The 40,784-nt window shown below is 37.3% G+C and carries 34 protein-coding genes and 2 pseudogenes; 11 read left to right on the top strand and 25 right to left on the bottom strand.

Features of this window, described 5'->3' with window-relative positions; all coding sequences use genetic code 11:
- The 3 genes and pseudogenes from VLZ86_RS02460 to VLZ86_RS02450 form a co-directional block, all read right to left on the bottom strand.
- Positions 1-600: pseudogene (locus tag VLZ86_RS02460) on the bottom strand (hypothetical protein); the annotation flags it as partial.
- A gap of 233 nt (positions 601-833) precedes the next feature.
- Positions 834-1,658 carry an ABC transporter permease gene (locus tag VLZ86_RS02455; protein ID WP_325448367.1) on the bottom strand — a complete coding sequence of 275 codons (825 nt, stop codon included), beginning with the start codon at positions 1,656-1,658 and terminating at the stop codon, positions 834-836.
- Positions 1,659-1,671: 13 nt separating this feature from the next.
- Positions 1,672-2,568: an ABC transporter ATP-binding protein gene (locus VLZ86_RS02450; RefSeq protein WP_325448365.1), complete on the bottom strand. Its 897-nt coding sequence runs from the start codon at positions 2,566-2,568 to the stop codon at positions 1,672-1,674.
- Between the two features lie 99 nt (positions 2,569-2,667).
- On the opposite strand from VLZ86_RS02450, the gene VLZ86_RS02445 reads away from it, so the two are divergent.
- A complete protein-coding gene (locus VLZ86_RS02445) occupies positions 2,668-3,729 on the top strand; it encodes a hypothetical protein (RefSeq protein WP_325448363.1) in 1,062 nt (353 codons plus the stop codon).
- Positions 3,730-3,815: 86 nt separating this feature from the next.
- Here the strand turns inward: VLZ86_RS02445 and VLZ86_RS02440 are convergent, their stop codons facing one another.
- The 6 genes from VLZ86_RS02440 to VLZ86_RS02415 form a co-directional block, all read right to left on the bottom strand.
- Positions 3,816-4,334, bottom strand: coding sequence for an IS1096 element passenger TnpR family protein (locus tag VLZ86_RS02440; RefSeq protein ID WP_325448361.1), 519 nt, complete (start codon positions 4,332-4,334; stop codon positions 3,816-3,818).
- Between the two features lie 38 nt (positions 4,335-4,372).
- The gene (locus tag VLZ86_RS02435; protein ID WP_325448359.1) at positions 4,373-5,392 is read right to left on the bottom strand and encodes a COX15/CtaA family protein; all 1,020 of its coding nucleotides are present in this window, start codon (positions 5,390-5,392) and stop codon (positions 4,373-4,375) included.
- Positions 5,393-5,491: 99 nt separating this feature from the next.
- The gene (locus VLZ86_RS02430; protein ID WP_325448372.1) at positions 5,492-6,916 is read right to left on the bottom strand and encodes a CCA tRNA nucleotidyltransferase; all 1,425 of its coding nucleotides are present in this window, start codon (positions 6,914-6,916) and stop codon (positions 5,492-5,494) included.
- A 218-nt stretch (positions 6,917-7,134) separates the two neighbouring features.
- On the bottom strand, positions 7,135-7,692 hold the full coding sequence (locus tag VLZ86_RS02425; protein WP_325448357.1) for an L-threonylcarbamoyladenylate synthase: 558 nt from the start codon (positions 7,690-7,692) through the stop codon (positions 7,135-7,137).
- Between the two features lie 190 nt (positions 7,693-7,882).
- Positions 7,883-8,638, bottom strand: coding sequence for a glycosyltransferase family 2 protein (locus tag VLZ86_RS02420; RefSeq protein ID WP_325448355.1), 756 nt, complete (start codon positions 8,636-8,638; stop codon positions 7,883-7,885).
- Between the two features lie 141 nt (positions 8,639-8,779).
- Positions 8,780-9,595, bottom strand: a complete 816-nt coding sequence (locus VLZ86_RS02415; protein ID WP_325448353.1) for a 2,3,4,5-tetrahydropyridine-2,6-dicarboxylate N-succinyltransferase — start codon at positions 9,593-9,595, stop codon at positions 8,780-8,782.
- 225 nt (positions 9,596-9,820) lie between these two features.
- On the opposite strand from VLZ86_RS02415, the gene ruvX reads away from it, so the two are divergent.
- The 5 genes and pseudogenes from ruvX to VLZ86_RS02390 form a co-directional block, all read left to right on the top strand.
- On the top strand, positions 9,821-10,231 hold the full coding sequence (gene ruvX, locus VLZ86_RS02410; RefSeq protein WP_325448351.1) for a Holliday junction resolvase RuvX: 411 nt from the start codon (positions 9,821-9,823) through the stop codon (positions 10,229-10,231).
- A 79-nt stretch (positions 10,232-10,310) separates the two neighbouring features.
- Complete coding sequence (gene def, locus VLZ86_RS02405; RefSeq protein ID WP_325448349.1) at positions 10,311-10,901, top strand: peptide deformylase; 591 nt, start codon at positions 10,311-10,313, stop codon at positions 10,899-10,901.
- 68 nt (positions 10,902-10,969) lie between these two features.
- Positions 10,970-11,512 (top strand): DUF5606 domain-containing protein, encoded by a 543-nt coding sequence (locus tag VLZ86_RS02400; protein ID WP_325448347.1) that lies wholly within the window; start codon positions 10,970-10,972, stop codon positions 11,510-11,512.
- A gap of 403 nt (positions 11,513-11,915) precedes the next feature.
- The gene (mazG, locus tag VLZ86_RS02395) at positions 11,916-12,692 is read left to right on the top strand and encodes a nucleoside triphosphate pyrophosphohydrolase (RefSeq protein ID WP_325448345.1); all 777 of its coding nucleotides are present in this window, start codon (positions 11,916-11,918) and stop codon (positions 12,690-12,692) included.
- Positions 12,693-13,080: 388 nt separating this feature from the next.
- Positions 13,081-14,280 (top strand): annotated as a pseudogene (locus VLZ86_RS02390) (IS256 family transposase); the annotation flags it as partial.
- 155 nt (positions 14,281-14,435) lie between these two features.
- Here the strand turns inward: VLZ86_RS02390 and VLZ86_RS02385 are convergent.
- The 10 genes from VLZ86_RS02385 to VLZ86_RS02340 form a co-directional block, all read right to left on the bottom strand.
- Positions 14,436-16,514 (bottom strand): DUF349 domain-containing protein, encoded by a 2,079-nt coding sequence (locus VLZ86_RS02385; RefSeq protein ID WP_325448343.1) that lies wholly within the window; start codon positions 16,512-16,514, stop codon positions 14,436-14,438.
- Between the two features lie 96 nt (positions 16,515-16,610).
- Positions 16,611-17,345: a shikimate dehydrogenase gene (aroE, locus tag VLZ86_RS02380; RefSeq protein WP_325448341.1), complete on the bottom strand. Its 735-nt coding sequence runs from the start codon at positions 17,343-17,345 to the stop codon at positions 16,611-16,613.
- Positions 17,338-18,357: a DUF368 domain-containing protein gene (locus tag VLZ86_RS02375; RefSeq protein ID WP_325448339.1), complete on the bottom strand. Its 1,020-nt coding sequence runs from the start codon at positions 18,355-18,357 to the stop codon at positions 17,338-17,340. The genes aroE and VLZ86_RS02375 overlap by 8 nt, the downstream gene beginning before the upstream one ends.
- Positions 18,358-19,368 carry a DUF368 domain-containing protein gene (locus VLZ86_RS02370; RefSeq protein ID WP_325448337.1) on the bottom strand — a complete coding sequence of 337 codons (1,011 nt, stop codon included), beginning with the start codon at positions 19,366-19,368 and terminating at the stop codon, positions 18,358-18,360. It abuts the gene before it with no gap.
- Positions 19,369-19,407: 39 nt separating this feature from the next.
- Entirely contained in the window at positions 19,408-20,820 is a 1,413-nt protein-coding gene (locus tag VLZ86_RS02365; RefSeq protein WP_325448335.1) for a tetratricopeptide repeat protein, read from the bottom strand.
- A gap of 169 nt (positions 20,821-20,989) precedes the next feature.
- Complete coding sequence (locus VLZ86_RS02360) at positions 20,990-22,171, bottom strand: aspartate aminotransferase family protein (protein WP_325448333.1); 1,182 nt, start codon at positions 22,169-22,171, stop codon at positions 20,990-20,992.
- Between the two features lies 1 nt (position 22,172).
- Positions 22,173-23,981, bottom strand: coding sequence for an OstA-like protein (locus VLZ86_RS02355; protein WP_325448331.1), 1,809 nt, complete (start codon positions 23,979-23,981; stop codon positions 22,173-22,175).
- 198 nt (positions 23,982-24,179) lie between these two features.
- Positions 24,180-25,451: an adenylosuccinate synthase gene (locus VLZ86_RS02350; protein ID WP_325448329.1), complete on the bottom strand. Its 1,272-nt coding sequence runs from the start codon at positions 25,449-25,451 to the stop codon at positions 24,180-24,182.
- A gap of 2 nt (positions 25,452-25,453) precedes the next feature.
- Positions 25,454-25,915 carry a Fur family transcriptional regulator gene (locus VLZ86_RS02345; protein WP_129016767.1) on the bottom strand — a complete coding sequence of 154 codons (462 nt, stop codon included), beginning with the start codon at positions 25,913-25,915 and terminating at the stop codon, positions 25,454-25,456.
- 37 nt (positions 25,916-25,952) lie between these two features.
- A complete protein-coding gene (locus VLZ86_RS02340) occupies positions 25,953-28,157 on the bottom strand; it encodes a RelA/SpoT family protein (protein WP_325448326.1) in 2,205 nt (734 codons plus the stop codon).
- Positions 28,158-28,843: 686 nt separating this feature from the next.
- On the opposite strand from VLZ86_RS02340, the gene VLZ86_RS02335 reads away from it, so the two are divergent.
- Positions 28,844-30,106 (top strand): putative DNA modification/repair radical SAM protein, encoded by a 1,263-nt coding sequence (locus VLZ86_RS02335; protein WP_325448370.1) that lies wholly within the window; start codon positions 28,844-28,846, stop codon positions 30,104-30,106.
- A gap of 1 nt (position 30,107) precedes the next feature.
- Complete coding sequence (locus tag VLZ86_RS02330; RefSeq protein ID WP_325448324.1) at positions 30,108-30,887, top strand: TIGR03915 family putative DNA repair protein; 780 nt, start codon at positions 30,108-30,110, stop codon at positions 30,885-30,887.
- Positions 30,888-30,947: 60 nt separating this feature from the next.
- Here the strand turns inward: VLZ86_RS02330 and VLZ86_RS02325 are convergent, their stop codons facing one another.
- Positions 30,948-31,400, bottom strand: a complete 453-nt coding sequence (locus VLZ86_RS02325) for a hypothetical protein (protein WP_325448322.1) — start codon at positions 31,398-31,400, stop codon at positions 30,948-30,950.
- 336 nt (positions 31,401-31,736) lie between these two features.
- Between VLZ86_RS02325 and VLZ86_RS02320 the strand changes: the two genes are divergently transcribed.
- Both VLZ86_RS02320 and VLZ86_RS02315 read left to right on the top strand, forming a co-directional pair.
- The gene (locus tag VLZ86_RS02320; protein WP_325448320.1) at positions 31,737-32,624 is read left to right on the top strand and encodes a hypothetical protein; all 888 of its coding nucleotides are present in this window, start codon (positions 31,737-31,739) and stop codon (positions 32,622-32,624) included.
- A gap of 102 nt (positions 32,625-32,726) precedes the next feature.
- Positions 32,727-33,950 (top strand): class I SAM-dependent rRNA methyltransferase, encoded by a 1,224-nt coding sequence (locus VLZ86_RS02315; RefSeq protein WP_325448318.1) that lies wholly within the window; start codon positions 32,727-32,729, stop codon positions 33,948-33,950.
- Between the two features lie 113 nt (positions 33,951-34,063).
- Here the strand turns inward: VLZ86_RS02315 and VLZ86_RS02310 are convergent, their stop codons facing one another.
- Entirely contained in the window at positions 34,064-34,240 is a 177-nt protein-coding gene (locus VLZ86_RS02310; RefSeq protein ID WP_325448316.1) for a hypothetical protein, read from the bottom strand.
- Positions 34,241-34,328: 88 nt separating this feature from the next.
- Positions 34,329-34,919 carry a hypothetical protein gene (locus VLZ86_RS02305; protein ID WP_325448314.1) on the bottom strand — a complete coding sequence of 197 codons (591 nt, stop codon included), beginning with the start codon at positions 34,917-34,919 and terminating at the stop codon, positions 34,329-34,331.
- A gap of 176 nt (positions 34,920-35,095) precedes the next feature.
- Between VLZ86_RS02305 and VLZ86_RS02300 the strand changes: the two genes are divergently transcribed.
- Entirely contained in the window at positions 35,096-37,381 is a 2,286-nt protein-coding gene (locus VLZ86_RS02300; RefSeq protein ID WP_325448312.1) for a glycoside hydrolase family 20 protein, read from the top strand.
- A 144-nt stretch (positions 37,382-37,525) separates the two neighbouring features.
- On the opposite strand, the gene VLZ86_RS02295 is transcribed toward VLZ86_RS02300, so the two are convergent.
- From VLZ86_RS02295 to VLZ86_RS02285, 3 genes are all read right to left on the bottom strand, one after another.
- The gene (locus VLZ86_RS02295; RefSeq protein WP_325448310.1) at positions 37,526-38,017 is read right to left on the bottom strand and encodes a YdcF family protein; all 492 of its coding nucleotides are present in this window, start codon (positions 38,015-38,017) and stop codon (positions 37,526-37,528) included.
- Positions 38,018-38,101: 84 nt separating this feature from the next.
- The gene (locus VLZ86_RS02290; protein ID WP_325448308.1) at positions 38,102-40,159 is read right to left on the bottom strand and encodes a glycoside hydrolase family 20 protein; all 2,058 of its coding nucleotides are present in this window, start codon (positions 40,157-40,159) and stop codon (positions 38,102-38,104) included.
- Positions 40,160-40,453: 294 nt separating this feature from the next.
- On the bottom strand, positions 40,454-40,784 hold a 331-nt coding region (locus VLZ86_RS02285), incomplete at its 5' end, for a M48 family metalloprotease (RefSeq protein ID WP_325448305.1).

Genomic DNA, 40,784 nt, shown 5'->3' with positions numbered 1-40,784 from the left:
TATAAAATCCAGAGGTGTTGATGCACTTTCCTGACTCACAGGAGGTGGAGAAAATTCAGCAGTTCCAGTCCATTCCAGAGTAAATCCACTATTGCCAATGGGCCTATCAATGACTATAAAATAAGTGTCACCTGCTTGAACATCCAGCCAACGTACAAAACTGTCGCCTTGGGGACCAGGACCTTCAGATGTATCGCTTGAAGTGCCGTTCATTCCCGTTAAATTATTGCTCAGTCTTGCAGCAGCGGGATTAGTTGTAGAGCATCTTATGGCTTGTCCAATATTATTGCATGCTACATTTGGACCGAACACAAAAAAATCATAATCTTCTTGAATGGCGCTGCTGTTCGGTTTAAGAATAAACCCCAAGGTGCCATTGGTAACTAAGGTCACTTGTAGCCAAATACTGTTGTGTTCACTACTGCCACAGGTGTTCGAATTGTTTAATTCTTGAGTCCCAACACCGTTGACATCTAAATTGATGGTGGAATTCCCACAAACAATTACAGAGTCAATACAATCGGTTGGACCTTGTGGGTAAGAAATCTGATTTATAAAAAGTAGGCTTAATACAGAAAGAATTTTAAGATATGTTTTCAAAAATGTGATGCTTTAGAATATGGTGGATTTTAAAGAAATCTGTATGAAAGTATGGCTGAAGCCAAAAATCATCAAACTTATTTAATTGTCCACCTATAAATAACCTAATTATCACAACCATTATTCTTAAAACAATAAGGTATTTGTGCCAAACTTTATTTTATAAATAAAGATATGCTAAAAATTGCATTAAAATAATGTGTAATTAATGATGGCAATTGCTATCAAATATATTATAAATCACGTTGTTTTAATAATCTGTACGATAAAAACACAAATATAGCGGTCCAACCTAAAACGATTAGAAGTTCATACCAATGAACGGCATAGTCATAAGCCATATCAATTTTCTCAGGATATTTTGTCATAAGAACCCGTTGAAACGGCTGATCGATCAAATTGTACATGGACTCCAGAGGCAAAAAGTTCTTGACTTTCCACGCCATTTCTGTGCCTGATGCTTTTACAACTATCCAAAAAATGATCCATTCAAAAATGTAGAGGATAAAGAGAAATGCCAAGGCAAAGGCAGAGCGTTTTACCAACATTCCAAAGAATAGGCACAAACTAAAAAAGCCCACTAGCTTTAAAAAATAGGCCAGTAAAAACTCGGTTTCTCGAAATATAATTGAAGCTTCCGTATAACTAGAATAATAAAGCCCTATAATAAATGAGCCAACTCCTATGAGAACAGTCGCTAAAAACGAAAAGAAAACAATAGTATAAAACTTAGAAAGGATAAATTCTTTCTTGCTTAAACCATCAATCAAGTTTTGTTTTATGGTTTTGTTGCTGTATTCATTGCCAATCATGCTCACGACCACTATGGCGAAAAACAGTTTAAAAAAAGAGGCGAAATAGGTAGTAATATGCCAAATGATCGGAAAGTTAAAAATACCAAGTTCCCCTAACTCCAAAGTGAAAAATCCGAAGAAATTAATTTTTATAGACGAAAGGATCAAAACTGTAAAAGGCAAAATAAAGGAGATGAATATCAGAATTTTACTTGCTCTATTTAATAGTAGTTTTTGTAGCTCTAAATTAACTAGTCGTAACATAGGTTTGGTTTGGTTAGTTGTTGTTAGTTAATTGCAGGAATTGCTCTTCAAGACTTTCCTTACGTTTAACTAAATGCGAAAGTGTGATGCCTTTTTCAAACATAAGTGTATTAAATGTGGAGGCGTCCATTGGATTTTTTAGAAAAGCGGTAATGAGCTCGCCTTCTTCTTTTACATTTAAAAAATCGGGATTACTTTTAAGGAAGGCTACCAATGCTTCGTGCTGTACTGACTTTAGTTCAAAAAAGCCATGACTGGAAATCATTTCATCCACTCGACCGGAGTACAATTTCTGCCCTTTTCGGAGTACGACCACATGAGAACACACTTTTTCAACTTCGTCCAATAGATGCGATGCCAGCAAAATGGTGGTGCCTTGACCCGCAATCTGTTTAATTAGGGTACGGATTTGATGAATGCCCTGTGGATCCAACCCGTTAGTAGGTTCATCCAGGATTAGAATTTCAGGATCATTCAATAGGGCGGAGGCAATGGCCAGTCGTTGTTTCATCCCCAGCGAATAGTTGCTGAATTTACTATCCTTTCGTTCTAAAAGTCCAACAATTCCAAGTTTTTCATCAATTTTGCTATAAGGTACACCTTTGATTTTACAGACCAATTTTAAATTCTGATACGCGGTCATATAGGGATAGAAATTTGGATTTTCTATAATGGCGCCCACCTTTTTTAAAGCGTTATGAGTTGAAACCTCTCCGTTAAACCAACTGAAATCACCTGAAGTTTTATTGACAACATTAAGCACAATGCCCAAAGTAGTTGATTTGCCACTTCCGTTGGGTCCTAAAATCCCGTAAACATTGCCTTTATTAATGGTAAATGATAAGTCTTTGACCGCAGTGAGATAGCCAAATTTTTTAGTGAGATTGTTGATGGTGAGAATGGTTTCCAAGATGTTTTCTGATTGATTAGTTACACGTATGACGAGTGATATGTAAATTTGTTACACCAGTAAATATATTAACTTTACATTTGAGTTAAGTTTACCACTATGCAAGATCTTAAAATATCTTTACGAAAGCCATCTTATCCCATAACTGAAAAGTTGCACGCTTACCTTACTGAATATAACAGAAATATTAGGTTGCCAATTTTTTATGATGATTTATTACGTTTTCAGGGTTCGGTTGTTTTATACGATAAAGATGATAATGACACCCTTTGGGTGAGGGTCTATTTTAATGAATTTGAACGTCAAGAAATAGATTTAAGCTTAAAGAAGGTCTATACTATTTTGCATTCAGATGGAAACGAACGCACCATTCCGTTTTTAAATGTGGATGCCATTGATTATTGCACTTTTGGGAATTCTAAACCTTTCCGAATTAAAGTCCGAAATATCCTCAACGATAATTACACCTATTTTTATGTAAAAAAAGCGGACGCATCAAGAATCTACGGATTGGAGTTTGAACATATGCTGTCGCCATACAACCTGAATTTTTTAGTGTTTCAGGATACCTTGATTGAAGAACATATTGCAGGAGTTCCTGGCGATGAATTCATTAAAAATATGTTGCCCCATTGTACGCCATCAGAAAAATCACAGATCGCAAAAGAGTTTGTAAAATTCAATGAACGTTGTATGATCAGGCTTTTGGGAGATATGCGTTCTTATAATTATGTAATTGTGCCTACGCATGACTTTGACCATGTGGTCTATAAAATCAGGGCTATTGATTTTGACCAGCAAAGTTATGAAGGTAAGTTCAATGTCTACCGGCCACAATTTTTTAAAGAGAATTTAGCTATGGTGCAATTGGTTCAGGAAAAGTTCCAGAAAGAATCCATTGATCAATATAAGCTGGAAGAGCGCTCCATTATTGCAAAACGTCTGATTAGTTATCACGAACGCATCAAGGAATTATTGGACTGTATGATTGAGGATACACTTTCCAAACCTGAACATATCAAACTTCTTAAAATGACCATTTATGAGTATACCCGCGATTTAAAATTCAAACGAAGTAAAAATATGGGCGAAATTGTAAAGAACGCGTTAGATTTTGTACAACGAAACTACGAGAACGTGAATATGAAGCAATTGAAGTGAGGGAGGTAAGTTTTTAGTAAGAAGAATTAAGTATTAAGAATCAAGATACAAAATCAAATAGTGTTGAAAATATAAGTCAGATCGACCTAGTTCCAGTTCTCATCAAAATCCAAGTTTTCATAATCGTCAACGTCAAAATCGTCGTCAAACTCATTATAATCATCAAACTCATCTTCCGCTTCAAAGTTCTTTTGAGGTGCTTCCGTCGGAATTTGCCCATGTACAAACATCAAATTTGGATAATCAGTACCTTCAGCTTCCTCAATAATTTCTGCCAACTCTACATAAAAAGTCCACATGCTAAAGAAATCATACACATAAATCAATCTGGTTTTTGATTCATTGACTACGGTGTTGATGTCTGTTTCAGACATCAGTCTCACTTCTCCCTGTACATCGCCAGTATCAAACATTGGAATTTCCTCACCTTGATTCCAATCGTCATCACTTAAATAAAATGATGCCATTTCAATACCATCAAATCCAAAAGCTTGCGTGATACTATTATGTAAGTCTTCTAGAGTATCTGTTTCTAGGATTTCTAAATCCCTAAAAACATCGTCATCCGTGTCGTTGTCGAGAATAATTCTGAATCTGTAAACCATGGGTTAAAATTTAATTTGCAAAGGTAGAACTTTTTCTATTATCTACTGAACCGATGTAAAGCAAATGTCATTGCCGATAAAAGGAAAAAAGCGCCAATTTGATGTGCCACGCCCAACCATAAGGGAACCCCGTAAATGATAGTCAGTACGCCCAATAAAAATTGAACACCAACCAGAAGTAGCAAACTATCCATACTTTTTGATTGCATGCGTGTTAAGGTCATTTGTTTGGCGCGATACCAGATGATTCCTATCATGATCACCACAATATATGCAAAGGTGCGGTGAACAAATTGGATGCCACTCGGGTTTTCAATAAGGTTGAGATAGAATGGTTCAATGGCGTAAGCGGATTCGTGTATGAATTTACCTTCATTCATAAAAGGCCAATGATTATGCAATAATCCAGCTTTCAAACCTGCTACAAATCCTCCATAAATTATCTGAATTGCTAAAATAAAGTATCCAATGCCAATGAGGTTTCTAAAGTTTTTATCGATGGATTTCTTTTTGGGGAAAATTAAATCTAAGGCTACCCAAAGTGTTGCAGCAAACGTTAGAAATGCAGTTGTTAAATGAGCGGATAGTCTATAGTGGCTCACATTAGGCATGTCTACCAAACCACTTTTTACCATGTACCATCCCAAAAAACCTTGAAATGCGCCGAGAAATAGTAATACCAAACATTTTTTAATGGTTTTTGAGGTGAGTTGTTTGGTTGCCAAAAAATAAATAAATGGAATAATAAAGACGAGGCCAATCAATCGGCCCATGACACGATGTAACCATTCCCAGAAATAAATTCCTTTAAAATCTGATAATGTAAAATGCGAATGGAGCTTCTGAAACTCTGGATATTGTTGATAAACTTCAAAGGCTTCCTGCCATTCCACTTCATTCAAAGGCGGGATCGTTCCTGTAATGAGTTTATAATCGGACATGGATAGGCCAGAATCTGTTAATCTGGTAATCCCACCAATCACCACCATGATAAAAAGCAATGCACAGCCTGTTAGGAGCCAGTAAATGACGTTTTTATTATCTTTTAGTTTTGCCATTTTATTTAAAATTGAAAATGAATTCGAAATTGAAATGAATTTTAATTTATTTTACCGACCATTATCAGCCCGTCTGTAGCATTTGCGGAGGCGGGAACGCTACCCTCTTCTCTCCACTTCAGTTAGTCCCAAACGTTTTCCTTCCTCCAACATCAGCGTATAAGCGGCTTTGTGTTCATTTGGGATTTTACCTTCCAATATCGCTTCTTTAATAGCTTCTTTTATGGATCCAATTTCCCTTGACGGTTTTAATCCAAACGCTTCCATAATTTCTTCACCGGAAACCGGAGGTTGAAAATTTCTAATTTGATCACGCTCTTCAACTTCCACAATCTTGTCTCTGACCAGTTTGAAATTATTGTGATATTTTTTGAACTTGCTCGGGTTTTTTGTGGTGATGTCCGCTTCGCAAAGAACCATTAAATCATCCACATATTCGCCTGCATCAAAAACCAAACGTCTCACGGCAGAATCAGTGACGTCTTGTGCCAATGCAATTGGTCGGGAACTCATGAAGACCAGTTTTTGAACAAATTTCATCTTTTCGTTAAGTGGCATTTTTAAACGTTTGAACAGTCTGTACACCATTTTTGAACCTTCCAGTTCATGGCCATGAAAAGTCCAACCCACTTTTTTACTGAATTTTTTAGTTGGGGCTTTACCAATATCGTGCAAAAGTGCGGCCCAACGTAACCATAGATCATCAGTGTTTTTAGCGATATTATCTACAACTTCCAGAGTGTGATAGAAATTATCTTTGTGGCGTTGCCCTTCTTTTTCATCAATGCCTTTTAAGGCAGTCAGTTCGGGTAGGATATGCTCCAAAAGTCCTGTTTGTTCCAAAAGTAAAAATCCGATGGAAGGAACATCACTTTCTAAAATTTTATTTATCTCTACCACAATCCTTTCGTTCGTGATGATTTTGATACGGTCTTTGTTCTTTGAAATCGCCGCCAGCGATGCATTCTCTATGGTGAAGTTGAGCTGGGTTGCAAAACGGATGGCGCGCATCATTCGCAACGGGTCATCGCTGTAGGTAATATCAGGATCTAAAGGAGTTCTAATAATTTTGGCATCCAAATCCTTCATGCCATTAAATGGATCAAGCAAGTCGCCAAAATTGGAAGCGCTTAAATCCAAAGCCATGGCATTTATCGTAAAATCACGTCTGTTTTGATCGTCTTCCAAAGTGCCGTTTTCAACGATTGGATTCCTGCTTTCTTCCGAATAGGATTCCTTACGTGCGCCCACAAATTCGACTTCAATATCCTCATAACGCAACATAGCTGTGCCATAAGTTTTAAAAACTTGCACTTTAGGGTGGTTTGGAATGTTTTTCGCCACTTGTTTGGCAAGGGAAATACCATTGCCGATGGCGACAATATCAATGTCTTTATGCTGTCCGCGTTGTAAGATGTAATCACGAACAAATCCACCAATGACGTAGGCGTCAATTCCTAGGTCTTTTGCAGATTGGGAGATAATTTGGAAAACGGGATGTTCTAAGGCCTTTTCTAAGTTCATTTTATTTTCTTGCCACGAATCCACTAATGGTTTTATTTTTAACCACATGAAAGTTTCAGTGAATTTATGATTTTTCTTAAACTTAATAATTGTCTTTTACAAGACTGTTCTTTTTTGATCTAAATGGTTTTATGAAAATTTGCTAATTTGCATTCAGACACTTTAAATAGTTGATACATTCTGAACATAATTATTCGTGTATATGTGGCTAAAATTTATTATCTGATGATCTTGACCCTCCCATTAGCACTCAACTTAATAATTGAGGATGGTTTGGTACAAATTTTTTCGCGATGCAAATTTACGATATAGTCCACACCTTTTAAAATATGGGGTGTGATTTCTTTATACGATTTTGGAGTGGTTTCACCGCTCGCATTGGCTGAGGTTGAAACAATGGGTTTGCCAAAGCGTCTGAGTAATTGATAGCAGAAATCGTCATTGGGTATTCTAATGGCAATCGATTTATCTTCAGCAATTAAATTTTCGGCTAAATTTTGAGCATCATCATAAATAATAGTGATTGGCTCTTCAGAAATCTCAAAAATATCGAAAGCAACTTCCGGAATTTCCTTAACGTATTTGCTCAACATCCGATCATCAGCTACCAAACAAATTAGTGCTTTGTTATCTTCACGACCTTTTAATTGAAAAATTTTTTTGACCGCTTCAGGGTCAGTGGCATCACAACCTATTCCCCAAACAGTATCTGTAGGGTAGAGTAGGAGTCCGCCTTCTTTTAAAATATTTAAGGCACTTGATATTTCTTTTTGCATAACTAATATATTTACCCCGAAATTGAAATTGAAGTTCCGCGCTAGCTGGTCGGCATGTAGTTGACGTTGAAAACTCAAGTTGAATTTTTTAACTGATCGTTAAAAACTTGCTATCGGCATTTTTTCACATTCCTAACCGCCCATACCTTAATAGAACATTCGGTCAAGTCCTTAAAACCTCAAACAAAAATCACTCTCTACCTCTCCTCAACAACCATAATTTGACATATCGCATAAACACTACATATCCTTGCATATATCCTATAGTGAAACCTACGACGCCATCTCGAAAACCGCTTTGTACGATATAATGTTTAAAAAATCCCCAAAAGGGTTTCAGAACAAAATGATAAGGCGTTAAATTTCCTGTTTTTTGATCGTAATCTTTAGCTTGCCAGGTGGCGTATCTGTTCATCTTTTCGACGTATTTATCAAACGTCGTATAACTGTAATGAATGAATTTATGTTTTAAAGTACCAATGTCACCGTCCGCTATAATTTCCGCATGCACGTACTTATCTTCGTACTTACAAAAATCACGTTTAAAAAGCCGAATCACCTTGTCATTGCGCCAACCACTATAGTTGACCCGTTCTCCCATAAAATTATTGATCCTTCCTATCCAATAACCGACTATTTTAGGATCGGGCTGTCTTAAGATTTTTAATATCTCAGCTTTTAATTCGGGTGTTACCCGTTCATCGGCATCTACTAATAAAATCCATTGATGCTTAGCCTGTGGAATGGCCCAATTTTTTTGAGATGCAGAATATTGGTATTCTCTTCTTATAACTTTTGAAGCCAATTCCTGCGCCTTTTCAAACGTGCCGTCAGTACTTAAGCCATCTACCACGAGAATTTCATCTGCAAAATCCACCGAAGCTATGACCGCCTCTATATTATGGATTTCATTGCCTGTGGGAATAATAGCAGTAAGTTTATTCATGAGAACGGTTGGATTTGATGAAAACGTGTGCAAAAATAGGATTTTTTTTGGGGATATGGCGTCAAATCATAATGCTATGCGAACTAGGTTTCGGTTATAATTCCCAAATTCTGCCTAATCATGATATTTTCAAATTAAAGATTAGATAGCCACATCATATTCACGCAAAGCATCATTCAATGAGGTTTTCTTGTTGGTGCTTTCTTTACGTTTTCCGATGATCAAGGCACAAGGGACATGATAAGTGCCGGCTGGAAAATCCTTAGCATAGCTTCCTGGAATGACTACTGAGCGTGTTGGGACAATACCTTTCATTTCAACAGGTTTATCACCTGTAACATCAATTATTTTTGTGGATGCTGTAAGGCACACATTCGCACCCAAAACGGCTTCTTTTTCAACTCTTACGCCCTCTACCACAATACATCTGCTCCCAATAAACGCGTTGTCTTCAATAATTACCGGAGCGGCTTGCAAAGGTTCTAAAACACCTCCAATACCTACGCCGCCAGACAAATGCACATTTTTGCCAATTTGTGCGCAGCTCCCAACTGTTGCCCATGTGTCGACCATGGTTCCTTCATCAACGTAAGCACCAATATTTACATAACTGGGCATCAAAATGGTCCCTTTGCTAATATATGCACCATGTCTTGCAACGGCATGTGGAACAACCCGAATGCCTTTATCTGCGTAGCCACGTTTTAACGGTATTTTGTCATGATATTCAAAAATTCCCACTTCAAAAGTTTCCATTTTCTGTATGGGGAAATAAAGAACTACCGCTTTTTTGACCCATTCGTTTACTTGCCATCCGTCTGCTGTAGGTTCAGCAACTCTTAAGGTGCCTTCATCTAGTAGATCGATAACACTTCTGATACTTTCAATGGTGACTTTATCGGTGAGTAATTCGCGGTTTTCCCAGGCTTTCTCTATGTTCTGTTGAAGTTGTTTCATGTCTAAAATTAAATTCACACAAAGATAAACGTATAATTCATTATGGAAAATTTCTTTGGTGAACTTTATAGAGAACACTAACCTGCCCGTGTGTTTAGGGATTTCTCCCACACTGTGATAAAAGGAGTCCATAAATCCGCGAAAACACTTCAGACGCCCATTTAATTGCCGTAACTTTACCGTATCACTAATTTAAAATGGGATTTCCACTTTTGGGGAATATGTATGGCAAGAATTTTAGCAATAGATTACGGAACCAAGCGCACTGGTATTGCGGTAACCGATGAACTTCAAATCATCGCCTCCGGACTGACCACAGTTGCCACCAAGGAACTTTTACCCTTTTTGAAGGATTATATTTCCAAAGAAAAGGTAGAATTATTTCTTGTTGGTGAACCCAAACAAATGAACAATGAAGTGTCTGAAAGTGAAGAGTCCATTCAAACCTTTTTGGAGAAACTGTCCAAATCCATTCCGGATATGCCCGTAAAACGGGTTGATGAACGTTTCACTTCTAAAATGGCAGTTCAAACCATGATTGATAGTGGACTAAAGAAAGGCCAACGTAAAAATAAAGCCTTAGTGGATGAAATTAGCGCGACCATCATACTTCAAAGTTATTTGTACAATCAATAAATATGCTTTAACAATTTTATTCTAAGCATCTAAAATTGTAATAAGAGTTGTATTTTTGCAGTCGTAAATTTAAAGAATAATGATTTTACCCGTTATTGCCTATGGTGATCCCGTTCTGAGAAAAGAATGTGAGCCCATTACTGAAGAGTATCCTGACCTCAAGGAACTTATTGCAAATATGTACGAAACCATGTATGATGCGTATGGTGTGGGATTGGCTGCGCCACAAGTTGGGCTACCAATCCGATTGTTTGTAATAGATACAACTCCTTTTGCGGACGATGAAGATTTGACAAAAGAAGAGCAAATGCAATTATCGGATTTTAAGCGTATCTTCATCAATGCTAAAATTCTTGAGGAAACAGGTGATGAATGGGCTTTTAATGAAGGATGTTTGAGTATTCCAGATGTTAGAGAAGATGTCTTTAGAAAGCCAAAGATCAAGATCCAATATCAGGATGAGAATTTTAAAACCCATGTTGAGGAATTTGAAGGTCTAGTTGCCAGGGTTATTCAGCATGAATATGACCATATAGATGGCATTTTGTTTACCGATAAATTATCTACTTTAAAAAAACGACTTATTAAAAGTAGATTGAATAATATTTCTAAAGGGAACATTAGCGTCGATTACAAGATGCGTTTTCCATCCATGAAAAAGAAACGTTAATTTTATAATATCATAAAGGCAAAAGTATATATTTGTCAACTTCAAAATATAAAAAGCATATAAAGAATATGAGTTTAGACAAGATTTTATCCATTTCAGGGAAACCGGGGCTATACAAAATTGTAACCCAAACACGTAGCGGTTTTGTTGCAGAATCGTTGCTTGACAATAAGCGTATCACGGTTAATATTCATAGTAATGTGAGTGTTTTAAGTGAAATTGCGATGTACACACTTACTGAAGAAGTTCCGCTACGTGAGGTATTGAAAAAAGTGCGTGATAAAGAAGACGGCAAACAAACGTCTGTTAGCCATAAGGATTCTAAAGATAAACTCGAAGAATATTTCTTTGAAGTGTTGCCTGATTATGATGAAGACCGCGTATATCCAAGTGATATCAAAAAAGTCATACAATGGTATAATGCATTGCAAAAGAACGATTTATTATCTGCTTTAGATGAGAAAGAGGAGGATAAGACCTCTGCAGCCAAAGTGGAAGAAGCACATTCTAAAACGTCTGCTAATCCTGCGGCTGTAAGAAACGTAGCTCCAAAAGCATCATCTTCTAAGAAAGGTGGTTCTACAAAAAACACAAGTGCTAGAAAAACCTAATAAGAATTAAGATATGGGTATTAAGTATAAAGACTTGATACTCTATTTACTATCCCCACAATGTCATTTGAATATTGTGGGGTATTTCTTTTTGAAATAAATTTGCTGAGAAACTCTTGAAACTTTCTTAATTTCCTTCCTGCTACTAAACTGATTACTGCTTTATATTTAATTCTGGTTTCATATGAATTAAGTTATAAGTACAATGCCACTGGAATATTGTAGTTTTTCATTTGAATTGAACTTGGTACGAAATTCTTGAAACTTCTGGCAAAGTTTTTTAATGATGAACTTTCTTAATTCTTAGTACTGTATACTTAATTCTATCTTCAATATTCTACATATTAACAGCAAATACCTTTTTCAATTTTGTAATTTTGAAATGTATATAAAAATAGCCTTTATGACACGACGACAAGACCAATTACAAGCCTTTGACCGACTTTTAACAATAATGGATGAATTGCGCGAGCAATGCCCATGGGACAAAAAACAAACCATGGAAACCCTCCGGCATTTGACTATTGAAGAGGTCTATGAATTGGGTGATGCCATTTTGGAAAAGGATATGGAGGAGATTAAAAAGGAATTGGGCGACGTTTTATTGCATATCGTATTTTATTCGCGTATTGGCAGTGAAAGCAATAGTTTTGATATTGCAGATGTGTGTCACAGTATCTGTGATAAGCTGATTGAACGTCATCCACATATTTATAGTGATGTGAAAGTGGAAAATGAAGAAGATGTGAAACGCAATTGGGAGCAAATTAAATTGAAGGAGAAAGGCAAAACCAGCGTTTTGCAAGGGGTGCCAAAAAGTTTACCTGCTATGGTAAAGGCCAACCGGATTCAGGATAAAGTTGCAGGTGTAGGATTTGACTGGGAACATCCGGAGCAGGTATATGAAAAAGTAGAGGAGGAGCTCAACGAATTAAAAATTGAAGTTGCCAATGGAGATGCCGATAAAATGGAAAGTGAACTCGGCGATGTTTTATTCTCCATAATTAATTATGCTCGGTTTTTGAAAATAAATCCAGAAAATGCTCTGGAACGTACAAATAAAAAGTTCATCAAAAGATTTCAATATTTGGAAGCTAAGTCTCGAGAAATCAATAAGTCCTTATCAGAAATGTCTTTGTTGGAAATGGATGTTTATTGGGAGGAAGCAAAAAAAGTATAATCTTTTTTCAATCTCGTAATCCAAATATGATAGTACCACGTATATATACTATATTGAAACTTAATCTTAAAGTTTCATAATCATAAGTAGGTAATCTTAATTATATTTTAAGCGGTATTGGTTAAGATTAAAAATTTAGTTTAGTTAGGGGTCAAAATCCTACCTGTTTTCACAGGTAGGATTTGATTTTTAGGCTAGTTTGTTTTTTTGGAAAACGCCAATTTTTAAAATACGCATTAATTTTTAGGGTGGCAGAAAATGGAGAAATAATCCAAAAACCCATTAAAAAAGTCCAAGCTTTCAAATCGAAAAATTGGACAATTTATAACGAGAGTGTAAACTGAACTCTGTCTGATTAAAAATTTTAGTTTAATTTTAATCAGATATTATGACAACAAAAGAACAACAAGAATTAGAGAAAAAGGCACTGGAACAATTCATGTCCGGCAAGAGCCTTTTCGGCAAGGATGGCGCTTTTGCTCCCATGCTGAAGAATTTTATAGAGAAAGCCCTTGAATCAGAGATGGAGGGCCATCTGGACGAGCAGGAACGGTCCAAGGGGAACAAGCGCAATGGCAAGGGCAGGAAAACCATCAAGAGCGGTTTTGGCACCTTTGATATAGAGACTCCCCAGGACCGCCAGAGCAGCTTTGAACCAGAGCTCGTAAAGAAGCGCCAGAGCATCCTTGCCGACAACCTATCGGACAAGATCATAGGTCTTTACGGACTTGGCATGAGCTATCGTGACATCTCATCGCACATAAAGGAAATGTACGATACCGATATATCCCACACCGTCCTGAGCCAGATCACAGACCGGATCATACCTGATGTAAAAGCCTGGCAGAACCGTCCTCTAGAACCGCTCTACTGTATTGTATGGCTGGATGCGATGCACTATAAGGTCAAGGTGGAGGGTAAGATCGTGCACAAGGCACTTTATAATATATTGGGGATAAACAAAAATGGGCAGAAGGAAATTTTGGGCATTTACCTTTCCGAGAGCGAAGGTGCCAATTTTTGGTTGCAGGTGCTGACAGATTTGAACAACAGAGGACTTGAGGATATCTTGATAGCCTGTACCGATAACCTGAAAGGATTTACCAGTGCCATACTAAGTGTGTTTCCCAAGGCAGAGGTTCAGTTGTGCATAGTCCATCAAATACGCAATTCGTTAAAGTACATAGCCTCAAAGGACCAAAAAGAGTTTATGCGCGACCTTAAACTGGTGTATAGGGCGACAAACAAGGGAATAGCAGAGGACGAGCTGATAAAGCTTGAAGAAAAATGGGGTGCCAAATACCCCGTGGTAATACAGAGCTGGAAAAACAATTGGGAACATTTATCCCAATACTTCAAGTACACAGCACCGATCAGAAAAATCATTTACACTACAAACGCTGTTGAAGGCTATCACAGACAAGTAAGAAAAGTAACCAAGACCAAAGGTGCTTTCACCAATGATATGGCACTTCTAAAACTGGTCTATTTGGCAACGATGAACATTCAGAAAAAGTGGACCAGCCCACTGCACAATTGGAGTTCGACCATTCAGCAATTATATATTATCTTTGAGGATAGAATCGATCTGGATATCGGTAGAACCCAACCAGCACGTGTCGCTGGCGCTAGGTCACATTCCAAAATCAGTCGAAAACAAGTTTCGAATGATTTTGAAATGGATAAAAAATGAACCGGACAGAGTTTAAATTACACTACCTTTATAACTTTAAATGTAGGGTGTTAATACAGCTCTTTTAACTTTTTAAATTTCTCCTCCCAAACCGCTAAGTTTTCTTTGTGATTTTCAATGTTTTTCAACACATCCTTCACCAATGGATTGCTCTCATCTATGTTTGAGAAAAATTGTAGATTATTTTCAAGCTGGTTGAGTTCACCTCTAACTTCATCAATTTTTTTACGGATAAAATGATGCTCATTATCCAAAAGCCTGGTGTCATCCGGTTGTGACAGACTCTCTAATTTGTTTTCAAATTTGATCATCTCAACCTCAGATTTATCCAATTTTAAATTATTGAATAAGCCATCTACCGTTTTATTGAATTTTCCTTCAATAAAACGCTTGTTTTGTGGTACCTGACCTAAGGCATTCCATTCTTCGGTTTTTTGTTTGATAGTTTCTAAATCTTGTTCGGCAACGCCACTTAATTTCAAGTCTTTTAATTCGTCAAGTAGTTTTGATTTGTTCTCAAAAGCCTCTTCTTGTTCTTTATTTGCGGCATTACGCTCCGCATTCACCTTGTCAAAATAATGGTTACAAGCCGCTTTAAAACGTTTCCAGATTTTATCACTGTCTTTCCTTGGTACATGGCCAATATGTTTCCAATCATTTTGGATTTTCTTCATCAGTGGCGTGACCGTTTCAAAGTCATCATTGTCTTTGTTGTCTTCTGCTATCTTAATCAAGTCCAGTTTTTTCTGTAAGTTGGTATACTGGTCTTTCTTTAAACTTTTATAAAACGTATTTTTCTTTTTATTGAAGGTTCTTACGGCACCTTTAAATTTTGCCCAAGTGGCCTCATTCATCTTGATGGGAACCTTACCTGCGTTGAAAAATTCCGTTCGCAGGCCTTCTATCACCTTAATCTTATTTTGCCATGCTTGATGAGAACTAACGTCGTCTTTTGCCACTTCTTCAATCTTGGCAATAATAGCCTGCTTTTTCTCAAGATTGGCTTCGTGAGCCTTATCTACATTGGCATAATAAGCTTGACGTTTGTCGTGAATGGTTTTGGTAGCATTGCTAAAGCGTTCCCAGATAGCTTCTCTGTGTTCTTTGTCAACAGGCCCTAAATCTTCTTTCCACATTTTGTGAAGTACCTGTAATTCTCTAAACGCTCTATTTGAATTGTCATCTTTTGCTAATTCTTCAGCACGATCTATAATTTTTAACTTTTGCTCCAGATTATGCTTGAAATCCATGTCGCGTAAATCGCGATTAAGATGTAAGAAATCATAGAAAATTTCCACATGATGATGGTATGTGTTCCATGCATTATTGTACTTATCTCTTGGAATTGGTCCCGCAGTACGCCATTCTTCTTGTAAATCCTTAAAAAGTTTATACGTGGTGTTGATGTTCTCTTCAACATTAAGGAGACCTTTGATGTCTTCAATAATACGTAATCTTTTTTCTAAGTTAGATTTAAGGTTGGTCTCTAAAGTCTTGTAATAGGCATTTAGATTGGTCCTATAATCGTTATAAATTGAATTGAATCGTTTTTTAAGCGGGCTTGAATAATAGAAGTCAATTTCGTTACCACCCTCACTTAAAAAATCCTCCTTCTTTTCCTCAAGAATTTCTGAAAACTTTGAGTTGAATTCATTTTTGATCTCTTCAACTGGAGATTTTATGGTTTGAACTTTTTTGTTTTTCAGTAAACTTTCAAATTCATCCACCAATTGTTCCATCGACATGGAATGGTAGTCTTTGTCCTCTAAACTGTGGCGTTCAACATTGCTGTCATCTTCGGCATCTTCGGCGTTGGATTCTTCAATCTCTTCAACGTAAGCATCTTTCTTCTTTGCTGTCGGTTCATCTGATTTTGATTTAATTTCTGAATCAGTTTCAAATGATTTTGAAGGAGTTTCCGCTACTACTTCGGATTTTGGTGTCTCAGGGGCCGTTTCTTCAGGACTATTATTGGCGTCTGCAGAAACTGAGGTTTCAGTGGTATCTGACGCGGTACCGTCGTCGTTTGGAGAATTAAAGTCATCAGCAACTGTTTCTTCAGCGGCAATGGCCTCTTTTTTTAAAATATCGTTTCCATCTGCATCTTGCAGGTTATCTTTCTCTGACATTGTCATAATGTTTAAATTTCGTACTATTGTATGGAAGTAAATATACTAACAACCCCTTAGACTACAAAAGAGAATGCCAATTTTAGGATATTTTGCTTATTTGGTCCAAATTTCCCACGCTTTTTCCGCTTGGTATTCCAACATCTTGGAGCCGTTGCAGATGGTTGCGCCTTGTATTTCTCCACAAATCAAGAATTTGGTTAAAATGGGGTTGTAAATCAAATCAAAAAGCAAATGCTCTTTGGTGATACCGTCATATGGGATATCTGGACATTCATTGACGTTAGGATACGTGCCGATAGGTGTACAGTTGATTATAACTTGATGATTCTTGACGTCTTCTTCCGTCAGGTTAGAATATAAATACTTAACGTTAGAATGGGCATTTCTGGACACATAATCAAAACTGAGATGGAGTTTTTTTAAGGCATAAGCAATGGCTTTTGAAGCGCCTCCGGTACCCAAGATTAGCGCATGGGTATGATGTGGTTTCAATAATGGTTTAATGGACTTCATAAATCCGTAGTAATCGGTGTTGAAGCCTTTTATTTTTCCTGAAGGGTAAAACTTAATGGTGTTTACCGCTCCAATGTCTGCCGCTGTTTTATGGAGCCCATCCAGATATGGAATCACCTGTTCTTTGTAAGGAATTGTAACGTTAAGGCCTAAGATATCATTGTTTTCTTTTAAGATTTCAGGAAACCGAGAAATGGTTTCGATATCAAAATTCACATAAGAGTACGGCAGTTCCTCATTATCAAACTTATCCGAAAAGTGAGTTCTTGAAAATGAATAGGCAATATTTTTACCGATGAGACCGAATTTAGACATTGACTTTCCTTGTTTTATTTCCATACCATTCCAATCCTAAAACAATGGCAATTCCAACAACAATATATAAAATTGCCAAATAGGTTTCACTATTTAAATCAGGAATAAATCGCTCATAATTTAGAACCACTTTCTTACCCGTTGAGTCGTAGATGAATCCGCCATTATCCGTCATTCTATAAATCGTCTTTTTCCATGGCCAAACCACTCCCAAAGAACCGACGATAAAACCAATTATGGAGGCAATGGTAATACTTTTGTAGTGTTTGAGGATATAGCTTAACATGTGCGAAAAGGTCACCAATCCAGCAACCGAGCCCAAAGTAAAAACGACCAGTACCTTGAGCATTCTAATTCTTTCAGGATTCTTAAAAACACTAAAATCGCCTACAATAAACTCATAGAAAGTATCGGAAAGTGCGTTGACGGAATCCACAAGCAACAAGACATAATTTCCCAATAAAATCAAGATGAAAGATCCCGAAAAACCGGGTAAGGTCATGCCTGAAACACTTATGATACCGCAGAAAAACACAAAAAACAGATTGTCGTTTTCTTTGGCAGGATCCAAGAAACTAATGGCAATACCCAAGCTAATACCTATGACAAGAGCGAGTATGGTTTGGTAGTTCCAATCGTTAAAATCTTTGTTGATATAGTAAATAGAACCGATGATCATGCCAAAGAACAAACTCCATACATAGAGTTCTGAATGGATGAGAAAATAATCTAGGATTTTGGAAACGCTGAAATAGCTGACCACCATTCCTAAAAAAAGGAGGCTCAAAAAGCGTCCGTTTATATAATGAAAGAAGCTTTTAAACCTCCCGTTCAATAAGAGCTTAAATGCGGTTTTATTTACTTTTTGTAAAGAATAGATAAACTCCTCATAAAATCCTGCCACAAAGGCAACAACCCCTCCCGAAACGCCTGGGACTTTATTGGCGGCACCCATGGCCAAGCCCTTAATAACCAGAAAAAGTTTATCATTAAAGGTCCTAGTGCTTTGCATTTATCGAGATTTAGAGCCTATTTTTTCAAGGAGGAAAATCGTTAGAAATCCGACAATCATAAGGCCGACGGCCAGCGCTATTTGCGGATCGATAGTGTTATTTATTTCAGAATAGTGAAATGGCGAAACGCTTTTTTCGGAAACCATTTTGAAAGTATCAAAGTCATTGATCTGTCTTTGATAGACTTCAATGGTGCCATAATCGGTGATTTTAGAAACTGGGATTGTCTGTCCCGTGGACTTTTTCAAAATAGTCAAGGTCTCTTTCCAAGGCCATATTTTGTTTAGGGAACCGAAAATAAATCCGGTCAACACCGCTAAAGTTGTGTTTTTGTAGTGATTAAATAACCATTTTAGAACGCGACTAAAACTCAAAAGGCCAATTAGCGCTCCAATCGCAAAGATGGCAATTCTTTTAAAATCAAAATCGTGTATGGCATCACTTAAAGTTTTATAAGCTCCTAAAATTACTAAGATAAAAGAACCTGAAATTCCGGGCAAAATCATGGCACAAATAGCAATAGCACCAGCAAAAAATAAGAATACAGAACTATCATTATTGGCCATTGATGGTAAGGTGGTGATGTAATAAGCTGCCAAAGTTCCTATAATGAGTGCGGCAATGGTGCCTAAATTCCACGTTTTAATCTGTTTTCCAACAAAGAAAATACTGGCCACAATAAGGCCAAAGAAAAAGGACCAAATCAGGACTGGATGTTGCTCAATCAGATATTTGGCAAGTCGCATAAAAGAAACAAAGCTGATGAGAATGCCTGTAAGCAAGGCTACTAAAAAATTCCCATTCAGCTGCTTCCAAAATGCTAAAAAACCGCTCTTTTTAAGTGTGGCCAATAAGCTTAGATTAACGCCGCTAATAGTGGTTATCAATTCTTCGTAAATACCGGAAATAAAAGCTATAGTGCCGCCTGAGACTCCTGGAACAGCATCTGCTGCACCCATTGCTAATCCTTTAAGTGAAATGAATAGGTAATCTGAAAAGCGTCTTTGCATCTTTAATTTTACATATAGGAAACGTAAAGATATATAATTTTACTTGGAGGTTTTTTTGGAATTGGAAATAATGTTGAGCACCATTTGATGATTCGCTATCAATGGGAACAATTCCTCTAAAATAAAAGAAAATTCTGGATTGAGAAGCCATCCGTTTTTGAGATGGTATTGGGCTTTTTCATTTTCGAAAAGTGTGAAATAGATACCTGCCAATCGGTATTCAATCTCTGCGGTTTCGGGATAAAATTCTGCAGCTTGGATAAGGTTGAGTGCGGAAGCGTCATATTCCCCTAATTTAATGAGAACATCGGCTCTGGCAAGCCAAGTATCCAATTCGTAATTGCCAAGATCCAAAGCTTTTTTATAGCCGCGTTCTGCTTCTTCTATGAAGTTAAGACGGTGATTTATTTGCGCGTATAGTTTCCAATACTTGACGTTATCACCATCAATATTAATGGCTTTGTTGATGTAATAAAGCGCTTTATTGTAGTCTTTCTTTTTGTTATATAATCTGGTAATGGCAATCCAACCTTTGTCCAACAAAGGATCCTCATGAACGGTTTTGAAGTAATACTGAACGGCTAAATCATCGGAGTCCAGCTTTTCATAACAATTTCCAATCCTCAGTAAGGCAAAAGATGTCGGTTCGTCAAGGGCTAAGGTCATGTTGTAATTTTCAATGGCCTCGTTATATTTTTTCATCTTTTCCAAGACTTTCCCTTTTTCAAGATAGGCGCCAACAAAAGTATCGTCCGAAATAATGGCGAATTCGAATGCTGCCAGAGACTTTTTATACTCTTTTAAAGAGAAATATTGTTTTCCTAATTGATGCCAAGCCACTTCACAATAAGGATTCTTATCCAAATAACGGTTTAAGAAGTCGATGGCCTCATCGTGCAGATCTAAAAACTCAAAACAATAAATGATATTATAGAGCGCAGAATAATCTTCCATATCCAGCTCCAAACATTTGATGAAATAGTTTTTGGCATTTTCAAATTGATCCATAAACAGATATTCCATGCCAATCAAAGCATGTAAATCGGCTTCGTCTTCATCTGAATCTATTAGCTTTAAAGCAATTTTCAAGGTGTCTATAGCCTTTTGGTGTTCGTCACGTTTCGATAAAACACTTGCTTTTTGAATATAGATTTCTTCGTTGGATGGCTCTAAAATATGGAGCGCATCCAAAAGTTTTTCCGCTTGTGGCAGTTTGTCTTCCAGGATATAAATTTCGACTTGAAAAAGTCTTAGGGTTATTGATGACGGATGCTGTTCCAATCCTAATTTGACAGCTTTTTTTGCGAGTGCAATCCTGCCATTCTCAAAATAGAATTGAATGATATTTTCAAACTCACTTGAATCAAAAAACAACACATTGTTTGTTTTTAACATGGATTCAAATTTGGTCAGAGAATAATTATCGTCGTCGTCATGTTGACTAAACTCCATAAGCACTTTGTATTGTTCGTTCAAATAAATGTAACGCTATCCTGAGAGAAAAGGGATTTTTAAGGCGAATGTTTTCAACAAATTAGTTAACATTGCCAACGTGACATCGTCATTAGTTTGGGTTGTTTGTTGGTTAACAGTAAGTTATGATGCCTGCAAACTTAATCAATTAAAATGGAATTTCATCTAAAATTGAGGTGATTACCTGACAACCCTCAATGATTTCAGCATTTGTTATGGTTAAAGGCGGTGTTAATCGAATTGCTTTAGGTTCAAAAAGCAACCAAAACAGAATTAAACCTCTATTTTGAGCCTTTAAAATCAATTGATTTGCTGTTTCTGCCGAAGGTGTCATTGCTGCCAACATTAATCCGCGCCCTCTTATTTCGGTAATTAATGGATGCACTAAATGTTTTCTGAAAAGCTGCTCTTTTTCAAGAGCTTTTGCCATTAAATCGCTCTCCGTAATTTCTTTGACCGTTGCCAAAGCGGCAGCAGCAATAACCGGATGCCCACCAAATGTGGTAATATGTCCTAATTTAGGAAAGTCCTGCAGGGTATGCATCATGGATTTTGATGATGTAAACGCACCAATTGGCATGCCGCCGCCAAGTCCTTTTCCGGTCACCAAAATATCAGGTACACAATTGTAATGTTCAAAGCCAAATAATTTTCCGGTTCGTCCAATGCCTGGTTGAATTTCATCTAAGATCAACAAAGCGCCCACCTCGTCACAACGGGTTCTCACTTTGGTCAAGTAGTTGTCATGAGGTTCAATAAAACCTGCTCCACCTTGGATGGTCTCCAAGATTACAGCAGCTGTTTTAGGGGTAATCTGATTTAAGTGTTCTTTATTATTAAAAGCGATAAAATCCACGTCTGGAATTAAAGGTCTGAAGGCTTGTTTGCGTTCTTCGTAACCCATTACGCTCATAGAACCCATGGTATTGCCGTGGTACGCATGATGGGCCGCAATAATCTGACTTCTCCCCGTGGCACGTCGAGCCAATTTCAAAGCACCTTCAATAGCCTCAGTACCTGAATTGACAAGGTAGGTGCATTCTAAAGATTTTGGAAGATGTTTTGCCAATAATTTGGCGAGTTCTACCGCTGGTTGTTGGATATATTCGCCATAAACCATAACGTGCATGTATTTGTCCACTTGATCTTTGATTGCTTTAACCACTTTTGGGTGACGATGTCCTAAACTGCACGCCGAAACGCCTGCAACAAAATCAAGATAGGCCTTGTTATTGGTGTCATAAACATAACAACCTTCAGCATGTGAAACTTCCATGGCTAAAGGATGTGGTGTTGTCTGGGCTTGGTATTCTAAAAAATCGCTCGTCATTTCAATTGTCTTTTTTCCTGGGTTTTTGCAAGGTATTTACTTTGGATGAATCTGCTTTTTTAATAACTTCTTTGGGGATGGTGCGTGACGCTTTCTGTTCGTCATTTTTTTGAGCATCTTTGGGTCTGGCATCTTCCACGCGTTGTAATAAAGCATCATCAAAAAATTCTTCTTGAGGGATATAATCGTCTAAACCTTTAATTATTGGAAGGACCAAAGGTGGGTCGTCTTTAAATAAATCATCGACGCTCTTTGGACGTTCTTCTTCACGCCAATCAAATCCTCGTAGCTTTTTGGCGTTTTCCGGAAATTGCGATTCTGGATAAATATCACCATCTACTTGATCGAGTAGGGTGATGATTTTAAATTCGTCTTCAATTTTAAGATTGATTTTTCCGGACTTTGATTTATTAATCCCGATTAAATCCTGATTGTCATCTCTTGAATAGTTGATTACTTCAGCATTTTTAATGATATCCACGTTATAAAGATCATTGTCCTTAAATAACCCGATCAAACGTTGTCCCTTTATTTGATTATATCCGGCATCAAGAGTGTCTTTACTGATCAAAAAAGCATTCTCAAATACCAAAAGTGAATCCAATTGCTCGGTTTTAGGATTTGAAATTAGATGAATGGTATCGCCAGTCATTTGATTGCCCAAATTCCATAGAATGGGTCTGCGTTTAACAGTGAAAGCCTCGGTAGAGGAGAAGCGGTCCAAATTAATAAGCTGTGTCAATCCAGATTTATGGTCGGCGTGAATGGAATCTGCTTTTCCACTTAAATCACTTTTGAATATTTTGGCGTTATAGTAAGCTCTGGTGATGCGATGTTCTGGTTTTCCCGTCACCATTAAAATGTCACTATGCATGTAAATGGAATCTTTTTCCTGAACGGTAATTGCCAAAGCACGTTTGGTGATAAAAACGGAATCTTTAGCACGCCATATTTCGGCATAATGACCGCGGGCTACGCTGTTGTTGATGGTGTCTGTGACTGTAATGTTATTGGTGGCAGAGGCAAAACTGATTTTTCTGTCAAAATACATGCTATCGCCTTCAAACACACGATTTTCATAATTAATCTTTGAATTTTTGACGAAATACCCTGTATCATTATTGGTGTCATAAAAACCACGTTCGGCATAAATGGTATTGGATTCGCCTACAATTGTAGTGGGACCATATAGATAAGCATGGCCTGTTTCAGTATAAAAGTCGAGATGCTCTGTGTTTAAAGTATATTGGGGATTGACCAAAACAACATCCTGGACAAATTGATATTTTTTGCTGTCCATGTAATAGCGACCAATCTGGCTGGTAATAGTGCCTGACGTGTCTCTTACTACCTTCCCTTTAGTTTGGTAGAATGCTTGCTGTTTGATGCGGTCAAAATGTAGTTTGTCCGTAGTCAAAACCGATTGTGGCTCTGTCAATACCACATCGCCACTAGCAAAGGCCAATTGGGTTTTTCCGCTATATTCGGAATACTTGGCGCTCATGGTAATGGTATCGCCTTGTTTCATGACAACATTGCTGTAGGCTTCAATAAAGTCTTCTTTCTCGTAATATACGGCTTGGTCACACCACAGGTTGATACCCTCATGGGTGAAGTGGACTTGCTGGGTGTTATCTCTTGTAAATACGGAAACGCCTGGACCACGAAGGCTGTCAGAATCCACAAACCCTGAATACTCAACACGGATTTTCTTAAGTTTTTCAGTTTGTGATACTGCCGAAAAACTTAAGCTTAAGAATAAAGCAGTAAAGATGGGTAATGCTCTCAATGTGTGACAAATGATTTTCAAAAGTAACTCTTTATTTTAAGCATTATGTTGCATTAACATTAATTTAAGCACATGAATATGACGTGTAAGTCATTGTAAAGCAAATTTCAAGGATGTGGTGGTTTAATTATGGCGACCATTTTTATGGGTTCAAGAACGTATTGATTCGTAAAATTAGAGAAACCTGCTCGAAAGAACGGGCAGGTTTGTGTCTAAAACTTATCGTACAATCGTTTGTTTTCTGTCTGGTCCAACAGAAACAATGGTAATTGGGATTTCAAGTTCTTTTTCTAAAAACTCAATATATTCCAACAAAGCCTGTGGCATGTCTGAAGCATCTGTCATTTTGGTCAAATCTTCATTCCAGCCCTTAAAATCAGTATAGATTGGGGTGACATTTTCCGCTTCAATATTATAAGGGAAATGGTGAATGATGTCACCTTTGTAATTATAGGCGGTACAAACCTTTAAGGTTTCAAATCCGGATAGCACATCACCTTTCATCATAATCAATTTGGTCACGCCATTCACTTGACATGCATAACGTAGCGCTACAAGGTCTAGCCAACCACAACGACGTGAACGGCCTGTGGTGGCGCCAAACTCATTGCCCACACGACCCATAGTCTCGCCAATTTCATCAAATAATTCGGTTGGGAAAGGTCCTGAACCTACCCTGGTTGTATAGGCCTTAAAAATACCAAAGACCTCACCAATTTGGTTTGGTGGAATTCCTAAGCCGGTGCATGCGCCAGCAGCGGTTGTATTGGAAGAGGTTACAAATGGATAGGTGCCAAAATCAATGTCCAATAAAGATCCTTGAGCGCCTTCGGCCAAAATTGTTTTTCCTTCCTTTTGTGCTTGATGTAAGTATTCTTCAGAATCAATAAAAGTCAAACTTTTCAATACTTCAATGGATTTGAAAAATTCTTGTTCCATTTCCTGTAGATTGTATTGCACATCTACATTATAAAATGCAATCATGGCTTGATGCTTATCGGCCAAAGCTCGATATTTATCTTTCCAGTCAGACAATTCAAGGTCGCCCACCCGCATGCCGTTTCTACCAGTTTTATCCATGTAAGTAGGGCCAATGCCTTTAAGTGTTGAGCCAATTTTGGCCTTGCCTTTGGAAGCTTCACTTGCAGCATCAAGCAAACGATGTGTTGGTAATATAATATGGGCCTTGCGTGAAATCAACAAAGATTTTCTATAGTCAACATTTTGCTCTTCAAGTTTGTCCAACTCTCTGTTGAAAATAACCGGATCAATCACCACACCGTTGCCTACTAAATTGACAGTATCTTCATGAAATATTCCTGACGGAATGGTATGCAGTACATGTTTTTTGCCATTGAAAACCAAAGTATGCCCAGCATTTGGGCCTCCTTGAAAGCGCGCAATAATATTGTATTTTGAGGTGAGTACATCGACAATTTTTCCTTTGCCTTCGTCACCCCATTGTAATCCTAGTAGTAAGTCTACTGCCATTTTTAAGATTCTTTAGGTGGTTCGTTTTTTGTTCCGTAAAAGTATAGTGAGTGGTTGGTGATAGAGATATCAAAAACCTCTTCAATCGTTTTTTTGATGGACTGGATTCTCGGATCGCAAAATTCGTAAACTTCTCCAGTGTCCGTTAAGATGACATGATCATGTTGCTTATCAAAATAAGACTTTTCATAGTGTGCCTGATTTTGCCCAAACTGATGTTTACGTACCAATGCACATTCCAAAAGCAATTCTATGGTGTTGTAAAGTGTGGCACGGCTCACCCGATAATTTTTGTTTTTCATTTTGATATAGAGTGATTCTATGTCAAAATGCTCTTCATTATCATAAATTTCTTGTAGTATGGCATAGCGCTCAGGTGTTTTTCTGTGCCCTTTGCCTTCCAGAAATGTGGTGAATACATTTTTAACTATTTCTTGGTTGCTATGTTTTGTATTTTGACTCATAATTCATGCCGAAACTTCGGGGGCAAATTTACACCTTTTAAACTCTTATAACCTTATCAATCCCGTTAATTTTTTTTAGATTCTCCATGAGCTTTTTAAGCATGGTATTATTCTTGACGATCACATTGATTTTGCCCGAAAAAACGCCGTCATCACTTTGAAAACTAATGCTTTTCATATTCACGTGCATATTGGAAGAAATGACTTTGGTAATGTTATTTACCAAGCCTAAATTGTCAATTCCGGACAAGGTTATTTGTGCTGCAAATTCCTGCTGTGATGAGTCAATCCATTTGGCCTGCATGATTCTGTAGGCGTAGTTGGATTGCAGGCTTAAAGCATTTGGACAGTTTTTTTTATGGACTTTAATCCCTTCATTAATCGTCAGAAACCCAAAAACGTCATCCCCCGGAATCGGGTTGCAGCAGGCAGAAAGTTTATAATCCAGCTTTTCTTCCTCCTTACCAAACACTAAACTGTCATAATTGGCAGTAATTTCATCTTTATCAATGTTTTGAACGACCGTTGGTTTACGGATCTTGCTTTTGATATAACTCATGAAAGCATTACTTCTAGACGAAGCAAAGTCTTTAAGCATAGGGTTATCAATGGATCCAATTCCCACTCTGTAAAATAAATCCAAACTAGTTTTGAGTTTGAAGAAGACCACCATTTCATTGATGGATTTCTCATCTAAATTAATCTTCAGTTGTTTTAATTTTCGCCTTAAAATTTCCTTGCCCTCTACGGCAACTTCTTTCTTTTCATCCTTTAATGACGATTTGATCTTGCTTCTTGCCCTTGCGGTAGTGGCATAATCCAGCCAGTTACTGTTTGGTTTAATGTTTTCTGAAGTCAGTATTTCTACTTGGTCTCCACTTTGTAACTCATGACTTAGCGGCACTAATTTCCCATTGACTTTGGCACCTCTGGTTTTCATGCCAATTTCAGTATGGATGCTAAACGCAAAATCAAGTGGTGTTGCGCCTTTTGGCAGAGATTTTAAATCGCCTTTTGGAGAAAACACATAAATTTCCTTAGAATAGAGATTGAGCTTAAACTGCTCAACAAAATCGACTGCATTGGTTTCATTGCTTTCCAAAGCTTCCTGAAGCTTATCAATCCAAGTGTCCAACGCATCTTCAGCATGGCCTTCCTTATATTTGTAGTGTGCTGCATAACCTTTTTCGGCAATCTCATTCATGCGCTCACTCCTAATCTGCACTTCCACCCAACGTCCTTTTGGACCCATCACCGTAATGTGCAAAGCTTCGTATCCTGTAGATTTAGGCGAAGAAATCCAATCCCGCAATCGGATTGGGTTCGGAATGAAATGGTCCGTTACAATGGAATAGATTTTCCATGCGAGAAATTTTTCATTGGCAAAATCCGATTTATAAATAATCCTTACCGCAAATTTATCATAGACTTCATCAAAGGAAACGCCTTGTTTGAGCATTTTTCTGCGGATGGAATAGATGGATTTTGGACGCCCTTTGATGTCATAACTTAAGCCTTCCTTGTCTAAAGAATCTTCGATTACCTTGGAAAACGCTTTGATATAGGCATCTTGCTCTTCTTTACTTTCTTTAATTTTATTGTGAATCTCATGATAAACTTCAGGTTCGGTATATTTTAAACCTAAATCTTCGAGATCACTTTTAATATTATAAAGTCCAATACGGTGTGCCAGTGGTGCATATATGTATAAGGTCTCCGATGCTATTTTTTCCTGTTTGTCAGGACGCATGGAATCCATGGTCTGCATGTTGTGGAGACGGTCCGCAATTTTTATGATGATCACCCGTACATCATCGTTGAGCGTCAACAGCATCTTTCTGAAGTTCTCTGCTTGTGTAGAAACATCTGCTTCTTTACTCAAGGATGAGATTTTGGTCAGGCCGTCTACAATTCGAGCTACGGTTTTGCCAAATTTCGCTTCAATATCTGCAAGGGTGTAATCTGGATTGTCCTCAACAACATCATGTAGTAACGCCGCAGCAATACACGTGGCATCAAGCCCAATTTCCTGAGCTACAATTTTTGCCACTGCAATAGGGTGAAAGATATAAGCTTCGCCTGATTTTCGGCGTTGATTTTTATGAGCATCAACAGCCATATCAAAAGCTTGTCTTATCAGTTTTTTATCAGCAACGGTAAGGGTTTGGTAACTTACCTTAAGTAACTCTTTGTAGGCTTTTGCAATAGCAGCATTTTCCTTTTCTATATCAACTTCTGTCATAAACTAAATGTAATACAAAGAAAAGAAATGAGCAATGTTTTTTGAGGGGAAATTGTCCCAATCTTCTATGAACACGTTGGGAGAAGGATAGGATTTGTGCTGCCATTTGGAGCATTGTCACTCTTTAAAGAAAAGGATTGGTAAAATTATAATAACCAACCAATAACCTAGATTCTAAAGTATTTTAAGACCTGAACTAGGAAATGTAGATAGCCATTTCTTAAGAATTTCCTGAATTCTTTATAATCCATGTTAACCATCGAAATTCTTTTGACACTATACCATTGGTTCCGTCCTGAACGTAATAAAATATATTTAAATGTATATGATGATTTTAGACTTGAGAGATAAGGTGTTAGTGGCGAAGAACGACTCTTAAATGTGATTGATGATAATTTTTCTTTAGGTAAGCAAAAAAAGGCAATGAACTGTCAAAGGTTTTTGTGCTTCAGAATATTCATGCAAAGATTTAAAGTAAAAAACTTTAAACGCTTGGCTTCAGTGATTACACCGGATTGATTGTGAAAATTGAAATGAAAGCTCAAGATTTTTTGAGTGGAAAATAACGGTCATTAAACGAATAAATATATAGGGTTTTAAGTTAGATTTTGAGGGTTTAAGGACAATGAATGCCGACAAAAAAAACTAATTTTGATGTTAATTCTAATAGTCCTAAATGGATTTTCATGTCTTTTGAACGTACTCAAGAAAAATTAAAAATCTTGGCGGATGCCGCTAAATACGATGTTTCCTGTTCCTCAAGTGGAAGTAACCGCACCAATACTAATAAGGGAATTGGTGATGCCACGGGCATGGGTATTTGCCATTCCTATACAGAAGATGGTCGCTGTGTGTCGTTATTGAAGATTTTACTGACCAACCATTGTATTTTTGATTGTGCCTATTGTGTGACTCGAAAAAGTAATGATATTAAACGGGCGGCTTTTAAGGTTCAGGAAGTTGTGGATTTAACCATCAATTTTTATCGTCGAAATTACATTGAAGGTTTGTTTTTAAGTTCTGGGATTTTTAAAAGTGCCGATTATACTATGGAACGTTTGGTAGCGGTGGCTAAGAAATTGAGATTGGAAGAGAATTTCAACGGCTATATTCATCTTAAATCCATTCCCGGAGCTTCTGATGAATTGATGAAAGAGGCAGGATTATATGCTGATCGGTTGAGTGTTAATATAGAGATTCCCACAAAAGAGGGTTTAAAATTGTTGGCGCCAGAAAAAAACCGGGAGGATTTTTTAAAGCCGATGCGAAAAGTTCAAAATGAAATCATCCAATATCAATCAGAAAAGAGAATCATCAAGAGTACTCCCAAATATGCGCCTGCTGGACAAAGTACACAAATGATTATTGGTGCCAGTGGTGAAAGTGATCAGCAAATCATGTGGACGTCCAATTATTTCTATAAGAAGTTCAATTTGAAGCGCGTATACTATTCAGGTTATATTCCAATCAGTTTCGATTCGCGATTGCCTCAAATTGGTACAGACGTTCCCATGTTGCGCGAAAACAGATTGTATCAAACCGATTGGCTCATGCGGTTTTATGGCTTTGAAGTCCATGAAATTTTGAACAATGAACATCAAAATCTCGATTTGGATGTGGACCCCAAATTAGGTTGGGCATTAAGAAATTTGGAACATTTTCCTATAGATGTCAATAAAGCGGACAAGATGATGCTAGCACGGATTCCTGGTTTAGGAATGAAATCTGTCCATAAAATAGTACAGGCCCGACAGTTTAGGAAATTGAATTGGGAGCATCTTAAGCTTATGGGAGTTGCTTTGAATAGAGCTAAGTATTTCTTGGTCTGTGATTCCAGAGATTATGAAAGACGCGATTTGACCGGACCGCAATTAAAGTCTATTATTTTACAAAACACGACGAGTAAATATCATAAGATTTTGAGTCCACAGTTGAATTTGTTTGAATAACATGGAAATCCCGCAAGAACATACCTTAGTTTACGATACTACATTTGATGGTTTTCTTACCTGTGTCTTTCAAGTGTACGAATTAAAATTAAAGCAGGTTTCTTTTCAAAGAAAAAACCAGGGACAGGAGTCTTTATTTGGGGAAAGCACAGAAATCTTTACGGATTTAAAAAAGGCTGATCGGGTTTGGAAAGGAATTAAAAGAAAGTTGACAGCAAGAGGAAGTTTACAACTGTATTACGCCTTCTTAAGTGAACAGGTTCAAATCGAATCCCTTTTGCTAAACTACATTCAACAGGCATTAAAAAGTGCCAGCCCACTTGATTTAAATTATGGGAATGGAACTGTTCTTAAAATATCCCAAATCGCGAAGAGTGTCGGAAGGGAGAAGCATAGAATGGAAGCTTTTGTCCGATTTAAATTGACTAAGGATGATATTTATTTCGCGAACATAGAACCTGATTTTGACGTTTTGCCTTTGATTTCCAACCATTTTAAAAGCCGCTATGCCGACCAAAAATGGATTATTTATGATTTGAAACGTCAATATGGCTTGTATTATGATTTACAGAAGGTAGAAGTGATGAATTTGACTTTGCCGGAAACCTTTGATCCTACCCAAACTGCCAGTGAGTATTTTACCCCTTCGGAGATCGAATTTCAAACCCTTTGGCAGAATTATTTTCAATCCACCAATATAGTAGCAAGAAAGAATACCAAACTTCATATTCAGCACGTTCCAAAAAGGTATTGGAAATATCTTAGTGAAAAGACGCCATAGGGATTTCAAGTCAATATTTTGTAAACTTCCTGCCGGTTTTGGAAGTATGAACCCTTGTATTTAATTGTTGTCAGGTCGTGGTCGGCTTCGTGGAATTGGTACCCGTATCCATTCCTTTTCAGCTTTTGGCTTGACCTCTTCTTTAACAACTTTTACCGGTGCATTAAGTTTCTTTAGATTTTGCTTTTTTTGATAGGCTACAAAAGGCTTTGAGGTCAGTGCGTAGTCGTACTTTAAGCGATGTATAAATATAGCGAATGGCTTGGTGGGTTTATAGGCATTTTCGGCTATTGCGACTTTTAAAAGTGTCCAATCAGGATTTTTATCTTTCGGATCGGGTCTCAACCGATTAAGATTATCTATGTATTTTTTATAATAGGTTTTAAAGAAAAGAAAGTTAAGATTGTTCAGTTTATTATAAAACTGGTCCAGATCAGTAGGTGTAATTTTAGCCTGGGTTTCTGAACTCGCAAGCTTTGTTCTAAATTCTGAGATTATGGTGTGAAAGCTCATGTGTTTTTGAAATTGGTTGCTTTAAAAAAGGGAGCTTTGAAGAGCCAAGTGCTCATCAGAAAAGTTCCGTATTTATTCCATGTAAAATTAATCAATCCTTTAAAACATACCATTTTTATCTTAAATATAGTTTTTCAAATTTTTAGATTTGCTTTACTTTTTAAAGAATTTCATCCGAATTCTATTATGGAAACGATAGTTTATGGCTAACTTTGCCAGACTTTAAAAACCTTAATTTTCAGACTATTTATGCCTCAAATGCTTTATAACCCTTTTCAGGATTTAATTTTCGACGAACATTTTTGCTTTCTTTCTGGAGTCTTAACCAACGAGAAAATGACCGTTTTCCCTGAGTGGCTGATGGCTCATTTTAAATTTGGCGATGAAAAAGTAGAGATGATGGACAAAGCGAAATCTTACCATTATGAGGATCTTAAATTGCCGTGTTCTCCTGAAGTAAAAAAAGCTTTTGACCACCTGGATGTGAAAATTCAAGAGGCTTATAAAAATGGTTATGAAGGCATGGCAGCGCTCGATCAAGAATTGCTTTTTCAATGGACAGGGAGAATGGTTTATGGTCTTTTATATTATGAAATGTGTTATGAAAGGGATGTGTTGCTAAAGAAAGGGGAGGAGTTCCAATTATCGCCGTTGCTCAGAAAGCGGTTTAGCGAATTTCATCTCATGCTTCAATCTATAATAGAACCGATCACGTTCATTGGAAAAAAACCATGGAGCATTGTTGTCTTTCCTCTTAAATATTCTGCGGATATTTTCAGCTATCGCGATGATACCATTAATTTAATGTTTTCTTTTGGAGTGAATGGCTTCGGATTTATTGCCTGCCTACAAGATAATGGAGTCATCAAAGAGAATCAAAAAGAAGTGCTTGAAAAGATGAAAGATCACGTATTACATCCAGTCCAGTTTGAAGAGTTGTACGCGAGGTTTCATTACACAGATTATATCTTGCAATATTCACCTCAATACAAAATTGATAATCGAGAGGATGGTATTACTATAGAAATTGACGAATCGGCAAAACCACCGCAGTTCGGGTTTTGGGATGAAGATGTTTATGCCCAATTGCTCTCCAATTACTGGCAGGTTTACGGCATTGAAAAAGATCATATCCTTCCTCCTCAAAGACCTAGGTTAAGTTTTCTTGAAAATCCATATACCAAGGATTTTGTGGATCCGCAGTCGATTAGCTTGCCGTTTTAATACTATGGGGGAACAATCTATTAAAGGACAGTTTAAATAATACTATCTGCATTGGATGAAATCATGCTTAAAAGGCTAAATTTGTATGTTTTTCCCATAAATATGTTTCACTATACCCTTCCGAATATTCAAGTACAACGATTAGCGGTCAAATTAAATCCTGCAGCTGAAAAGTTGGTCATGCAAATTGCCCATCCCTGGATATTCTCGAAAAATATTGAGAAGATCAACAAACCTGGAAACGCAGGAGATATCGCGATTTTATTCCGACAGAAATCCAATGATGTGTATGGCGTAGGCCTGTATGATCCGGAATCGCCCATTCAAATAAAAATGCTGCATTACTATAGCGGTAAAAATATTGATAGGCAGTTTTTCTCAGAAAAAATCGACGAAGCATTCGGTCTAAGAAAACCATTGTTGGAAACAAACACCAATAGTTACCGCTTATTGTTTGGTGAAAATGATGGATTTCCAGGATTCATTGCAGATGTGTATGCAGAGGTAATGGTTGTGAAATTGTATTCAGCCATCTGGTTTCCGTATTTAAAAGCTATTTTAGAGTTACTAATTGAGGTTTCGGGATGTCAAACTGTGGTTTTGCGTCTTAGCCGAAATCTTCAATCACAGAATCATTTCGATTTAGAGGATGGCATGATTTTATACGGAACCTTGGAAAACCAAGAAGTAGAATTCGTAGAACACGGTGTTTTGTTTACCGCCAATGTCATCAAAGGCCATAAAACAGGTTATTTTTTAGACCATCGCGAAAACCGAAAGAGAGTCGGTTTATTGGCCAAAAACAAAACGGTTCTGGATGTTTTTTCTTATGCTGGCGGATTTTCAGTCCATGCTTTGGCTGGTGGGGCAAAAGAAGTGACCAGTGTTGATATTAGTAAACAAGCTTTGGAATTGGCAACATCAAACGCTGCTTTAAATGGTTTTATGGACAATCATTACACCTTGGCTGGCGATGCGTTTTTAATTCTTGAACAATTAATTGAAGACGGAAATACCTATGATGTGGTGGTCATCGACCCGCCGTCATTCGCAAAAAGCCAAAAAGAAGTGGCTACGGCAAAACATAAATATGCTCAATTAGCTCGATTAGGCGCTAAACTTGTATCCACTAAAGGTGTTTTGGTACTGGCTTCCTGTTCGTCACGCGTAGTGGCCGAAGACTTTTTTGAGATCAATGAAACCGCCCTTCAATCTTCTGGACGTCAATTTGTAACGCAAGATCAAACCTACCACGACAGCGATCATCCCGTTACTTTTAAGGAAGGCGCCTATTTAAAATGTGGCTATTATAAATTCAGATCCTAAATATCAGTTGAAGTATCAAGTTTAACAGCGTCAATTAATTTTTTACTCTGATTCCATTGTGTGTAAAATAATATCGCCGCCGTGGCCATCACTCAGCAAGAATGGCAAAATAATTAAACAGCCGTCTGTCTTCTTTTTGCTAAAACATAGCCTATAATATTCAGTACAAATCCGATAGTGGCAAGTCCGCCAGCAATCATATTCATTCTGCCAGAATATGGATATTGAATGATCAAAAAGAGACAGATACCAAAGGCTACTAAACTTAAAGGATAAATTAAATTCTTCATAATTTGAGATTTATAGAATAAAAATCGTTGTTATTTCGCTGAAATATGTGAAAGATCCATATTTAAATTTTACCGCCCAGTGAATATCTTAATTTTCCGTTGCAGGCGTGATCATAACGTGTGATCGATGCGTGTTTGCATCCATCAACCAAGGCATGCCCGGTAATCCAGGTTGGGTAGGCAAACCGGTTTCTTCTGCGGTCATGTAAGGTCTGTATAACACATAGCGAATTCTACTGTTTTTCAATTCACCAGTTTCAAAATCCAGATCTTCCTGTTTGGCGGTAACCACATAAACGGCAGCCGGTTCTTTTGGCATTAGCAAGGCTTCTGCGTCGATTTCCTTTTTACGCAACTCGCGCTTTTCTGCTTCAGTTTTTCCTTCAGCAATAAATTCGCGACCTCTCGCCATGTAGGCTTCTAATTTATCGCTGTAACAAGACACGCTAATACGATCTTTGTGAGGATCATCAGCTAAACAAACAAGACCATTATTGCCCTCGCGGAGGGTGATCAATTTACCTTCTTGGTTATATCCTAAAATTTTTGCACCATCTTTATACATTTCAGGAGCCGCATAAAGTGCTGTTTTAATTTGACTTTCTACCGTTGGAATCTTTGTTTGACCAATGGCAGACGAGAAACAAATTAGTACTGATAAAAAAAATAGTTTTTGCATAATTGAATTTTTTAATTGGACTGCTTAAGGTACAAAACTTATTGGAAACTTTTAAGGGAAACAGAAATAAGAACCTTGTTTTACCGATAAAGTCAACATTTGAAAGGTCATTAAACCACACGATCTGTTATAAATTTAAATTATCTTGTCCCTCTTAAAAGCACACTTCCAAAATTATGAGATTTCTTAAACCAGTCTTATTTTGTATTTTATTTATTACGTTCTCCTGTAAAAAGGAGACTGTAGAAATACCAGGCATCATTCCACAACCAAATTTTATAAACTATGAGGACGGGACTTTTTTAATTACTGAAAACACCTCTATTGTAGGTGATGATTCAAAGGAAGCCCAATGGATGGCGAATGAACTAAAGTTCTTTTTGGATGAATATTTTAACCTGGATCTAAAGATTACCACATACTCTCAGTCAGACGCTATTCAATTGATAGTGAGTGAAGAGGGCGCGAAAAGCGAAGATTATCACTTAAAGGTTTCCAAAGGAGGCGTGATAATTAATGCCAACTCCTATCAAGGTGTTTTTTACGGCATTCAAAGTTTGAAACAATTGTTGACACCTAAAACCATTGTAAAAACGCCGATACTCAGTTTTGTCAATATCAAAGATGGTCCGGAGTTTGGCTGGAGAGGCATGATGCTGGACGTTTCGCGTCATTTTCTGGAAAAAGATTCGGTTAAAAAAGTAATTGACATTTTGGCCATGCATAAAATGAATAAGCTTCATTGGCATTTGGTAGATGGAATTGGCTGGCGAATTCAAATTGATAAATATCCTAAATTGACCGAGAAAGGCGCTTGGCGAAAAGTTAAAGAGCATAAAAAACCTTGGGAAGATTTTGAAACTACTTATGAAAACGCCGAAGGTGGAGTCTACGGCGGCTATTATTCCAAAGATGATATCAAAGAAATTGTGGCCTACGCCGCCGAACGCTATATTGATGTGATTCCGGAAATTGAAATGCCAGGGCATTCGGAAGCAGCCTTACAATGTTATCCTGAATTCATTTGCGAGGATACTGAAAACACTGGGGTTTATTGTGCCGGAAATGATGGTTCCTTTGAGTTTTTACAGAATATTATTAACGAGGTGGTGGAATTGTTTCCATACCAATATATACATATTGGCGGTGATGAAGTAGGGAAGGAGGCCTGGTTAAATTGTAAGAAATGTCAAAAACGAATGCGTGATGAGAATCTGCAAAGTGGCGAGGAACTGCAGAGCTATTTTGTAAAGCGTATGGAGAAATTTATACATTCCAAAAACCGTAAACTGATTGGTTGGGATGAAATCTTAGAAGGTGGTTTACCAGAAAGAGCGGCCGTGATGTCTTGGAGAGGATTTGAGGGCGGAATTGAAGCGGCCAATGCTGGCCATGATGTGGTCATGTCGCCCGCTTCACCTCTGTATTTTGATTATAACCAAGGCACAGGTGAGTTTGAGCCACCATCGTGGGGTGGATACAATAACCTGCTTAAGGTATATCAATTCAATCCCATTCCAGAAGATATTTCAGAAGATAAAAGACATCATATCCTTGGTGGTCAAGCAAATCTTTGGACGGAACAGATTAAATCATTGAGCCATATTGAATATATGATGTTGCCAAGACTTTCTGCACTTTCTGAAGCCCTTTGGACAAATCCAAGCCAGAAAAACGAGCAAGATTTCATTAAAAAAATCGATGTCCATTTTGATCGGTTAAAAGCCTTGGGCTACAACTTTTCCTGGAGTGCGCTTTCTCCCGATTATGAGGTTACGTATGACAAAAATGAAAAAAAACATGTTCTTGAAATACATAATGAATTGGGCATCTATGACATCCGATATACTTTGGACGGCTCTACCCCGTCAACGGCTTCTGAAATCTATTCAAAACCCATCCATTTTTCCGATCCCATCGATGTATATGCACAAACATTTAGAAATGGTCAGGCCATTGGATTTCCATTGAAAAAGCTGTTCTCTACAAATTTTACTGAGAAAACAAAGGTAATCTACAGCAATCCGTATAATGAAAGTTACAGTGGTGGTGGCGATCAAGCTTTATTTGACAATAGATATGCAAATCCGCGTGGTGACCATCCAAATTGGCAAGGTCTTCCACAAAAGGATTTTGAGGTGATCATTGATTTAGGAGAAACCACGACCTTGTCATATATTGGTTTGAATTTTTTTCAACATCTAGCGTCTACGTCTGTGATGTTGCCAACCGAAGTCACTATTGCCATTTCAAAAGATGGAAAGGACTATCAAACAGTTTACAATGAAACCTTGGAAACAATTAAGGACAGAAACCCCATCATTAAAAGAATTGAAACCTATTTCGAGAAACAAAATCTTTCTTTCATAAAAATCACCGCGAAAAATAGAGGTCAATTACCAGAATGGCATATTCGGAAAGGAGATGCTTGGGTATTTGTTGATGAGGTTTCGATAAAATAAAGGCTTCTGAAATTTGTAAGGTTTTTAGTGTTTTTCCTTTGGATTGCGGGTTGTGAGAACTTGTAGAAGCTTTGGGTTGAAAACACCAAATGTAGCTAAGTGGATATCACAACTCAATCCCAGCTATCCCAAACACATCTTTAACTAATAATAAAGTCCATTCTCAAGGATCGCGTTTATTGCTTTAGTTTCGTGTTGTACTAATGCATCATAAACATCCTTGTCCAGATTACTTTCTACACCAATGAAATCCATCGAATAATTTTTTAATATTTCATTGAAAATCAGTTTTACTCTATTGATATGGTAATCTGAAGTAATAATTGTCAAGTCAATGTTTTCTAATTTAGATAGGATTTCTTTAGCTTTAACAGCATCTTCAACGGTGTTTCCTGATAAAGCAAAATCTAAAAAAGCGACTTCTGGAATTCCGTTTTCAATAAAATACTGTTTTGCCAATGAGGCATGTGCATGTTCTGAAGTGTTAAAATGTGCGCCCCAGCCTCCCGTGCAAAGGATAAGGTGTCCTGGCTGATAGTGATTGACACAATAATTTAATCTGCTTTGGGAAATACCGCTTAGTTTTCCGGAAGGTGAATTTGGACTGCCTAATATGATCAACACCTCTTTTTTCATATATGTTTGAATTTTTTATAAATCTCCAATTCTTAGATTTAATCTTCAATTTACGAGTAATACGAACCGATTGGGTCAGAAACCTTATTGCTTTTTAACTTCTTTCGGCTTTTCAGGATTGATTAAGGCTAATTTTAGGTTTTTAATTTCTCCGGTGAAACCGTTATTGATAGCCCCTAATTTATCTAATGGAAAGGTTAATGTTTGTTGAAAATTGAAGCCATTTGGAAGTCCTTCAGTTTTTTTATACGCTGTTAAATAGTCGGTTTCTTCACCATCAACAAAAAGCTTTACACTTTTGTAGTCACCAACCAACCGAAGATTTTGCCACACGTTGTTTTTAGGTACAAAATTAAAGCTATAAGTAAAACCGTCACGAGAGAAGCCTAATTTGCCAGTTCCTTCCGTATTTAAGGTGAGGACTGCATAGTCACTTTGGAAAACAATTGCATTGTTGGTGTTGTTATCTTGGGGTTTGATATCAAAAGACACGTCATATGTATATCCCAAATTGGTGCCGCCTAATTTTATTTCTTGTTTACCATTAAAAGAAAGGGGCGATTGCCCCACTGTTGAGGCTATGCTTTTTAAACTTTCTTGAGTATACTGGCCACTCAAATTTATGCCAGGACCGTCAGATGATCCGTGGGCTAAAACTTCATAAGATTCCAGTGTTTTTTGAGGTGAAACCTTCCAGTTTTTTGTGCCAAAAGCTTTTATTACAGGCATGGTACGATAATGCACATCCAGTTGAGAAATTCCATTTTCCGTAATATCGTTCCACACTGCAAAAGTAGAACCTAAAAGACCTTTTTGAAATTCCGGTAAGGTGAGAATGGTATTCACTTTTTCTGGCCTGTAGTTTTGGTAGATCCATGGGATGTCCAAGAAATCTCTGTAATATCCTGCAGCAGGTACAATGTACAACCAAGTATCAGGTGTGGAAATGATTTCAAAACCTTCTTCGAGCATTTTTTCTGCATTTACCCAATCTTTACTCCAGGCATTCATAATGGCGTTTCCAGCAGGTTTTACTTCGGTTAAGGGTTGGTCCTTTAACCATTCCAATCCACCCCAAAGTCGAGGTCTTTTACCCAAATTGGCAATATAATTTAAATAATGATTCGTAAATTCACGAAATCTTGTGGCTTGTACATTGTCCACATCTCTTCCTTTACCTTCCTTGATATATTCATCCGTTCCAATGTGGACATCAGGTCCAACAAAGACCGGGTTTTCGCCTTTGATATATTCATCAAAAAGTTTATTAAAGAAATCATAGATCATAGGAAGTTTTTTATCATCAAGAATTGCTAAATGATCATTAGCATAAGGAGTAGAAGCTTCCAACATGGGATTATAGCGCGTAAATGCTAAAGAGTGGGCTGGGATATCTATTTCCGGGATCACATTCACACCGTGCTGCATTCCTAAAAGTTGCAAGTTTCGAAACTCATCTTTTGTATAATGGCCATCCTTGGCAGCCAATCCAGGATAGGTTTCACTTTCTAATCGAAAAGCCGCATAAGTTTTAGACCAGTCATAATCATAATAAGATTTAAAACCATTGTCATTTAAATGAACATGGAATTCATTCATCTTGTAATAAGCCAAAATCTTTACATAATCTCTTAAATAATCGATAGAAAAGAATTTTCTTCCAACATCTAACATAAATCCACGATTTGGATAGTCAGGATAGTCTGTTATTAATCCAGAAGGGATTTCGTTTTTATGGTTTTCAGTAAGTTGTAAAAGCGTACGGGTTGCCCAAAACACACCTGTTCTGGAAGCTCCGGAAATGGTTACACCTGTTGTAGTATCTACATCTAGTGTATACGCTTCATTATTTTTAAGAGTAGTATTGCTGTAAGCTAATAGAATTTCATTTTTTGAAGTTGCTTTCATTGCTGAGGTAGTTGAAATGCTTGCATCCATTTGAAACATGGTTTGCAATTCCTCTTTTAATTGCATTGCTATCGACATTAGGCTGTCGTTTTTGCTGGTATTGACCTTAATTTGGATAGAATTTGGAAGTGTGAAATCTCCAGACTTAGATACAAAATTTTGAACTTCTGGGATTACTTTTAAGGAAGTTGCTTGTGAAAACAGTTGAGGTGTTGATGCAAATAAAAATAGCATACATAAGTTGATTTTCAAAATGCAATTAATTCTTTTCATGGTAAGGAATGATAATTATAAATATTTTATTCCTTTTCAGCCTTGTAGCTAAAGTCACAAGTGAAAAAAGGAATGTTGAAAGTGGCACTTATGGGGTTAATGATTTAAATTCTAAGAGGAATTTGATTTTTGTTTAAATCTATGAAGAAATAATCTTTTGATGTAAGTAATTCTCTTATACAATCTCATGCTGAATTTGATTCTAATTAGATCCGCTTAATATTTCTCAGGCATTTTTCTTGTTCGATATAGTTATTATTTCCTCAAATTCCTCACCCGTTCCAAAAGTGTCGGATGCGAGTAATGCACCCAAACATACGCAGGATGCGGGGTTAAATTGCTCAAGCTGTTTTTTGAAAGCTTTTTTAAAGAGCTTACTAAAGGTTCGCTTTTGTAGGTGTTTTTGGCATAATCATCTGCTTGGTATTCGAATTTTCGAGAAAAATGGTTCATCACAAATCCAGTCAATTCCGAAATAGGCGAGTAGAGCAATCCAAAGGCAATCAATCCTACATGAAAACTAGGGATTTCCACACCAAGCGCATTGGACAACAATGGATTCGAAATAAAAATAGAGAGGATAAAT

This window comes from Gelidibacter sp. (genome assembly GCF_035515035.1).
In the GTDB taxonomy this organism is placed as follows: Bacteria; Bacteroidota; Bacteroidia; order Flavobacteriales; family Flavobacteriaceae; genus Gelidibacter.
This window is presented reverse-complemented; position numbering and strand designations above follow the sequence as displayed.

Coding starts and splice junctions, on each gene's coding strand:
- VLZ86_RS02455 (WP_325448367.1), bottom strand. CDS start 1,658: ATGTTACGACTAGTTAATTTAGAGCTACAAAAACTACTATTAAATAGA.
- VLZ86_RS02445 (WP_325448363.1), top strand. CDS start 2,668: ATGCAAGATCTTAAAATATCTTTACGAAAGCCATCTTATCCCATAACT.
- VLZ86_RS02440 (WP_325448361.1), bottom strand. CDS start 4,334: ATGGTTTACAGATTCAGAATTATTCTCGACAACGACACGGATGACGAT.
- VLZ86_RS02435 (WP_325448359.1), bottom strand. CDS start 5,392: ATGGCAAAACTAAAAGATAATAAAAACGTCATTTACTGGCTCCTAACA.
- VLZ86_RS02430 (WP_325448372.1), bottom strand. CDS start 6,916: ATGAACTTAGAAAAGGCCTTAGAACATCCCGTTTTCCAAATTATCTCC.
- VLZ86_RS02425 (WP_325448357.1), bottom strand. CDS start 7,692: ATGCAAAAAGAAATATCAAGTGCCTTAAATATTTTAAAAGAAGGCGGA.
- VLZ86_RS02420 (WP_325448355.1), bottom strand. CDS start 8,638: ATGAATAAACTTACTGCTATTATTCCCACAGGCAATGAAATCCATAAT.
- VLZ86_RS02415 (WP_325448353.1), bottom strand. CDS start 9,595: ATGAAACAACTTCAACAGAACATAGAGAAAGCCTGGGAAAACCGCGAA.
- ruvX (WP_325448351.1), top strand. CDS start 9,821: ATGGCAAGAATTTTAGCAATAGATTACGGAACCAAGCGCACTGGTATT.
- def (WP_325448349.1), top strand. CDS start 10,311: ATGATTTTACCCGTTATTGCCTATGGTGATCCCGTTCTGAGAAAAGAA.
- VLZ86_RS02400 (WP_325448347.1), top strand. CDS start 10,970: ATGAGTTTAGACAAGATTTTATCCATTTCAGGGAAACCGGGGCTATAC.
- mazG (WP_325448345.1), top strand. CDS start 11,916: ATGACACGACGACAAGACCAATTACAAGCCTTTGACCGACTTTTAACA.
- VLZ86_RS02385 (WP_325448343.1), bottom strand. CDS start 16,514: ATGTCAGAGAAAGATAACCTGCAAGATGCAGATGGAAACGATATTTTA.
- aroE (WP_325448341.1), bottom strand. CDS start 17,345: ATGTCTAAATTCGGTCTCATCGGTAAAAATATTGCCTATTCATTTTCA.
- VLZ86_RS02375 (WP_325448339.1), bottom strand. CDS start 18,357: ATGCAAAGCACTAGGACCTTTAATGATAAACTTTTTCTGGTTATTAAG.
- VLZ86_RS02370 (WP_325448337.1), bottom strand. CDS start 19,368: ATGCAAAGACGCTTTTCAGATTACCTATTCATTTCACTTAAAGGATTA.
- VLZ86_RS02365 (WP_325448335.1), bottom strand. CDS start 20,820: ATGGAGTTTAGTCAACATGACGACGACGATAATTATTCTCTGACCAAA.
- VLZ86_RS02360 (WP_325448333.1), bottom strand. CDS start 22,171: ATGACGAGCGATTTTTTAGAATACCAAGCCCAGACAACACCACATCCT.
- VLZ86_RS02350 (WP_325448329.1), bottom strand. CDS start 25,451: ATGGCAGTAGACTTACTACTAGGATTACAATGGGGTGACGAAGGCAAA.
- VLZ86_RS02345 (WP_129016767.1), bottom strand. CDS start 25,915: ATGAGTCAAAATACAAAACATAGCAACCAAGAAATAGTTAAAAATGTA.
- VLZ86_RS02340 (WP_325448326.1), bottom strand. CDS start 28,157: ATGACAGAAGTTGATATAGAAAAGGAAAATGCTGCTATTGCAAAAGCC.
- VLZ86_RS02335 (WP_325448370.1), top strand. CDS start 28,844: ATGTCTTTTGAACGTACTCAAGAAAAATTAAAAATCTTGGCGGATGCC.
- VLZ86_RS02330 (WP_325448324.1), top strand. CDS start 30,108: ATGGAAATCCCGCAAGAACATACCTTAGTTTACGATACTACATTTGAT.
- VLZ86_RS02325 (WP_325448322.1), bottom strand. CDS start 31,400: ATGAGCTTTCACACCATAATCTCAGAATTTAGAACAAAGCTTGCGAGT.
- VLZ86_RS02320 (WP_325448320.1), top strand. CDS start 31,737: ATGACCGTTTTCCCTGAGTGGCTGATGGCTCATTTTAAATTTGGCGAT.
- VLZ86_RS02315 (WP_325448318.1), top strand. CDS start 32,727: ATGTTTCACTATACCCTTCCGAATATTCAAGTACAACGATTAGCGGTC.
- VLZ86_RS02310 (WP_325448316.1), bottom strand. CDS start 34,240: ATGAAGAATTTAATTTATCCTTTAAGTTTAGTAGCCTTTGGTATCTGT.
- VLZ86_RS02305 (WP_325448314.1), bottom strand. CDS start 34,919: ATGCAAAAACTATTTTTTTTATCAGTACTAATTTGTTTCTCGTCTGCC.
- VLZ86_RS02300 (WP_325448312.1), top strand. CDS start 35,096: ATGAGATTTCTTAAACCAGTCTTATTTTGTATTTTATTTATTACGTTC.
- VLZ86_RS02295 (WP_325448310.1), bottom strand. CDS start 38,017: ATGAAAAAAGAGGTGTTGATCATATTAGGCAGTCCAAATTCACCTTCC.
- VLZ86_RS02290 (WP_325448308.1), bottom strand. CDS start 40,159: ATGCTATTTTTATTTGCATCAACACCTCAACTGTTTTCACAAGCAACT.